Raw genomic sequence first — 57671 nt, 5'->3', positions numbered from 1 at the left:
AGCACGCCTCAGAGGCATTGTGGGTCAGCGGCACTGTGGGTCAGCGGTAGTACGGGTCAGCGGTAGTCGTCCTCGTCGAGGTCGACCGTGCGCTCCTGCTCGGCCGCGTCGAAGGGATCGACGTCGAACGGGATCTCCTGCCGCCACCGCAGCCCGCCCGACTCCCTCATCTCGCGGTGCTGCTCGACGGCGTCGGCCTCCTCGACCTCGATCGCGATCCCCTGCACGGACGCCTCGTCGTCGAGCGCGCGCTCCGCGAGGCTGTCTCCGCGCACGTCCATCTCCGACATCGGTGGTCCCCTCCCTTGATGAGCCGACAGCCACCAGCCTACGGCCCCCTACCGACAACGCTAAGGGGCCACCGGCCCGAACAGGTCTCCGTGTTCCTCCACCCGGGCCAGTACGTCTGCGGCGGTGAAGACCATCTCGTCCGCATCATCGCACTCCTCGACTTCTTCCCAGGTGAGGGGCGTTGACACGGTGGGGCGCGCACGGGCGCGCAGCGAGTACGGGGCGACCGTGGTCTTGGCGGTGTTGTTCTGGCTCCAGTCGATCAGCACCTTCCCCTCGCGAACCTTCTTGGTCATCACGCTGACGATCTCGTCCCGGTGCCCGGACTCCAGCCTGCGCGCGACCTTCCTGGCGTACTCCCGGGGGTCGTCCTCGCGCCGCCACGGCGCGTAGAGCTGCATGCCCTTGCTGCCGCTGGTCTTGGGGCAGGCGCTCAGCCCGTCCTCGTCCAGTACTTCGCGCAGCAGGCACGCCACCCGGCAGCACTCCACGATCGTCGCCGGAGCCCCCGGATCGAGGTCGAAGACCAGGGTGTCCGGGTCGCGCGGCCGGTCCTTGCCGTCCACCCGCCACATCGGCACGTGCAGCTCCAGCGCGGCCAGGTTGGCGAAGAAGACGAGGGCCGGCAGGTCCTCGATGACCGCGAAGTCGATGGTGTCGCGGTCCTTCGTACTGCCCGGCGTGGGGACGGTGACGGTCCGGATCCAGTCCGGGACGTGCTGCGGCGCGTTCTTCTCGAAGAAGGAGGGACCCTCGACGCCGTTCGGGTACCGCTTGACGGTGAGCGGGCGTCCCCGCAGGTGGGGAAGCAGGACGGGGGCGATGCGCGAGTAGTAGTCGATCACCTCCGCCTTGGTGAAGCCCTCCTGCGGGTAGAGCACCTTGTCCAGGTTGCTCAGCCGCAGGTCCCTGCCCTCGACCTTGACGGGCACCCGGCCGCCGCTCACACGATCACCTCCGCTGGTACCTTGTCCGGTCGCAGGCCCCGCCAGACCGCGTTGCGCAGGCGGCGTTCCTCCGTCCAGACGGTGAACGCCACTTCCCCCACCAGCTCTGGACGAACCCACCGCGAGCCACGGGCGATCTCCGGCGGGACCGGGACGGCGAACGGGCTCTCCTCCGTCTCCAGCGGGGCCAGCCTGGCGTGGAGGTCGTTCAGCGCGGCGTCGGTGAAGCCGGTCCCGACGTGGCCGACGTAGACCAGGCCGCGCCCGCCGAAGGCCCCCATGAGCAGCGAACCGACCCCTCCGGCCCGGCGTCCCCTCCCCGGACGCCACCCGCCGATCACCACGTCGCGCGTGTCCAGGTTCTTCACCTTGATCCACCAGTCCGATCGCCGTCCCGGCCGGTAGGGGGAGTCGAGCCGCTTGGCGATGACGCCCTCCAGGCCCTGCTCGCGGCTGATGGTGAGCAGTTCGGTGGCGTCGCCGGGGAAGCGCGGCGGTATGTCGATGCCGAGCCGTTCGAGCAGGTCGCGGCGGTCCAGGTACGGGACGTCGAACAGGTCGTAGCCGTCGAGGTGGAGCAGGTCGAAGGGCAGGTAGGTGACCGGGACGAACTCCGCGAGCCGCCCCGGATCGGTCACATGCATCCGCCGCTGGAGGCGCTGGAAGGCGGGCCGGCCGGTACGGTCGAAGGCGACCAGCTCGCCGTCCAGTACGACCCGGTGCCCCGCGAGGTCCACTGCGAGCCCGGCCACCTCGGGGTAGCGCGAGGTGTAGTCGGCGGCGTGCCGCCCGGTTATCCTGACCTGGGGGTCCTGGTAGTCCTTGTAGACGATGGCGCGGATTCCGTCCCATTTGATCTCCAGCGCATAGCGGGAGCCGTCGGTGGGGAGGGCGCCGGGCACGGCGAGCATCGGCTCGACTGGATATGGCATTGGATCCCCCATGACGGGTATGTGCCCCAATGGTGAGATAACCCATCGGGGTGTGGCGGGAGTCGAACCTGAGTGCGAAAATATCGGTGAGCGATCTGTCGCGGCTCGGGTGAGGGAGGGGCGATGCGCAGCATCTGGAAGGGCGCGATCTCCTTCGGGCTGGTCACGATTCCCGTGAAGCTCTACTCCGCGACCGAGCAGAAGGACGTCAGCTTCCACCAGGTGCACCGTGAGGACGGTGGGCGCATCCGGTACAAGCGGGTGTGCACCGTCGATGGCGAGGAGGTCCCCTACGCCGACATCGCCAAAGGCTATGAGCTGGCCACCGGCGAGATGGTGATCCTCACCGACGAGGACTTCGAGGACCTGCCGCTGTCCACGTCCCGGCGGATCGACGTCCTTCAGTTCACCCCGGCCGAGCAGATCGACCCGATCTACTTCGCCAAGTCCTACTACCTGGAGCCCGACGCGCAGGGGGCCAAGCCGTACGTGCTGCTGCGCGACGCCCTGGAGCGGTCCGGGCAGGTCGCGGTCGTGAAGATCGCGCTGCGCCAGCGCGAGTCGCTGGCCACGCTGCGCGTCCGCGACGGCATCTTCGTGCTGGAGACCATGCTGTGGCCGGACGAGATCCGCCAGGCGGAGTTCGCGTTCCTGGAGGAGGAGATCGACGTCCGGGCCCAGGAGCTGAAGATGGCCGAGTCGCTGATCGAGACGATGGCCTCCGACTTCGATCCCGGCGAGTACCACGACAGTTATCGTGAGGCGTTGCAGCAGGTCATCGACGCCAAGGTGGCGGGCAAGGAGGTCGTTCAGCCGGAGGGCGCGCCGGAGGAGGCCGGGCCCGCGGTGGACCTCATGGCCGCGCTGCGGGCGAGCGTCAACGCCGCGAAGCGGGAGCGGGAGGGCGCACCGGCCCGCAAGCGTGGCGGCAAGGCCGCCGAAGAGAAGGCCGCCGAAGAGAAGACCGCCGAAGAGAAGACCGCTGAGGAGAAGCCGAAGAGGAAGTCCCGTAAGTCCGCGTAAGTCTGTTTTGGTGGGTAGCGGGCGGTGGGAGGGATTCTCGATGAGCGATGTCGCTACGGTCCTGAAAACCGCAGGTCAGACCTATGCCGAGCAGGCCGGTATCAAGCTTCGCGACCAGCCCCGCCCGCTCTGGCAGCTTCTGGTGCTGGCCAACCTGCTGAGCGCCCGCATCAACTCCGACGTGGCCGTGGCCGCCGCCCGCGAACTCTTCGCCGCCGGCGGCGACACGCCCAAGGGGATGGCGCGGTTGAGCTGGCAGGATCGGGTGGACGCACTGGGGCGGGGGCACTACGTGCGGTACGACGAGAGCACGTCGAGCCGCCTCGGGGAGTGCGCCGAGCTGATCCTCGGGGAGTACGGCGGGGACATGCGGAAGGTCGCGGAGGAGGCCGGACGGGATCCGAAGCGGCTGCGGCAGGCGCTGCAGCGGTTCAAGGGGATCGGGGAGACGGGGGCGGACATCTTCTGCCGCGAGGCCCAGGAGGTGTGGCCGTGGCTGCGCCCGTACTTCGACAAGCGGGCCCTATCGGGCGCGGGACGCGTACACCTGCCGCGCGACCCGGGCAAACTCGCCCGCCTCACCAAGCCGGACGACCTCGCCCACCTGGCCGCCGCCCTGGTCCGCATCTCCCGTGACACCAAACTCGCCCACAAAGCCGACACCTGACCCCTCCAGGCCGCGCTTCGCGCAGCCCATGGCCTTCACTCCGCTCAGCCGTTTTGTCTTGTGTCGGGCTCAGCCCAACGTCTCGGCCGTCGTCTTCCAGCGGTGCCCACCGCGTACCTAATGGCCTTCGCTTCGCTCAGCCGCCCGATTCCATGTCGGGCTCCGCCCGACGCCGGGACCGCGCCGTTCGCTCGCTGATCTCTGGGGAGGGCCGGGCACCGGTCGATGAGAGTACGGCTGTGTTCCTGTGGGGTGTGTCACAGTACGGCCTGCCGTGGTGGCCGCCGCTCCGCCGTATGTGGCCGGTCTCTGTGTCCGGCGTTTCGCGTGTGCTGTGGCCGGTCGCCGTTCCCAGCACCGGCTCAAACGCCTCCAGGTTGTCCTGGCGCTCGCCCTCTGTCCCGTGCTCCCGCGCGCACTGATGGCCTTCACTCCCGAGTAACAGGGGATCTGAACTCCAGGACGCCCCTGCCTCCACGAACAGACGGGCGTCCGTGGGGTGCGGCTACCCGGCAGGACGCGCCGGGGCCTGCGGGGTACAGGGGGCGGAACGTTCTTGACGCGTCTCGTGCCAGGCGTATCGTCCGATCCAGAAAGTTTCTTATCTGAAAGTGCCGTTCACCTTCGCGAACCGGAGGAAGTGCACATGAGAAGAAACCGGGCCGCGGCCATGTCCGCCACCGCCCTGCTCACCGCCTCACTCCTGGCGATCTCCGCGTCTCCCGCCCACGCCAAACCGACGGGCTGCGCCGCATGGACGTCGGGGTACTTCGTCTACAGCCACTGCACAGGCGGAACAGGCACGCACGCGGCCTCGGCCTACGGCAAACACATACGCCCTGAAATCGGATATGTCACTTACATCGGTCAGCCGGCGGCGGTGGGCGAGACAGCATCTCTCACCTTCCCTGGCACCGTGTACAGCTACGCCACCGTGCTGTACGACTGACGCGACGCCGAGCGGCATGATGACGCCCCCCTTCACGGAGGACGGAGGCGCCGTGGTGTGCTGACATCCGCCGCAATGAGCACCAACTCGGCCACGACGGCGCGTAACCGCTCCTCTCGCGTGTGTCGTGGCCGGTCGCCGTTCGGCCCTCGCCGACCGGCGTCCAGCCGGGAACTCCACACCTTCGGATCATGCGCCTGGGAGTGATCCAAGGCGCACACCGGGCCTCTTCCCAGAGATCAGCGGACGAACGGCGCAGCGCTGGTGTCGGGCGAAGGCCATGGCAATGACGGCGTACGAGCATGCGTGGAAGATCCGGGGCGGCTACGACTCGCCGCGTGCGGTGCCGTCCAAGTACATTTCTTTCATGATCGGCCCGGCCCGGGGCGGTGTGGGCCGTCCGGGCCACCGGCCGGGGGGCGTCCCGGGGAGAGTGGGGAGACGTGCGTTTTCTGGAACGGGAACGTGCCACTGTGGCGGAGCTGCTGCCGGGGCTGGAGGACAGCTTGCGGGCGGTGTCCCTCGCCGAGCTGGAGAGCCCGGATGGCCCCGGCATCGGGCTCTTCCGCGACGGATGGCCCCGGCATCGGGCTCTTCCGCGACAGCGGCGGCCCCGGGCTGCTGGTGCTGGCCGCCTACCAGGGGCGGGAAGCCACCGCCCTGGACGCCCTGCGGGTGCAGCGCGCACTGGGCAGCAGGGCACCGTCGCTGGCCGTGGCCACCACCCTGCACCACTTCTCGATGGCGACCCTGGCCGCCGTGATCGCCGACGAGGGCATGAAGTCGATGATCTTGGAGAGCCTGGCCGCCACCAACGACCTCGTGACGTTCGGCTTCGCCGAGGAACGCCCCGGCGCGGGAGTCCTCTCCCCCTCGATGACGGCCACGGAGGGGCCCGACGGGGTAGGGGTCAGCGGGGTGACACACCCGCACGGCCTGGCGGGGTCGATGGAGCTGCTCATCGCCGGTGTCATGCTCTCCCCCTCGGACGGCTCGGGCGAGCAACCGGCGGTGGCGCTGGTGCCCGCGGAAAGCGAGGGTCTGAGCGTCAGCGAGACGGGGGCGGGGAGCGAGCAGGTCACCCTTGACGACGTATTGGTGGCGCCGGAGCTGCTGGTGCGCGACTCGGGCCTCGGCGGGCGGCTGGACGCACTGCTGGCCGCGAGCTTCGCCTGGTACCAGCTGCTGATGACGGGCAGCCGCCTCGGGGCCGCCAGCGCGCTGGTCGAGCGGGTGCTGCTCGACAACCGGGTGCCCGAGGCAGAGCGGGTCCGGCTGCTGGTGGAGACCGAGGGCGCGATGTCGGCCGCCGAGGGTGTCGCCCGCCGGATCGACGACGGCGGCACGGACGAGCCGGCGCTCGCCCACTCGCTGTATGTCCGGTACTGCGTGGAGGACGCCCTCTCCCGGTTGGTCCCGCGCGCGGTCGAACTCCTCGGCTCCACGGCCTCCGACGAGGTCGGCCACCTCGCCGCCTGCGCCAACGGGCTGGCCTCGCAACCGCCGGTACGGTCCCAGATGACCGGCCCGCTGGCGGCGTACCTGGAGGGCGGGTCGCTCACCATCGCCTGATCCCGGACGTCCCCGGCCCGGATCGATTCGTCGTCTCGTGTCACTTGAGGTGACGAACGCTTTGTACTGCTCCGCGCTGAGCAGGATCGATGAGCTGGTCCCGCCCTTTGGGGCGGTGTTGATGGGAGCGGCGTTTCAGGAGGCCGCGTCGGTGGACATCTCGGGCGAGGTCTCCTCTCGGAAAGGCGCGGCGGCATTTCGCGGCTTTCTCATTCCCGCCAGTGCGCCGAGGAGGGGTGGCAGGGCGCCGATCGCGAAGCAGGCGGTCAGGGCGAGGCGTTCGATGAGCAGTCCCGCGGACGCGGAGCCGGTGGCGCTTCCCGCGTTGAAGGCCGTGTTGATCCACGCGCCGGCCTGGGTCTTGGAGTCGGCGGTGGCGGCCTGGTCCGCCAGCATGTAGGCCGTGGTGAGGGTGGGGGCCAGGAACAGCCCGGCGATGCCGACCAGCACCGACAGTACGCCGATGTTCGGGGCGAATCCGGCGGCGGCCAGCGACAGCGCCAAGCCCGTGGCCAGTAGGGGCAGCCGACGTTCCAGCTTGAGCCGCCAGGACACGGCACCATAGGCCAGCCCGCCGACGGCGCTTCCGGCGGCGAGCGCGGCCTCGACCCAGGCGACCGCCGCGAGCTGTGCGTGCCGCTCGGCGAAGGCGACCATGAACAGGCTCAGTGACCCCAGGCACATGCCCACGCCGACGGTCACCGGCAGGAGCCGTCGCACGCCGCCGATGCCCGCGAGCAGACTCCATCGGCCATTGGCGCTTGGTGGCCTGCTGGAGAAGGCGGGATCTGCGGCGGGCGAAGTCGCGACCGCCAGTGAGCCGGTGAGCATCAACACGGCGCTGATCAGTACGCCCAGCGAAGGATGGGCCAGTCCCGTCAACGAACCGGCGATGAGGGGGCCGGTCACGTAGAGGAGTTCTTCGGCGACGGTGTCGAGGGAGTAGGCGCGCTGCAGGAGTGCGCTGTCGGGGAGCAGATCGCTCCACAGGGTCCGCATGATGGGGCCGAGCGGCGGGGTGAACGCCCCCGCGATGCCCGCGAGTGACCACAGCAGCGGGCCGGGCGTTCCCGGCCGCCAGGTGAGGGCGGCCAGCAGGGCCAGGAGCAGGGCGTACGTGATCGCCATCGGGGGGAGCGCGCGGCGGATTCCGTACCGGTCGATCATCTGGGCGCGTAGCGGGGACAGTAGCGAGCTGGCGAGCCCGAACAGCGCGATGGCGCCGCCTGCCATGGTGTATGAGCCGGTGGCCTTCGTGAATGCCAGGACCAGCGAGAGGAAGACGATCCCGTAGGACAGCCTGCCGACCAGTGCGGCGCTGAAGGTGCGAGCGGCGAGAGGGGCACGGAGGACAGCGGCGTAGGACGCCGCCGACTGAGACGACATGAGAACACCTCGAAAAAGGCAGCGCCAAGCCCAGGGGTGTACGGGGAGGGGAGGCGCTGCGGCGTAAGAGAGGCCGCTTCCGCATCAAGCCCGTGGTGGCCGGGCGACGCGGTGGGACATCTCTCTAGGCACGAGGGTGGATCATGTGGATCAGGCTAACACGGGCGTAGGTGCCGCATCTCCGGCCCCGCGGGTGACTTGGCGGGGATGCCGTAGGCGGTGGGTCCTACCCGCGTGCACCCATCGTGCAGCGCCCTGGACCGGGTGGTCTGGACCATCACGTCCCTCGTCGCCTGCGGAACCTGGCTGCGGCGAGTTTGAGGCGGGGAATGCCGAAGAGCGCGGCGTCCATGAGGGGAAGCATCGCGACGAGTACACCCATGGCCCACAACGCACGCCCGTCAAGGTCCCGGAGCTCGGCCCTGCTGTCGGCGTGGTAGGGGCCGATCCGGCCCATGGGGTCCCAGATGATCCGCACGGCCGTGCCCGGCCTGGCCATCGGCGTGAAGGTCTCCATGGCGCTCGGCACGCCGCCGGGGCAGTGCAGCCGGTAGTTGTACTTGAGCCCGAACGTTTCGCTCGGGAGGCCGCCGGGATCGGTGGGCGGGGGGGCGATCATCACGACCGCCGCCCGTTCCTCTTCCACCACGCATGTGCTGATCCGGCTGCGTTCGGCCAGCGCCTCGTCCGTCGCCATGGTGGATCCCGCCATGAACGATAAAAACTCCGCGAAGAACACCGTGACGACCAGCAGGAGTCGCGTGAGCAGGGCCACAAAGGCAAGGACCCCGAACGCGCCCAGCCCCACCAGGAAGGCCACGGCCATCAGCGCCGGCCGCCGCCAGTCGTCCGGCCCGAACACGGACAGGTACTCGATCGGCCATGGGGCGGCCAACGCCACCGCCGCCGAGCCAACGCCTCCGAGGACTTTCACGATGGGGCGGACGTGGATCATGTAACGCTCGCACGGCGGAAGGCCGCTTTTTCCCGCCTACCGTCCTGGGGGTATCCGGTCTCGCCGGTCAGGTGATCGGAGGGCATCATGAAACAGATAGTAGTCGTGCATGACATATCCGTGATGGGCCCCGGGCCCCGGTGGCACGCCGTCTGCTGTGCAGCCGCTGGTGTCGTGCTGGTTGTCTGGGCGGTCGTGCATCCCGTCAGGTCGTACGTGAAGAAGACGGCTGCCGCTCAGATCAGGAGGGGGCTCTCTCGCCCTTGAGCGGCGCGGGGACCAGAGGGTTCCTGGTCCCCGCGCGGCCGGGGTCAGAAGCCCAGTTTCCAGTCCTGGTAGAAACCGCCGTTCCGCCGGTGGGTGTAGGCGCCGCCGCCTTCGTTGCTGTCCAGGACCAGCCCGGTGCGGAGGTTTTGGATGATGGCGACGTCCCGGGCCCTCCCTTGCTGTGCCTCCCAGTCCTGCCAGGTGTTGGGCCATTGGCAGGGCAAGGTGTAGAGCCTTCCGTCACCGTTGCTGTCCAGGCACCGCCCTGTGGCGTCGTTCTTGAGGTGGCCGCCGGTGAAAATCCAATACTGGTGGCGGTTGGTGTGGGGAGCGTTGCAGGGCTGGGTGTAGACCTCGCCCTTGAAGTTGCTGTCGAGGCAACGGCCGGTCTTCCAACTCCGGATCTGTGTCACGAGTTCCGCGTGGGCCGGTGTGGCGATGAGGGCGGTCGAGGCGAGAATCGCCCCCACCGGAATGAGTCGCAGACCGATGCGCGTAGCGACCCGTCGCGCGCGGGATAACGTGCCTGCCGTGGGCATGGCCTCTCCCTCTCTTGGAGTCCTGGAGCAGGGCACATCCTCAGTCCCGGCGCTGACCGGATGACAGACCATTTTCTGACCGTTCCCGGCCGCATTCCCTTTCCCATGGGGCGGGTACTCGGGAGGGGGTCAGACGCGGCGGAGGATTTCGGCGGCCATTTCGAGGTGGTGATCGATGCTGGTGCTGAGGTACATCAGGTCTACCAGTAGGTGCTGGACGTCGGGCTCGGCGGCGACGCCTTGGATGGCGTTCACGATGTCGTTGACCGTGGAGCCGTGCTGCGGGTAAATGCGGAGGATCAGGTCGATGTCGGCCGGGTCGCGGCCGCTTTCCTGGGCGAGCTGCCTGATGTACCGCATGGGTTCGGTGATCAGTGCTGCCGTGTCCACCGGGCCGGGGCCGGTGACGGCGAGGGCCGGGAGCCAGCCGTCGGCGCGTTTGGCGACTCGGCGCATGGCCACCGGGACGAAGGCCGCGAGGTAGACGGGCGGGCGGCGGGTGGGCTTGAGTTCGGCGTAGGTGGGGGGCACGGACCAGTACTTGCCCTGGTACTCGGCCGGGCTGGCGGTCCAGAGCTGGTCGAGCGCGTCCAGGCACTCGTCCAGGCGCGGGCCGCGCTCGGCGATCGGTACGCCTGCCGCCTGGAACTCCTCGGGCGACCAGCCGGAACCGAAGCCGGGCACCAGACGTCCGCCGCTGACCAGGTCGATGGTGGTGAGGGAGCGGGCGAGCAGGGCCGGAGGGTACCAGGGGGCGTTCAGGACGTTGGTGCCCAGTAAGGGCCTCTCGGTCACCGCGGCGGCGACGGCGAGCATGGCGAACGGGTCCAGGATGTGGTGGAACTCCTCCGGGATCGTCGGGTTGACCCCCGGAGGGTAGCCGACGGTGGGGTTGACCGGGGCGAGCAGCCGGTCACCGACCCACAGGCTCCCGGCACCCAGCGCTTCTGCTTCCCGGGCGAACCGGGCGACTTCGTCTGCTTGGCGGGCGACGACACCACCGAGCTGGGGAAGGCTGAATCCAATACGCATATGTGGCAATATAGCATATTGAACTTTCAACTACTTTTCGGCTTCGGGTGTGGTGTCCGACGGTTTTCGCGCATGCGTTCGAGGGCGGTGTCCACCAGGTGGCCGAGTTCGGCCAGGTCGCGGTTCCGTCTTTCGGACTCGCGCTTCTCGTACGCCTTGATGGCCTCGTGCAGGCTGTTGTACGGCCTGGCGGTGAGCACGATCAATTGCCCGTTGATCCAGCGTAGTGCGATGCTTCCGGCGATTGTCCACTGGGAAAGGGCCATGGCGCGGTCATGAATTACGTCCGGGCCGTGTACTCGTCGAAATGGCCCTTTTCGGCGTCGGCGACGAATCTTTTCCAGGAGGCGGGTGTGGTGACGACGGTGGTACGCGCGCCCGCCACGAGGTCGCCTATGTTGAGGCGGAGAAGGTCGTAATGTTCTTCGGGAGTGAACGCGCCTTCCTTGACGGCTTCCAGCCATGTGGTGAAGCCGGCGCGGGACATGTGCACGCCCGCGCTGGTTGGGTCGCTGATCTCCCATATGCGCAGCCATCGGCCGGTGCCGAGGGGAGATACCTCGACCTTGATGCGGCCGTTGTTGTTTCCCATCACGCGGTTCCCTTCTCGAACCAGACCACCCGGCCGCGCCGGGCCGTGACCATGGAGACGGGGTGGTGGCCCCACCTGTCCGACGCGGCCTCGACCAGGGCCAGGCCCCGGCCGCCGCGACGCAGTGGCATGTCGTCCTCGGGGCCGATGACGTGGGGCACCTTGCGCGAGCCCTGGTCGATCACTTCGATCCGCACCCAGGTGGGGTGGGCGGTGATGACCAGTCCGACCAGGCCGCCCGGTTCGCCGCTCCGGGTGTGGCGGACGGCGTTGGCGGCCAGCTCCGAGACCATGAGGAGGAGATCGTCCAGGAAGTCGCCGTTAAGGGATGGATTGGCCGCCCATATTTCCCGTACTGTCCGGCGGGCGGCGGCGACCTGATCCAGCGTTCCTGGAAAGGTCCTTACCCTCCAAACCGCGCTAGTCGGGGTGTCTGCCAATAGTCGTCGCATATAGGTCACACAGCCTGTTGGTTTGTCGAAGCGAACGTTGAGGTCTCACTTTGGTTCAGAGGCGATGGCCGTGTCCTGCGATGTTGACCGACGGTCGGGGGCAGAATTCAGCCGACCAAGTCCAAGGTTGTCGATAGGCGTGATACTTCTAGTCGCGATGGGTACGCCGACGGTCAGGAGACAGCAATGGCAAAGCAACCCGCCAAGCCGAATGCCCTTGTAGTCCGCTTTGGCAGAGAATTGCGTAGACTGCGCAAGCAGTCTGGGATGTCGCAGGGGCGGGTTGCCCGCTTTTGTGGGTGCTCGGGGAGCTTGGTGTCGAGTGTCGAATTGGCGAAGCGTGTTCCGCAGCCCGATTTCGCCAAAAACCTCGACCGCTTGTTCGAGACGGATGGCTTCTTCGGCCGCCTCGCCGCCTACATCGCCCAGCCGGCTCCGTCCGGGCCGCTGTGGTTTCGGCGGTGGGCAGAGGAAGTCGAGCCGGGAGCGATTGCCCTGCGGAGCTGGGAGCCGCTGCTGATCCCCGGATTGCTTCAGACGGCCGAATATGCCCGGGCGCTCTTCAGGGGCGGGAATAAGTCAGAGGAACTGGTCGAGGAGCTGACCGGCATCCGGATGCGGCGGCAGCAGGTCCTGACGCGGCCTGATCCGCCCGCTGTTTGGGTGCTCATGGACGAATGGGTCTTGAAACGGCCCGTCGGCAGTCCGGCGCTGATGGCCGCACAGCTCGCTCGTCTGTTGGAATTGAGCGAGCTGCGACATATCACGATCCAGCTTACCCCTCATGACACCCGCTGCTACGACGGCTTCGTCTCCGGCTTCATTCTGGCGGAACTTAGTGATGCGCCGCCCACCGTGACGGTGGATTCCGCCATCAGTGAGGAGGTGACGGCCGATCCTGACGCTGTGGCGCGGGCGGTGAACTGCTATGAGAGAATACGGGCCGAGGCGTTTCGAGCGGGGCGATCCGTGGACCTTATCAAGAAAGCGTGGGGGTCATGGAAGCAGCAGACCTGACCAAAGGCGCCCTTGAAAAGGGCGCCTGGCGAACGAGTAGCCATTCCGGCTCGGGAGGTGGAGGCTGCGTTGAGGTGGCCGACAACCTGCCTGGAGTGATCGGAGTTCGGGACAGTAAGAATCGTTCCGGCCCTGCGCTGCGGTTCGCTCCCGATGTGTGGCGGGCCTTTATCGCCGAGGTCAAGTCGGGCTCGTTCGACGTCGCTCCCTAGCGTGGCGGTGCGATTATCGCGGATCGTCGTGGCGTCCGCTTTCGTGATGATGCCGCTCGCCTCTTGTGCTTCCGATCCCATGGCCACCTGCAACCAGGCGTACAGCATCCTGAACGAGGCGGAGACCGCTCCGAGCGAATGGACGACGCGTGGCGCGGCTCCCACCTCCGTCACGGAGGAGAAGGCATTGGCGGAGGTGATTCGCCGAGTGGCCGCGTTGGAGACCGGTGATCCGTACCTGAAGGAGGGTTTCGGCAATCTCCGGCGTGCCTCCGAAAGGCATCGCGAGGAATTGGACAAGCTCCTGAAGGACTCGCCGCAGGGATCGAATGTCAGGCTGGCCGGGGCGACGACCGTGTACGTACTGATGGTGCTCGTTCGGCGTTGCGAGACCAAGGTCTGAACGCGTCCGCCAGGTACGGCGGCGGAGCAGGCGAATGGCCGGCAGGCCGGTCAGCAATACGCACCGGCCCACCGCCCATGGCCACGGCCCGTATCCGGAGGGGACCGATGGGCCGGGGCCGCCCGCGGGGCGGTAGTCCGCGTAGGCGGGGGTCGGAATGCCGAGCCAGGCGGCCGGCGTGAGGGCGACGGCCGCGGTGACAGGGAACATAAGCGCTGCCACTTGGGGGTTTGCGTAGTCGCCCGGCGCACTATGGCCACGTATTGTGATTGATGGACAACAATGCGTTACCATAATGTGGGAGATTGCCCGCCCGGCGGCATGGCGGCCCACGGGTGGACGCATGCCCCCATACCGTCAGAAGGATATTCCATGTAATACCTATAGGAAATATTGCTAATTGACCTCCGTCCTGCCTATGCTGATCGCGCCTTGCTCGGCTCGCCCTTGAGGAGCACCTAAGATGTCGGTTTTGTCGGTTATTACTGCCGCCCTGGTCGCCGTGCCACTATCCGCCCCGATCGCCGCCCCGCTCCCCTTGGTCGAGCCGCGGCAGCGTACCGACACCGTGGCCGAGTGGTACGACACCACCGCCGCCACGATCGCCGCGGCCGGTGCGCCCGCTCAGGTGACCAACAGCCGCACCTGGGCGATCAGTTGGCTGTCCGCGGCCCGCGCGTTGCGGCATCGGCCGTCGCCGCCCGCGTTCCGGGATGCCGCGCTCGCGTCCGCCGTGCACAGGTCGCTGGTCACGCTGGTCCCATCGCGTAAACAGGAGCTGGACGCGGCGCTCGCCGCCTCGTTGGCCCGCATCCCGGAGGGGATCGACAAGCGGCGCGGCGTGGCCGCAGGCACCCGGGAGGCTGACGCGCTGCTGGCCGAGCGGGACAAGGACGGGCTCGACCCGCAGTCCGTCAGCCCGCCGTACGCGCCGCCGTCCTCCGACCCGGGGGTGTGGCGTCCGACGCCGCCCTCGTTCTCGCCGGGCGTCCAGTCCGGCACCCGTGACGCCAAGCCGTTCCTGCTGGCCACCCGCGACCAGTACCGCCCGGCGCCGCCGCCCGCGCTCACCTCCGAGCGCTATGTGAAGGACCTGGAGGAGGTCCGGGTGTACGGCGCGGCGGGCAGCACGGCCCGCACGTCCGCGCAGACCGAGACCGCGCAGTTCTGGCTCGGGTCCTCGCTCACGCTGTACGACGGCGTGCTGCGGGCGGCGGTCGTGCAGTCGCAGGACAGGTCGCAGTCCTGGCGTACCGGGCTGGTCGCGCTCTTCCACACGGCCCTGGTGGACACGCAGATCGCCACATCGGACGCGAAGTACGCCTATGTGCTGTGGCGTCCGGTCACCGCGCTCCAGGTCACCGACCCGTCCTGGACTCCGCTGCACACCACCCCCGCTCACCCGGACTATCCGAGCGGGCACAGCAGCTACGCCGGGGCGGCCCAGCAGGTGCTGACCGCGTTGATCGGCCCGCGTTCGCGCCGGCCGTACACGATCGGCAGCCCGACCCTGCCGGGCGTCACCCGCACCTACACCGACTGGAAGCGGCCCGCCGACGAGAACGTCGACGCCCGCGTGTGGTCCGGCATCCACACCCGGATCGCGGACGAGGCGGGGGTGCGTCTCGGCAGAGACGTGGCCGCGCACACACTGCGCAACGCCGTACAGCTCTTCTCCTGAGCGAGGCTCCTTGGCTGGGGTCTCGACCCCGGGTCCTGGCGCTGTCTGGGGGGCGGCGTCAGGACCATCCTCATTTGAACCTCTGCGCTGGAGACCCCGGGGTTCGCCGCCAAGGTGCGTCCTCTGGCGGCGTCGTGCCCGCACCATCGGTGAAGGTGAACACCGGTCGCGCTCCGACTTCTCGGGCGGCGTTGAGCAGGTTGATCGTCCCGCCGACGCTGACGGCTGCGTCGCGCGCCGGGTCCGTGACCGAGGTCCGTACGTCGATCCGCGCCGCCAGGTGGTAGACGACCTCGGGGAGGACCCCCGTACGGCGGCGGTGACCGCTGGGGCGTGGCGTCCGGGAGCCGGTCCGGCGGCGAGGACCAAGCCGCCGGGCCTGCGGGACCGAGCGCGGGTGAGGGTGAGTCCGATGATCAGTTCGCAGGTAGGGCGGGCGACCCAGAGGTCATCTCGTCCCGAACCCCTGTCCCCTGCGGGGACGATCCAGCGCCGAGTGATACGGGGCACAATGAACCTTTTCAACCGGTCGCTTAGACCAGGTCAGGGGTGCCTCCGCCGGGCTCGGACCGGGCCTGGCGCCCTGGCAGGGCGCTGGTCATGCGGATACGGCATCTCGCCTACCGCCTCTGACCAGCGAACCTGAGGTTGAAAAAGGTTCAATGGTTCCCCATACGCCGTTCCTCCCTTGTCAGGCTCCTGACGCGGAGCGGTCGCCGGTAAGCGGACGCTGTGATGGGTCAGAAATAGGTACCAGGTATGGCGGCGCCGAGAATGGGGCGGCGAAGGTGGTGTGGGCCGATCATGACGCCGGTGATTCGGCCGGCGAGCGCCAGGGCGGCCGGGATGGGGTTGTCGATGTGGTCGTCGGCGGCCGGATCGATGCCGAGCTCGCGGAGGTGGCGATTGAGCCGGTCGGGATCCGCGCCTTGCCTGTCAATGGGAAACCGCGGGTTGATGCCGGTGACGAGTTCGCCGTCGACGGCATAGGCGATGAGGTGCTGGGCGTGGTCATGCCGCTGCACCGCCACGGCCTCCCCGCCGTCGAGCGATAGGGCGCCCAAAGCCTCTCGTTGCGCGCCACGCCGGCCGCAGTCCTCGATCGCGACAGTCCAGTCCCCGATTCGCCTCACGGTGATGATCTGCGGTCCTTCCGGCTGGGAGTACTCCCCGTCTCCGATCAGCCGGATGTCCTCGTCCACGGCCCCAAGCCGGCGCAGCACCTCATGCTCGTCGTGCCCGCGAACGAAAACGACCGTGTAGATGTCCGTGTAGATGTCCCCGAGCCGGCTGTCCTCCTGCCACTTGTAGTCCTCCGGCGACGCGCCGGGAGTTCTCGCGGTGGCGTGGACCATCTCGAACTCTGTCTGCTCGTAGGCCTCGGGATGGGCGGCGAAGAAGGCATCGATGATCTCCGGTGCAATGCCGCCCCGCCCGCTGCTGGTGTAACCCTTGGCCTTCGCCCATGTGCGGATGCGGCGGGAGGTGTCACGGGAGATCACTGCCTGACGGTAGGTGACGCGGAGGGGGGTGAAGTCGGCGTCGGACATGATCAGAAACTATCGATAGGTGGCACTGGTGGGGGCCTGCTCCGCCTGGGGCGGGGGGCGGGGTCAGGCCGTGTGTACGGCGGTGGCGGTGGGGGTGTCGTGCAGTTCGGAGACGGGGCCCTGGTAGAGGATGTGGCCGCCGTGGCGGCCGGGGCCGGGGCCGAGGTCGATGATCCAGTCGGCGTGGCGGATCACGTCGACGTTGTGTTCGATGACCACGGCGGTGTGGCCCTGGGCGACCAGGCGGTCCAGGATGGCGAGGAGGGCGGCCAGGTCGCGCAGGTGCAGGCCGGTGGTGGGCTCGTCGAGTACGTAGAGGGCCGGTTCGGTGGTGTCGCGCAGTTCGCGGGCGATCTTGACGCGCTGGGCCTCGCCGCCGGACAGCGTGGTCAGCGGCTGGCCGAGGCGCAGGTAGCCGAGGCCGACCTCGTCCAGGTGGCGCAGCGCCTCGTGGATGCGGCGCGCGGGCAGGCGTCCGATCGCGTCACTGATCGTCAGGTCGTCGATGTCGGCGATGGACAGGCCGTCCACCCGGTGGCGGAGTACGTCCTCGGTGAAGCGCCGCCCGTGGCAGGTCTCGCACACGGTCTCGTGGCCGTCCATGAACGCCAGGTCGGTGTAGATCACGCCCAGGCCCTTGCAGTCCGGGCACGCGCCCGCCGAGTTGGCGCTGAACAGGCCCGTGGGCATGCCGCTGCGCTCGGCGAACAGCCGCCGGACGGCGGGCGCGATGCCGGTGTAGGTGATGGGGGTGGATCGGCGGTTGGTGCTCACCGGCCGCTGGTCGATCACCACCGCGTCGTGCCCCTCGACCAGTTCGGCGGCCAGGCTGGACTTGCCCGACCCGGCCACCCCGGTCAGGACCGTCAGCACCCCGGCAGGGATCTCGACGGTCAAGTCCTTGAGGTTGTTGCGCACGGCGCCGGCCACCTTGATCGCGCCGGTGGGGGTGCGGGGGGCCGTGTTGAGCGGCGTGCGTTCGCGCAGGGCCGTGGCGGTCGCCGTACCGGACGCGCGCAGCTCCTCCGGCGTGCCCTGGAACACCAGCTCGCCGCCGCCGGTGCCCGCGCCCGGCCCGATCTCCACGATCTGGTCGGCGATGGCCATCACGGCCGGGTCGTGCTCCACGACCAGCACGGTGTTGCCCTTGTCGCGCAGGTCGCGCAGCAGGGTGGTCATCGCGGCGATGTCGTGCGGGTGCAGGCCCGCGGTGGGCTCGTCGAAGACGTAGAGCATCTCGACCAGGCTGCTGCCGAGGTGCTTGACGGTCTTGATCCGCTGTGACTCGCCGCCGGACAGGGTGGTGGTGGCGCGGCCGAGGTGCAGGTACCCGAGGCCGATGGTGATCATGGCCCGCAGCCGTTCCCCGAGCGCGGCCACGACCGGCGCGACGGCCGGGCCGCGTACTTCCTCCAGCAGGCCGGCGAGTTCGGTGATCTCCATGCGGGACAGTTCGCCGATGGTCCGGCCGAGGACGGTGGCGGTGCGGGCGGCCTCGTTCAGGCGTTCGCCGTGACACTCGGGGCAGGTCTGCGAGCGGGTGAAGCGGGCGATCGCCTCGCGCTTGCGCTCGGACAGGTCGTCGGAGGTGTGCAGGTAGATCCGCTCGAACCGGTGCACGACGCCCTCGTAGTCCTTGGGCGGCCTGGTGCCGAGCCGGGCGGCGTGCTCGCCGCCGTACAGCAGCGCCCGGCGCTCCTCCTCGGTCCAGTCGCGCAGCGGCGTGTCGACCGCGAAGCTGCCGATGTCGGCGTACTGGGAGTACCAGTACCCGCCGTTGCCGAAGCCGGGCAGCAGGATCGCGCCGTCGGCCATCGACTTGTCCAGGTCCAGGAACCGATCGACGGCGCTGACCACGATCTCGCCGAGCCCGGAGCAGGCCGGGCACATGCCCGCCGGATCGTTGAACGAGAACCGGTTCGACTCGCCGACGTACGGGGTGCCGGCGCGGGAGAACAGCAGCCGCAGGTACGTCCAGGTGTCGGTGATGGTGCCCACGGTCGAGCGGGCGTTGCCGCCCAGCCGCCGCTGGTCGATGACCACGACGGGGGACAGGCCCTCGATCTTCTCGGTCTCCGGGCGGGTCCACTTCGGCAGCCGGTTGCGGGTGAACGGCGGGAACGTCTCGTTGAGCTGGTGCCCGGCCTCCGCCGCGATCGTGTCGAACACCAGCGACGACTTGCCCGACCCGGACATCCCCACGAACACGACCAGCCTGCCGCGGGGGATGTCCACGTCGAGGCCCTTGAGGTTGTTGGTCCGGGCGCCCCGGATGCGGATCGTGTGCATGGGGCCGAGGCTACGAACGGATGTGGCCATTTCCTGACCGCATCCCGGCGAGACTGGAGGCATGGCGGACGTCACCCAGCGCATCCTCGCCCTGCTGGCCACCTTGCAGAGCGGCCGGTCGTTCAGCGGCGACGAACTCGTCGTGCGGCTCGGCGTCAGCCCGCGGACCCTGCGGCGCGATGTCGAGCGGCTGCGGGAGTACGGCTATCCGGTCGAGACCCGGCCAGGGCCCGGCGGCTACTACCGGCTGATCGCGGGCGCGGCGCTGCCGCCGCTGGTGCTGGACGACGACGAGGCCATCGCGACCCTGCTCGGGCTGGCCGCCTTCGCCGCGACCGGGAGCGCGGCCGAGGGCAGTGTGGACGAGGCGGCGACGCGGGCGTACGGGAAGGTCGATCAGTTCCTGCCCAGGCGGCTGCGGCACCGGGCGGCCCGGCTGCGCGCGAGCGTGGAGACGGGCGCGGCCCCGGCCCCGAGCGTCAGCGCCGCCGTACTGGCCACGCTGGCCGACGCCATCCAGCGCCGCCACGTCGTGACCTTCGAGTACGCGGGCAAGGGCGGCTCGGTGACGTCGCGGCGGGTCGAGCCGTACCGGCACGTCCACCACAGCCTGCGCTGGTACCTGCTGGCCTGGGACGAGGGCAGGGACGACTGGCGGATCTTCCGCCTGGACCGCGTGAGCGGCCTCGCGGTGACGACGAGCGAGTACCGGCCCCGGCCGCTGCCCGCCGAGACAGCGCTGGACTATCTGCGACAAGGGCTGAACAAGGAACGCGAGCGCGTCGTCCTCACCGTGGAGGCCCCGCTGGACGCGGTCGCCGACGCCTTCAAATACCAGGACACCGAGCTGACGGCGGTGAACGAGGGGTGTACCAGAGTCGTGCTGTGGCTCGACACCTGGCAGTGGCCGCTGGTGAACCTCGCATTCCTGGACGCCGGCTTCGTCGTCCACGAACCGGCCGCCTTCCGGGCGGCCTACCGCGAATTCGGCGCCCGCCTCCGCGCCGCGGGGGAGGACGGTCCAGCGGAATAGTGCGGGCCGCGACAGGCACGACGGAGGCGGGGGCCCGGGGCTCGTTTTGAGCCCTTGGACCCCCGCCGGTCAGCATTTATCCTCATCGCTGCATAATCCGGGAAAAGGATGATTTCATGCCTGCGATTTGGAATGCCGCTATTTACCAGGAGTGAGCGTGGTGATCATTGACGACGTGGAAGTTCTTGCGGATGTGGAGGCAGCCTCTCGCGTGCCGCCACCGGACGTGGCCGGTGACGTGGTTGATCCTGACCGTGGACCGGTTGACCCACCGCTTGTGGTGACCGTGGCCGCCCCAGTGGCCACCAAAGTGGCCGCCAAAGTGGCCGCCGTCGCAGTGGTGGCCACCAAAGTGGCCGCCGCCGCAGCCGTGGCCGTGGTGGCCGCCGCCGCAGTTCCAGCCCTGCGTGGTGACGGCGACGCCGGCGTTCGCGGTGGTGGTCGCTGTTGCGGCACCGAGACCGATGACCCCGCCCGTCACCGCGGTGCTGATGGCCAGGGCCGCCGCGATTTTCTTGACCTTGGGCATTGCGTATCCCCCTTGGAAGCATGATGGCCCAGTTAGGCATTTGCCCCCTATGACTGGCAATTGCCGAGGATGTCACCACAACGGGTGATCCTGGTTGTCTGATTTCCGGGCTTGAAGGGCGACAAACAGCAATCTCATGCCTTTGCTAACTGATAATCTCTTTATTGCTAGCATTAAACTATTATCAAGCGCTTTCGCCATGTATGTCGCTAATGTCCGATTGTCTTGAGGTGAGGGTGATGGCCGGGGGCGGCCGGGGCGGGGGATTGCGCGAGCCCGCGGCGTGGTTATGGTCGATAGGCAGGACAGAAGCGCAGGACACGCACAGGGAGAGAGGGGCGCGTGGTGTCCGAGCCGACCTCAGGGCCGATCTCAGGGCCGATCTCAGGGCCGACCTCACGGACGACCGGGGACGCGGGGTACGTACGACCCGCCCCCGACAGGGAAGCCGTCGTGCCGATCGCGCACTGGCCAGGGGAGATGCTGGACCTCGGCGAGCGTGAGGTGTTCGTCAGGGCGACGCCGCGCGGTGGCGACCAGACCGCCGTGTACGTACACGGTCTCGGCGGTTCCGCCACCAACTGGACCGACCTGATGGACCGCCTCCAGGACGTCGCCGAGGGCTACGCCATCGACCTGCCCGGCAACGGCTTCTCCCCGGCCCCCGCCGACACCGACTACTCGATCGCCGCCCACGCCGACGCCGTGATCGGCCTCATCGAGCGGGTGTCAGACCGCCCGGTCCACCTGTTCGGCAACTCCCTCGGCGGCGCGGTCACGGTCCGGGTGGCCGCCACGCGTCCCGATCTGGTCCGCTCTCTCGTGCTGGTCTCGCCCGCGCTCCCCGACCTGCTGCCCAGGTACGGCCCGGCCCGCGTGGCGCTCTCGACCCTGCCCGGCATCGGCCTGTGGGCGATCGACCGGATGCGGATGATCCCCGCCGAGCGCAGGCTGAGCGCCACCTTCGAGATGTGCTACGCCGACGCGACCAAGATCCACCCCGAGCGGTTCCGCGAGGCGGTGGAGGAACTGCGCCGCCGGGACGGCCTCCCGTACGCGGGCGCCGCCCTCGTCGGCTGCGCGCGGGCGATCGTGGCCGAGTACTTCCGCCGGGGCGAGGAGAACCTCTGGCGGCTGGCGGCGAAGGTGTCCGCGCCGACGTTGGTGATCCACGGCAGGCACGACCGGATCGTGCGCCCGCGCATGGCGGCGCGCGCCGGCCGTACGTTCCAGCAGGTCAGGCTGGTGCTGCTGCCCCGGGCCGGGCATGTGGCGCAGATGGAGTACCCCGAGGCCGTCGCCCGCGAGGCGCGCCGCCTGATCGCCGAGGCCGTGATGCTCTCCCGGGGCTGAAGACCTGAGAGCATGGATGACCGACGAACGGGGGTCTTTGGGGAATGCCCGGCCATCGGGTTAGGTTGACACCCACAGAGACCCCCTGAAACGGGAGCGTAGAACTGTGTCCTTGCCACCGCTGGTAGAGCCGGCCGCCGAACTCACCGTCGATGAGGTGCGGCGGTATTCGCGTCACCTGATCATTCCCGATGTCGGAATGGCCGGGCAGAAGCGCCTGAAGAACGCAAAGGTGCTGTGTGTGGGCGCGGGCGGACTGGGGTCGCCGGCCCTGCTGTATCTCGCCGCCGCGGGCGTGGGCACCCTCGGCATCATCGACTTCGACGTCGTGGACGAGTCCAACCTGCAGCGCCAGGTCATCCACGGCCAGTCCGACGTGGGCAGGCTGAAGGCCGAGAGCGCCGCCGCCTCGGTCAAGGAGATCAACCCGCTGATCGACGTGGTGGTGCACAACGTGGCGTTGAGCACCGACAACGTCATGGAGATCTTCTCCGGCTACGACCTGATCGTCGACGGCACCGACAACTTCGCGACCCGTTACATGGTCAACGACGCGGCGGTGCTGCTCGGCAAGCCGTACGTCTGGGGCTCGATCTACCGCTTCGACGGCCAGGCCAGCGTGTTCTGGGCCGAGCACGGCCCGTGCTACCGCTGCCTCTACCCGGAGCCGCCGCCGCCCGGGATGGTGCCGTCCTGCGCCGAGGGCGGCGTGCTCGGCGTGCTGTGCGCGTCGATCGGCTCGATCCAGGTCAACGAGGCGATCAAGCTGCTGACCGGGATCGGCGAGCCGCTGGTCGGGCGTCTGATGATCTACGACGCCCTGGAGATGCAGTACCGCACGGTCAAGGTCCGCAAGGACCCCGAGTGCGTGCTGTGCGGCAAGAACCCGAGCGTCACCCAGCTCCTCGACGACTACGAGGCGTTCTGCGGGGCGCTCTCCGAAGACGCGCAGCAGGCGGTGACCGACTCCACGATCACCGCGCGTGAGCTGAAGGACATGCAGGACCGCGGCGACGACATCTTCCTGGTCGACGTCCGCGAGCCCAACGAGTACGAGATCGTCTCGATCCCGGGCGCGACGCTGATCCCCAAGGGCGAGTTCCTGAACGGCGCCGCCCTGGAGAAGCTGCCGCAGGACAAGAAGATCGTGCTGCACTGCAAGTCCGGAGGCCGCAGCGCCGAGGCGCTGGCGATCGTCAAGAACGCCGGGTTCTCCGACGCGGTGCACGTCGGTGGCGGGGTGCTGAGCTGGGTCAAGTCCATCGACCCGAGCCTGCCCAGCTACTGACGGACGCGTCGAGGACGGCACATCCGCCGTTCCGCGCCGGACCGGGCCGTCGATCGGAACGATCCAGCCCGGGGCCCGGCTCGCGGACATTCCCCGCGAAGCGGAACGGCGGATGTCACGGGGCGACTTGACCGCATCGTCGCCTACTCCGCGTTAAAGTCGAGCAAGTGAGCGACAGCGGTCTTCGAGCGTGGTCTTTCGGACACGTGCTCCTGGGGGCGGGGGCCGGATGAACGAGCACACGGGGACGCGCGGCCTGCCCATCATGATCGTCGCCACGGTGCTCGCGCTGGTCTGCGCGGGCGTGGCCGGGGTCGCCGCGAGCGCGGCGGGCGGCGAGCTGACCAGGCAGCCCAGCGCGAGCGAGCTGGAACGCGCCGCGGGCACCGAGGTCGCGCGGCGCTGGCAGTCCTGGCCGGTGGGCAAGGTGTTCCCTGAGGCGATCGCGTACGCGGCCGAGCAGGGCGGGCGGGAGAGCGCCCGCAGGGTCGGCATCGCCGCCGACCACCGCTGCCAGACCGCGGTGGACTCCAAGCTGACCTCCGCGTTGCGTGCGGCGGGGTGCCGCGCGGTGCTGCGGGCCACCTACATCGACGCGTTGCAGGGCATGGTGGTGACCATCGGCGTGGCCGCCTTCCCCGACGAGGCGCGGGCGCGGCGGGCCGAGGCCGCCTTCCCCTCGGGCGAGCGGCCCAGTCCCGGCCTGCGCGCGCTGGCGTTCCCCGGCACGGTCACCGACCGGTTCACCGCCGCGGGCCGCCAGTCCGGCACGGTACGGCAGGGCGGCCCGTACGTCGTGCTCACCACCGCCGGGCAGGTGGACGGCCGCCCGGCCAAGGCGGTGGGCGAGCAGCGGCCGGCGATGTTCGCGTTCGCGGGGCACATGGGCGAGCGGGTCCTGCGCGACCTGACCCGCCCGGCGACGCCGGACTGCGCGGCCACCACGGAGTGGTCGTGCTGAGGCGGCGGGTGGCGGTCGTGCTGCTGGCCGCGCTGGTCGTGCCGGTGCCCGCGGTACCGGGCCTCGCCTGGGCTGACGACGTGCGCGACAGCCAGCGGCCCGTGCTGCGCACCCTTCAGGTGTCGCGGGCCTGGGCGGTGAGCAAAGGCAAGGGCGTCACGGTGGCGGTGCTCGACTCCGGCGTCGATCCGCGGCACCGCGACCTGGCCGGTTCGGTGATCGTGGGGCGCGACTTCACGGCGGGGGCCAACCCGCCGGGCGTACGGCCGCGCAAGCTGCACGGCACGTACATGGCCTCGCTGATCGCCGGGCACGGGCACGGGCCGGGCGGCGGCGACGGGATCATCGGCATCGCGCCCCAGGCGAAGATCCTCTCGGTGCGGATCATCCTGGAGGACGAGGAGCCGGGGTTCCGGGAGTTCAACTCGGCCGAGCGCTACGAGGACGTGGTGGCCAAGGGCATCCGGTACGCGGTGGACCGGGGGGCCGACGTGATCAACATGTCGATCACCAAGGAGCTGGCGACCAAGGAGGAGCGGGCGGCGATCCGGTACGCGATCTCCAAGGGGGTCGTGCTGGTGGCGGCGGCGGGCAACGAGGGGGCCGCGAAGCCGGGGGCCGACGGGTTCGCGCCCTATTCCTATCCGGCGGCGTTCCCGGGCGTGGTGTCGGTGGGGGCGGCGGACCGGGGGCTGCGGCGGGCCTCGTTCTCCAACTTCAACCCTTCGGTGCTGGTGGCGGCTCCGGGGGTGGACATCCTGGGGGCCGGGCCGGGGGATGAGTACTGGGTGGGGCGGGGGACGTCGCAGGCCAGTGCGATGGTGTCGGGGGTGGCGGCGCTCATCAAGGCCAAATATCCGAAAATGTCGCCTGCGCTGGTCGTACAGGCGCTGACGTCCGGCACCAACAAACGGCCATCCGACGGCTACGACACGGGCATGGGCTTCGGCGTGGTGAGCGCGGCGGGCGCGCTGGCCGAGGCGGGCCGCATCTCTCGGCACACCCTGCGGGCCGCGGGCGAGGGCACGATGGACCCGGCCGAGCCCGTCGCGGGCCGCCCCCTGCCCCCGGTACCGGTCGTCCACCGCGACCGCCACGCCATCACGGTGTACGGCGGCGTCGCCGGAATAGCGGCCCTGGCCGCGCTCGGCTGCGTCACCACCATCGCCATCACCGTCACCCGCACCCGCCGCCCTCCGGCGTAGCCGGGGGGTGGGCGGATCGGCGCGACGTATCGTCCGCCGCGAACGCCACGCCATCACCGTGTACGGCGGCGTCGCCGGTATGGCGGCGCTCAGCGGCCCCCTCCCCGTAGCCGGGGGGTGGTGGGCGGATCGGGGCGACGTAGCATTGAAGACGTGTCGAAGCCCCGGCGGTCCGAGGAGCCTGACGGGCGCCCAGAGGCCGCGGGGTCCGGGGCGCGGGAGGCGCGTGCGGGTTCGGCGCGGCGGCGGGTCACCGAGAGCGGGCTGCCACGGGCGGGCCGGGGCGCGGGGCTGAGCTCACTGCCGCGCCCGCCACGTACATCTGAGGCGGGCGGCGCGCGGCGGCCCAGGGTGCGGGCGTGGTCGGCGGCCGGGCGGCGGGCCGAGCTGGCCGCGGCCGAAGCCGCCGCCGAGCGGGCCGCGCTGGACCGCGGGGTCCGTTACCGTTCGGTCTTCCTGGTCCTGGTGGGCACCATCTTGATGGTCGCGGCGGTCACCGTGCTGCTCGGCACGATCGGGCTGCTCCGCGAGACCCGCTCCCGGCCGCTCACCGTGGCCGAGCGGGCCGACTACGTACGCACCGACATCGCCCGGCGCTGGCACGCCTGGCCCGCCGACGTCGTCTTCCCCGACGAGCTCGAATACCTGGGCCTGGAGCGCACCCAGCAGTACGCCAGGCGGGTCGGCATCGCGCCGGAGTCGCCGTGCGCGGCGGGCCTGGACGCCTCGGTCGGCCGCGTCGTCGGCGCGCACGATTGCCGCACGCTGCTGCGGGCAACATACGTGGACCAGACGTCCACGTTCGCCATCACCGTGGGGGTGGCCGTGTTCGCCAGCGAGGAGGACCGCGTGCGGGCCGCCGCGGAGCTGCCCGCCGACGACCGGGTGGGGGTGCGGCCGGTGGCCTTCCCACGCACCGCGACCGAGCTGTTCGGCGCGGCGCAGCGGCAGCGCAACGGGTGGGTCGGCGCGGGCCCGTACCTGGTGTTCTCCACGGCGGGCTACTCCGACGGACGCACCCGCGACGCCGTGCCGCCCGAGGAGCTCCTGCACAGCGAACTGTGGCCCGCCGCCCAGTCGGTCGCCGGCCGCATCGCCCGCTCCCTCGGCGAACCCCCCACCGTCCCCCGCTGCACCCAGGGGAACGTGTGCTGACCCCACGCCCCGCAACCCACCCGGCCCCCGTGCCGACCCCGCAGGCCGGCCGCCGCGGGCCCGCCGCGCCGGCTCCGCGCACGGGGGGACGTGTGCCACGCCGCCGCGCGGCGCGGGCGTTCGCACTGGCCTTGACCACGATCCTCGCCCTGGCCCCCCTCCCCGCCCTCGCCGTCGGACCTGGCGTGACCTCAGAGGCCGCCTCCGGCGATCCGCCCGGACCCGGCACGCGCCCGGAGGCCGTTGTCGGCCAAAGGCCCGCCGCGGCCTCCGAGCCCGTCACGGGCCAGGGGGCCGCCGCCGGTGTCGGTGGAAAGGCGGAGCCGATTCCGGGGAAGGAGGTGGCGGGGCGGCAGCAGTGGGTGTTGCAGACGTTGAACGTCGAGGCGGCGTGGCGGGTTTCGCGTGGGGCCGGGGCCACGGTGGCGATCATCGACAGCGGGGTGGACGGCGGCATACCCGAGTTGCGGGGCAGGGTCATCGACGGGCCCGATGTGGGCGGGCCGGCGACGCCGGGGGAGCGGCCTGAGCCGGGGCTGCACGGTACGGCGATGGCGTCGCTGATCGCGGGCTCGGGCGGCGAAGGGGGCATCACGGGGGTCGCGCCGGAGGCGCGGGTGTTGTCGTTGCCGTTGCTGCCCGACCAGCCCATCGAGAGCGGCGTCGCCGCGCCGGACGCGGGCCGGGAGTTCGGTGAGGACAGCCCGCTGGCCCGGGCCATCCGGTACGCCGCCAACCACGGCGCCGACGTCATCAGCATGTCGATCGGCGCGTACGGCGCGCACCCGGCGGAGCGCGAGGCCATCTCCTACGCGCTCGGCAAGGGCGTGGTCCTGGTGGCGGCGGTCGGCAATGACGGGGCGCTGGACGTCAGCCTGCGCAACGACACCTCGTTCTGGAGCTTCCCCGCCGGGTACACCGGCGTCGTCGGGGTCGGCGCGGTGGACGCCGAGCTGCTGCCCGCCCCCTTCAGCAGCGACAACCTCTCGGTGCTCGTCTCGGCCCCCGGCGTGGACGTGCCGGTGGCGCTGCCCGGCGGCGGCCACGAGTCGGCGGAGGGCACGAGCGCGGCGGCGGCCCTGGTGGCCGGGGTGGCCGCGCTGGTCAAGGCCGAGCATCCGGACCTGCCGCCCGCGATGGTGGCCCGCGCGCTGTCCGGCGGGGTACGGGCGGCCCCCGCCACCGGATATGACGACAAAGTGGGATTCGGTGTGGTGGACGCCGCCGCCGCGCTCACCCAGGCCGACCGGCTCGCCACCCTCGGCCGTACCGCGCAGACGCCCCCCGACCGGCACTTCGGCCAGGGCCCGCTGTCGGCCGCGCCGACCCCGCCGGGGCCCGACCCGGTGCGGCTGTGGGTGTTCGCCGGGGCGGTGCTGGTGGGGCTGGTCATGTTCGGCGCGGCGGTGATGGTGCTGACCCGCAAGGCGGAGGAGAAGTCGGCCCGGGAGCGTTCCGGCCCCGCGTGACCGAAATGATCACATGGTGGCTTCGATTCGAATGCTGTTCGGATACCGAATGCGAACACTTTTATCGCAGTCGTAGTATCACTGGACATTTCCGGCATCTCGCCGCACACAGGTCCGCTACTGTCGCGGCCCATGGGGTACGAGTTGCGTGTTGAGCGGGAGCAGCCGCTCGCCTACGCCGAACTCACCGCCGCGCTCACTCCGGCCGGATACGCGCTGCGCGGTTCGGAGGAGGCGGGCCAAGTGATCGCGCGGCACGGCGAGGCAGAGCACGTGATCGCCGAGTGGCGCGGCCGCCTGTGGGGCGAGCCGCTGTCGGACTGGCAGGTGGCCCAGCTCGCGAAGCTGGCCGACGCGCTCGCGGCGCGGCTGGTCGGGGAGGACGGCGAGGTCTACGCGATCCGCGACGGCATGGTGGAGCAGGTGAACGCCGAGGCCAGCTACGCCTTCGGCAAGCTCGCGGACATCATCTCCGCCGGTCCCGCACAATGGAGCGAATGAACACCGATCCGACACCTTTCGCCGAGCGCGTTCTCGATGTCGTCGAACGCATCCCCTCCGGCATGGTGATGTCCTACGGTGACATCGCCGAATACCTCGCCGAGGGCGGCCCGCGCCAGGTGGGCCGGGTCATGGCGCTGTGGGGCGGCGGAGTGCCCTGGTGGCGCGTGGTACACGCGGACGGCACTCCGGTGCCCGGCCACGAACAGCACTGCCTGACCCAGTGGCGGGCCGAACGCACCCCCATGCGCGGCGAGCGGGCCGACATGCGCCACGCCCGCTGGGACGGCGACGACGGCTGAGGCCACCGCTGATCGGGCGCCACCCCCTTCCCAGGAGACGCTCAGCAAACCGGACGCGACCCGAGCGGGCCGGGCCTACTACCATTGCCAGGGACAGTGATGGCCACCCGTCCGGAAGGCGGTGCCCCACTCCATGGCCACCGGCGCGACCCCTGAGCGGCCGAGCGGCGACCTCGGTGACCGTCTGCGAGCGGTACAGGATCTCTGTGACCGTGGCGAGCCCCTCGACGCGGTGATGGCCGCCGTCCGCGCCACCGGGCTGTCGGCCGCCGACCGGCGCAGACTCGACGCCGACGTGCTGGCCGGGCCGCTGGGCGCGCGGATCGACACCGCCATCAGACGAGGTCCGGCCCGCCGCCGCGAGATGATCGCCCTGCTCGCCCCCTACCTGAGCGAGGTCGATCCCGGGGTCAAACGCGACCTGCCGGTGGCCAGGCGGCTGGTGGTCCATCTGATCGAGACCCGCGACCGCGAGGAGCTGGCCGAGGGCGACGCGCTGGCCAAGGTGGCGTCGGCGGCGGCCGAGCCGTACCGGCGGGTCCGCAAGGGCCTGCGCTGGTACGCCGACCTGCCGCTGCGCGGCGAGCTGCCCGACGACCTGTACCGGCTGCGCCAGGCCGACCTGGTGCCGATCACCCAGATCGACGACATCTCCTGGACCGGCGGCAGGCTGCGCGTCACCGGTCACGCCTATCTGGCCGGGCTGTCGGTGCGCGGGCGCAGATTCAATCGTGCCACGGTGGTGCTGCGCGGCCCGCGCTGGCAGCCCCCGGTCCGGTTGCGCACCAAGCGCGTCTTCCGCCCCGAGGCCACCTACGGCGCGCAGGAGCTGGGCTGCAACTACGACTGGTCCGGGTTCACCGCCGAGCTGAACCCCTTCGCGCTGCGCTGGCGCTCCTGGCTGCGCAACGCGGCCAGGGGCGGCAGGCGGCTGCTGCGCCGCCGCCCGGCGGTCCGCGACACGACGACCTGGCGGGCCGAGATCGTGATCTGGAGCCGGGGCGCGCGGGCCGTGGGGGCGCTGCGCGGCCCCGTCGCCGGCCGTACCGAACGACCCGCGGGCCTTGCGGTCCGGCCGCGCTGGTGGGTGCGCCCGGTGTGGACCTCCGACCGCGCCCTCCAGGTCGTGCTCCAGCCGACGCGGGCCGAGCTGACCGGCGTACGCCACGACGGCGACGACGTCGTGCTCACCGCCTTCATGCCCGGCCGCCAGGTGAACAAGGGCCACGCCCGGCTCGGCGGCCACCGCATGTCCGCCGACTTCGTCCCGGTCGCGGGCGGCACCGAGATCACCCTCACCCTGTCCACGCAGAGCCTGCTGGAGGAGAAGGACGGCAGGCGGCTGTGGGTGGAGCCGAAGGGCGACCCCGCCGCGACCGTGATGCTGGGCGACGCGGACGAGTTCCGGTCCCTCGCGGGCGACCGGGAGATCACCGTGCAGGCCGACCGGCGCGACCGCGTGGTGATCTCCGCGCACCGGGTGCGGCCGGTCATCACGTCCGTGACCTGGTCCGCCGACGCCTCGATGGCCATCGAGGGCCACTATCCCGAGCCGGGCGGCGAGCCGCGCGAGCTGGTCCTGCGCCACCGCACCGGCCTTTCCTACCGGGTGCCGATGCGGCGTTCGGGCGACCGGTTCACCGCGCGGGTGCCCGCCGCCGCGATGCCGCGCTTCGGCGAGGCCGTCCCGCTGGCCGCGGGCACCTGGCACCTGTCGGTGGCCCACCCGTCCCGCGAGCCGGTGCCGTTCCGGGTCGATCACCGGGCGCTGGCCACGCTGGACGAGTCGCCGCACGTCCACGACGGCCGCCGCTACCAGCTGATCTCGGCCCGCTTCGACGTGCCGATGGTGGTCGCCGCCGAGGAGAAGCCCGACGACGAGCAGGGCATGGCGGGCGTCTACGCGCTGCAGCGCCACTTCTACCCGGCGCAGCGCCGCGAGCCGCTGACCGACGCCACGGTCTACGTCGCCTACGAGGGCAGACAGTACGAGGGCAACGTCCGCGCGGTCTATGAGGAGCGGCTGCGCAGGGGCGATGACGGCGAGCACATCTGGGTGGTCAAGGACGGCGCGTTCGTCCCGCCGGGGCCCGGCGACCTGGGGCTGGGGCGGGGGCCGCGGCCCAGCGTGGTCCGGGCGGGCAGCAGGGAGCACTACGCGGCGCTGGCGCGGTCCAGGTTCGTGGTGACCAACTCGTTCCTGCCGCCGTGGTTCCGGGCCAGGGACGACCAGATGGTGGTGCAGACCTGGCACGGCACGCCGGTCAAGCGGATCGGCAACGACCTGCCGCACATGTCCCGCGACCCGCGTCCTCCGGTGTGGCACCGGCAGGCGGCCGAGGTGCGGGGGTGGGACCTGCTGGTCTCGCAGAGCCCGTGGGCCACGCCGGTGCTGCGCAAGGCGTTCGGCTACCAGGGCGAGGTCCTTGAGGGCGGCTACCCGCGCAACGACGTGCTGACCACGCCCGACCGGGCGGAGCTGGCCGCGAGCGTGCGGCGCAGGCTGGGCCTGGCCGAGGGGTCCAAGGTGGTGCTGTACGCGCCGACCTACCGCGAGTACGACCGCAAGAACGCCAACCTCCGGCTCAACCTCGTCCAGGCCAGGACGATCCTGGGCCCCGAGCACGAGCTGCTGGTCCGGGCGCACTCGATGCAGGCCGCGCCGGTCGTGCCGGACGATGGCTTCACCCACGATGTCACGACATATCCAGACATCACGGAGCTGTTACTCGTCACCGACGTGCTGATCACCGACTACTCCTCCGTGATGTTCGACTTCGCGGCCACCGGCCGCCCGATGATCTTCTTCGCCTACGACCTGGACAAGTTCCGGGCCAAGCGCGGCATCTACCTCGACCTCGGCGAGCAGGCCCCCGGCCCGGTGCTGACCACCTCGGCCCAGGTGATCCAGGCGGTCAAGGGCATCGACGGCATCGCCACCGAATACGCCGACCGCTACGAGGCGTTCCGCCGCACCTACGCCCCGCGCGATGACGGCAAGGCCACCCGGCGCCTGGTTGATCACGTGTTCGGCTAGGCTTCCAGAGCGCCGGGGCCGATTCACCGCCGATGGACGGCCGTTGGTGGTCGAATACGTCCATGGGATGGCCGAGGCCCGGAGTGGCGCTGGTGGCAGGTCTTTTTTGGGCGGGTGCGATGACCGGTTGCGGCAGCGATGTGCAGGTTCGAGGCGCGGCTCTGGTACCGCTGCCCGCCGAGGTCGTGACGGGCGAGGGCGCCTTCACGCTCGGCACGGCGACGGCGATCAGCGTCCCCGCGGAGGCGGCCGGGGTCGCCGGGCATCTGGCCTTCGCCGTGGAGGAGGCCACCGGGCGGCGTCCGGAGCGCAGGTCAGGCGGTGAGATCCGGCTCGCCCTGGGGGCCGGCACCGGCGCGGAGGGCTACGAGCTGACCGTCGACGACGACGGCATCGTCATCCGCGCCCAGACCGAGGCCGGGCTCTTCTACGGCGTGCAGACCCTGCGCCAGCTACTGCCGCAGCGGGCCGACGGCGAGGCGGTGCGCGTCCCGGCGGTGCGGATCGCCGACCGCCCGCGCTTCCCGTGGCGCGGCGCGATGCTCGACGTCGCCCGGCACTTCCTGCCGGTCGCCGAGGTCAAGCGGTACATCGACCTGATGGCCGCCTACAAGCTCAACGTGCTGCACCTGCACCTGACCGACGACCAGGGCTGGCGGCTGGCCATCGAGGGGTGGCCGGCGCTGACCGAGATCGGCGCGGCGAGCCAGGTCGGCGGCGGCCGGGGCGGTTTCTACACCGCCGACGACTACCGCGACCTGGTGGCGTACGCCCGCGCCCGGTTCGTGGACGTCGTCCCCGAGATCGACCTGCCCGGCCACACCAACGCGGCGCTGGCCTCCTACGCGGAGCTGAACTGCGACGGACGGCGGCGCGACCCCTACACCGGGATCGAGGTCGGCTTCAGCGCGCTGTGCGTGGGCTCCCCGCAGACCGACCGGTTCGTGTCGGAGGTCATCGCCGAGGTGGCCCGCCTGACGCCCGGCCGGTACATCCACGTCGGCGGCGACGAGGTGCGCGAGCTGAGCGAGCCAGAGTACACCCGGTTCATGGAACGGGCGCAGGAGATCGTCGGCGGCACCGGCAAGCGGATGGCCGTCTGGCAGGAGGCCGGGCGGGCCCGCCTGCTGCCGGGCACGATCGTCCAGTACTGGAAGGCCGACGAGGACCCGGGCGTGGTGGCCGACGCCGTACGGCAGGGCGCCAAGGTCGTGATGTCCCCGGCCTCGCGGGTCTACCTGGACATGAAGTACGACTCCTGGACCCACGTCGGCCAGGACTGGGCGGGCATGGTCGAGGTCGCCGACTCCTACGAATGGGATCCGGCGACCCTGATCGAGGGCGTCGGCGCGGCGGCCGTGCTCGGCGTGGAGGCCCCGCTGTGGACCGAGACGGTGGGCGGCTTCGACGACCTCACCTACCTGGCCTTCCCCCGGCTCCCCGCCGTCGCCGAGGTCGCCTGGACCCCGCAGGAGCGCAGGTCGTTCGACGTCTTCGCGCCGCGCCTGGCCGCCCAGGCCGGGCAGTGGAAGCGCTGGGGTCTCAACTACCACGAATCCCCGCAGATCCCCTGGAAGCGCTAGCGCGGCGTGTCGCCGCGCACACCGGTCGGGGCAGCCACTACGGTGGCTTCTTCGACCGAAGTCGGCAAGATGGGCGCGATCTGTCCCTGGGGTCTGATGGAATTCTGAGTTGTGAGTGGTCAGACCTGGCGATTGGTACGCGGCGGAACACGGGGGCAGGCGCCGCCTCCCGTGCTGGACGACAACCAGCGTGCCGTGGTGGACCACCCCGGCGGGCCGCTGCTGGTCCTCGCAGGACCCGGCACCGGCAAGACGACCACCATCGTGGAGACCGTCGTGCAGCGGGTCGAACGGCGCGGGCTCGACCCCGAGCGGGTGCTGGTGCTCACGTTCAGCCGCAAGGCCGCCGGTGAGCTGCGCGACCGGATCACCGCCCGGCTGCGCCGCACGACGCGCACGCCGCTCGCGCTCACGTTCCACAGCTACGCCTACGCGCTGCTCCGCCAGGAGGCCGCCGAGCGCGGCGACGACCCGCCGCGTCTGCTCACCGGCCCCGAGCACCTGCTGGAAGTACGCCGCCTGCTGCACGGCGAGCTGGAGGACGGCGGCACGGCGTGGCCGTCCTCGGTCCGCGAGGCGCTGAAGACCCGCGGCTTCGCCGAGGAGGTCGGCGACTTCCTGTCCCGCGCCGCCGAACGCGGGCTCGACGGCGAAGACCTGATCGAGCTGGGCCGGCTGCACGGCCGTCCCGACTGGTCGGCGGCGGGCCGGTTCGCGCTGCGCTACCAGCGCAGGTTCGACCTCGACCCCATCCCCGCCCTCGACTACGCCGAGCTGATCAGGGCCGCCGCCGGGCTGCTCGCCCAAGGCCCGGTACGCGAGCGTGAGCGCGCCGCCTACGACCTCGTCTTCGTCGACGAGTACCAGGACACCGACCCCGCCCAGGAACACCTGCTGCGCCACCTGGCGGGCGATGGCCGCGACCTGATCGCCGTCGGCGACCCCGACCAGTCGATCTACGGCTTCCGCGGCGCCGACGTGGACGGCATCCTGCGCTTCCCCGAGCGGTTCCGCACCCGCGACGGCCAAGAGGCCCCCACCGTCGCGCTGCGCGGCTGCCGCCGGATGCCCCCCGCCATCCTGGCCGCCTCCCGCCGGATCACCGAGCGGCTGCCGATGTCCCCGTCCCGCGACCACCGCGACCTCGTGCCGGTCCAGCTCGACGGCGAGGTGGAGGGCGAGGTCAAGGCCCTGCTGACGGACAGCGCCAGCCAGGAGGCCGCGGTGGTGGCCGACACGCTGCGCCGCGCCCACCTGCTCGACGGGGTGCCCTGGTCGCGGATGGCGGTGCTGGTCCGGTCGGCGATCCGGCAGATGCCGCTGCTGCGCCGGGCGCTGATCACCGCCGGGGTGCCGGTCATGGTGGCCAGTGACGAGCTGCCGCTGGCCGCCGAGCCGGGCGTCCGTCCGCTGATCACGTTGCTGAAGGTCGCCACCCGGCCGGAGAGCCTGGACGAATCGGTCGCCGAGGAGCTGCTGACCGGCCCGGTCGGCGGCACCGACATGATCGGGGTGCGCCGGTTGCGCCGCGCGCTGCGGATCGCCGAGCACGCCGCCATCGCCGAACTGGGCGATCCCGGGCTGGTCGCGCGTTCCTCCGGCGAGCTGCTGGTGGCCGCCGTGACCGACCCGAGCGAGCTGGTCCGGGTGGAGCCGCACGTCGCCGCCCCCGCCACGCGGGTGGCCCGGCTGGTCGTCGCCGCCCGTGACGCGGTGGCCCGCCGCGGTTCGGCCGAGGAGGTCCTGTGGGAGGTGTGGCAGGCCAGCGGGCTCGGCCGCACCTGGACGGAGGCCGCCATGGCGGGCGGCCCCAGGGGCGCGCAGGCCGACCGCGACCTCGACGCCGTGGTGGCGCTGTTCGACCACGCCGCCCGGTTCGTGGACCGGCTGCCCAAGGCCGGGGTCCAGGTCTTCCTGGACGACCTGGCCTCCCAGGAGATCGCCGGGGACAGCCTGGCCGAGCACGCGCCCGAGAGCGACGCCGTGCGCATCCTGACCGCCCACCGGGCCAAGGGCCTGGAGTGGGACGTCGTGGTCGTCGCGGGCGTACAGGAGGGCATCTGGCCCGACCTGCGGCTGCGCGGCTCGATGCTGGGCATCGACACCATGGTGGAGCTGTCGCGGGGCTCCGCGCTCGACGCCACCGAGGCCGCCGCCGCGACGCTGGCCTCCAAGCTGCTGGCCGAAGAACGCCGCCTGTTCTACGTGGCCGCGACCAGGGCCAGGCGCAAGCTCGTGGTCACCGCCGTCGGCGGCGAGGACACCGACGAGCGCCCCTCCCGCTTCCTGACCGAGCTGCTGCCCGGCGCGGTCGAGGAGGCCGGGGTCGACGACCGGGCCCGCTGGCTCAGCATGCCCGCCCTGGTCGCCGACCTGCGCCAGGCCGTCTGCGACCCGACCAGGCCCGAGGCGATGCGCCGTACGGCGGCCCGCCACCTGGCCAGGCTCGCCGAGGCGGGCATCGCCGGGGCGCACCCCGACGAGTGGTACGGCCTGACCCCGATCACCGACGACCGCCCGCTCGGCTGGCCCGACGACATCGTGCGGATCTCCCCGTCGGCGGTGGAGAGCTTCAGCAAGTGCGGGCTGCGCTGGCTGCTGGAGACCGCGGTCGGGGCGTCCGGCACGACCGCCGCCCAGGGGCTCGGCACGATCATCCACGCCCTCGCCGTGCTGGCCGCGGACGGCGGCCCCGGCGAGGAGACCCTGGGCAAACGGCTCGACGCCATCTGGACGGAGCTGGACTTCGGCGGCAAGTGGTTCAACCGCAAACAGCGCGAGGTCGCCGAGCAGATGATCCGCAGGTTCGTCCGCTGGCAGGAGGACAACGCCCGCGAGCTGGTCTCCACCGAGGAGGCGTTCACCGCCATGGTCGGCGACGGCATCGAGATCAGGGGCCGCGTCGATCGGGTCGAGCGCGACGGCGAGGGCCGCGCGGTGATCATCGACATCAAGACCGGCGGCAGCAAGCCGTCGGAGGGCGACCTCGACCGGCACCCCCAGCTCGGGGTCTACCAGCTCGCCGCGCTGCTCGGCGCGTTCCGCAGGCACGGCATGATCGAGCCGGGCGGGGCCGCGCTGGTGCAGGTCGGCAAGGCCGCGGGCAAGGACGCCAGGGAGCAGCGGCAGCGCGCGCTGGCCGACGACGACGATCCGGAGTGGGCCAAGGACATGGTCGACACCGTGGCCACCGGCATGTCCAGCCCGTTCTTCCAGGCCACCGTCAACGACGGCTGCCGCACGTGCGCGGTGCGGTCGAGCTGCCCGGTCAGCGACGACGGGGGCCAGGTGTGCTGACCTCCGCCGACCTCGCCGCCAAGCTGGAGATCCCGCCGCCCACCCCCGAGCAGGCCGAGGTCATCGAGGCCCCGCTGGAGCCGATGGTGGTGATGGCGGGCGCCGGTTCGGGCAAGAGCGAGACGATGGCCGGGCGGGTCGTCTGGCTGGTGGCCAACGGCCTGGTCAAGCCCGAACGCGTGCTCGGCCTGACCTTCACCCGCAAGGCCGCCGCCGAGCTGGCCGTACGCGTGCGCAAGCGGCTCACCGGCCTGGCCGAGGCCAAGCTGATCACCCCCGAGATGCTGGACGACGAGCCCACCGTCTCCACCTACCACTCCTACGCGGCCCGGCTGGTCACCGACCACGCGCTGCGCGAGGCCCTGGAGCCGACCATGCGGCTGGTGCCGCCCGCGGTGTCCTGGCAGATGGCCAGCCGCGCGGTCGCCCTGTACGACGGGCCGATGGAGCAGATCGAGTGGGGCCCGGCCACGGTCACCCGCGCGGTCCTGGAGCTGGCCGGGGAGATGGCCGAGCACCTGCGCGACCCCAAGGACGTCCGCGACCTCGGCACCTGGCTCGCCGGCAAGCTGGAGGAGGTGCCCGGCTCGCCCACCCTCGCCCAGCGCAGGCCGCTGCTCACCCAGCGGGCCAGGGAGCAACTGCTGCCCATGGTCGAGGCGTACCAGCGGATGAAGCGCGAGCGCGAGGTCATCGACTACGGCGACCAGATGGCGCTGGCCGCCCGGATCGCGGTCAACCACCCGGAGGTCGGCGCGATCGAGCGCGACCGGTTCGGCGTGGTGCTGCTGGACGAGTACCAGGACACCAGCCACGCCCAGCTCGTGCTGCTGCGCTCGCTGTTCGGCGGCGGCCACCCGGTGACCGCGGTGGGCGACCCCTGCCAGTCCATCTACGGCTGGCGCGGCGCGTCGGCGGGCAACCTGACCCGCTTCTCCCGCGACTTCCCGACGGCGGTGGGCGACGAGTCGCGGGTCAGCAGGCTGTCGGTCAGCTTCCGCAACGGAGACAAGATCCTCGATGTGGCGGCCCGGGTGCAGCTCCCGCTGCGCATCGAGGCCCGCGAGGTGCCGGTCTTGGTGCCCGGCGGCAACCGCACCGAACGCGGCCGGGTGCTGGCCGCCTTCCACGAGACCGCCGAGGACGAGGCCCGCTGGATCGCCGAGGGCGTGGCCGGGGTGCTCGGCCAGGAGTCCGCCCCCGACGGCCTGCCGTGGGGCGAGGGCGAACGCGACAAGGCCAAGCCCAGCGCCTGGGGCGGCCAGCAGTGCGTGCAGCCGGGCGACGTGGCGATCCTGGCCCGCAAGCGGTCGCAGTTCCCGGCGCTGCGCCGGGCGCTCGCCGAACGCGGCATCCCCGTCGAGGTCGTCGGCCTGGGCGGCCTGCTGGCCGTGCCCGAGGTGGCCGACATCGTGGCGACGCTGCGCGTCCTGTACGACCCCACGGCGGGCGACGCGCTGGTACGCCTGCTCGGCGGCCCGCGCTGGCGGGTCGGGCCCGCCGACCTCAAGGTGCTCGGCGACCTCGCGCGCGACCTGAACCGCGAGACGCAGGAGTTCGCCGCCCGGCCCGACGACCCGCTCGACCAGGTGGTCGCCGAGCTGGCCGAAGAGCGTGGCAGCCTGGTGGACGCCCTCGATGAGCTGCCCGACCGGGAGGAGTGGCAACAGCGGTTCTCGCCGCTGGCGCGGGTGCGGCTGCTGGCGTTCGCCGCCGAACTGCGCACGCTGCGCGCGCACGCCGGGCAGCCGCTGCCCGACCTGGTCGGCGAGGTCGAGCGCCGGACGGGCCTCGATGTCGAGGTGGCCGCGAGGTCCGGTACGGCGAGCGCCTTCGCCGCCCGCGCCGACCTGGACGCCTTCATCGACGCCGCGGCCCGGTTCGCGGGCGACGCCGAAGATCCCACGCTGGGGGCGTTCCTGGCCTACCTCAAGGCCGCCGACGAGGAGGAGAACGGCCTGGACGCCGGGCGGGTCGGCGACAGCAACAGCGTCAAGCTGATGACCATCCACGCCTCCAAGGGCCTGGAGTGGCCGGTGGTCGTGGTGCCCGGCATGTCGCAGTTGCACAGCAAGGGCGGCACGCTCACCACCGGCACGATCTTCCCCGCCAAACCGGTCACCACCCCCCGCTGGACGGAGAACCCCCGCAAACTGCCCTACCCGCTGCGCGGCGACGTCGGCGACCTGCCCAGGCTGGCCGGGCTGCACAAGGACGACCTGGCCGCCTTCGACGACGCGTGCCGCGAGCGCGACCTGATGGAAGAACGCCGGCTCGCGTACGTGGCCGTCACCCGCGCCCACTACCTGCTGATCGCCTCGGGATACCGCTGGGGCAGCGGGTCCAAGCCGCTCCAGCCGTCCGATTTCCTGGTGGAGGTCCGCGACACCTGCGGCCGGGTGGCCCGCTGGGCGGCCGAGGTCGAGGAGGGGGCGGAGAACCCGCTGCTGGCCGAGCCCGCCGAGGCCGTGTGGCCGGTCACCCCCGACGGAGTCCGGTACGTCGCGATGCTGGACGGGGCGAGCTATGTGGAGGCCGCGCTGTCCGGGCCGCCCGAGGAGATCTCCGCCGACGGGGTGCGCGACCGCGACCGCGAGCGGATGCGGGCCTGGGAGCGCGACACGGAGCTGCTGATGCTGGAGCGCGAACGGCTGCGCCGCCGTCCGCCGAGCACGGTGGAGCTGCCCGAGCGCCTGACCGTCTCCTCCCTGGTCACCCTGGCCGAAGACCCGAAGGAGCTGGCCCGCCGCATCCGCCGCCCGATGCCGGTACGCCCCGCGCCGCTGGCCCGCCGGGGCACCGCGTTCCACCACTGGCTGGAGAGCCGCTGGGGGCAGCAGGGGCTGCTTTCGGAGCTGGACCTCCCGGGCGCGGCCGACGACCCGGCAGAGGCCGATCTGGCGCTGGCCGAGCTGCGCGAGCGCTTCGAGGAGAGCGAGTGGGCCGCCCGGCGTCCGCTGGACTTCGAGGTGCCGTTCGAGATGATGATCGCCGACCGGCTGGTCCGCGGCCGGATGGACGCCGTGTTCCGCACCCCGGGCGGCGGTTACGAGGTCGTGGACTGGAAGACCGGCGAACGCCCGCACGGCAAGGCCGCCCACGCCGCCGCCGTCCAGCTCGCCGCCTACCGCCTGGCCTGGGCCCAACTCTCAGGCGCGGCCCTCAGCCGGGTCAGCGCCGCCTTCCACTACGTCCGCGCGAACGAGACCGTCCGCCCGGTCGACCTCCTGGACACCCGCGACCTCACCGCCCTCATCGAGAACATCCCCCTTCTCCCCGACTGACCCGAACAACACCCCGGTGTCGATCGTGATCCCGAAGGGCGGGGGCAGTGCGAGCGGCTTCCCGGCCTCGACGACGGTGACCTTCTCGTAGTAGCCGTTGCCGGGCTCGCTCATCAAGGTCGAGCTGGGCGGCTCGATCAGGGGGTCGAGGATGAGATAGAGCGGGATGCCGACCCGGGCGTATTCGTGGGGTTTGTCCCTGTAGTCAACATCACGCGTGCCGGGTGAGCAGACCTCTGCGGCCAGCAGGCATGCGGCTCCATCGACCTGCCCCTCGCCGAGTTCGTCGTCGGAGGGCATCACCAGCAGATCGGGCAGCCGCATGTCACCTCGCTCCGGCGGAATCCGCACGGCGACGGTCTGATGAAGCTCCCACTCGTGCTGAAGGACGAGCGGGGAGAGCGCCTTGGTGAGCCTGTGCACCACCCGGGAGTGGAGCCTTGTGGTCATCGGGCTCACGACGACGCTCCCGCGCACGATCTCGGCCTTGAAGCCAAGGTCGTTGATGTGCTGGCACAGGGTGTCGATCGGCCCGGCCTCAAGAAGGCGGTCACGGGAGAGTGCCATGAGCATGACGGTTCCACCTTTCGGCTCCTTCTCCGCTCACGATAACGAATCTTTACCGCTTCGTCACGTAACGTAGTGGAACTCTGGCCTCTCGTGCATCAGGAAGTCGTAATGGGAGATGTTCCATGCGTATGCCCCTGCCATCGCGAACGCCACCACGTCTCCAGGGGCCAGGGCGGCCGGGACATCGCGGGCGAAGACGTCCTTCGGGGTGCAGAGGCGGCCGGCGATGGTGGTGGGTTCGGGGTCGGGGCGGTCGCCCGGGAGGGTGACGAAGGGCTGGTCGTGGCCCTTGGTGACGGGGGTGCGCAGGTGGTGGGTGCCGCCGGTGACGATGGCGAAGCGCCGTCCGTGGACGCGTTTCACGTCGAGCACGCGGGTCAGGTACCAGCCGCAGTAGGCGGTGACGGCCCGGCCCGGCTCGATGCGCAGGGTCTCGCCCTCCTGGCGCAGGTCGCGCAGGCCCGCGCCGTAGGCGGCCCAGTCGAAGCGGGCTGCGGGGTCGGTGTAGGAGACGGCCGTGCCGCCACCCAGGTTGATCTCGGGGCGGCCGAGCTCGCGGGCGCGCCCGAGCACGGCGCGGGCCAGGCCGAGGAGCTCGGGGGCGCCGAGACCGCTGGCCAGGTGGGCCTGTACGCCGCACAGACGTACGCACGGCTCGCCCTCGATCAGTTGCAGGCACTCGCGCAGCCCGTCGTCGTCCATCCCGAACGGCGTCGCCCCGCCGCCCATCGTCAGCGCCGCGCCCGCCACCGGAACGTCCAGGTTGAGCCGCAACAGGATGTCCACCGGCCCGTCGCCGAGCGCGATCAGGCGGCGCAGCTCGACCGGGCTCTCGACGTGCAGCCGGGCCACCCCCGCCGCCTCCGACAGCTCCGCCACGGTCTTGCCGGGCCCGCCGAACGCCACCGGCACCCCCGGTGCGGTCGCGCGCACATGGGCCAGCTCGCCGCCGGAAGAGACCTCGAAGCCGTCCACGAACGGGGTCAGGGCGCGCAGGATCTCGGCGTCGGGGTTGGCCTTGACCGCGTAGTACAGCTCGACCCCGGCCATCGCCTCGCGCACCGCGGCGGCGTGCGCGGCGAGCCCGGCCAGGTCGTAGACGTAGGCGGGACGGTCATGCGACAGGCGTTCGGCGATGTCACGGACCCCGGCGGGCAGCTCGATCATTCACCCGGCTCCTTCCTGATGCCCGCGCCGTCCCGGCCCGCCAGCGGGTTGGCGACGGGCACGTATCCGGCGGTCCGGTCGGCCGAGCGCGCCCACCGTACCGAAAGGTTGGCCTTGGCCGGCAGCGGCGCCCCGGCCAGCAGGTCGCGCATCCGCGCAGGCCACTGGCGGGAACCGGCATAGGCCGACAATTCGTCGTAGGCCACGCCCCACAGTTCGGCCAGCATCCGCTCGCCGTCGCCGCGCGCCGCGAGGGTGGCGGCGATCTCCGGGAGGTGGTTGACCAGCAGGCAGTAGGCGACGCGGTTCCAGCCCTGGTCGGCGGAGTAGGACAGGGCGGCGGCCACGGCGTCGGGCAGGCCGGTGAGGTCGTGCCTGCCGGTGGTGAGCTTGGCGCCCTCCAGGTCGCGGAAGACGGCCTCGGTGGGCATGCCACAGGCGTCGGTGGCGATCAGCACGTTCTGGAGGTGGGCCTCAAGGACCACGCCGTGGGTGAAGTAGGCGTCGAGCACCGGGAGGGCCACCCGCCGGACGTACGCGGCCCACCAGCGGACCGGGTCGGCGGCCTGGCGTTCGCGCACGGCCTGGGGCAGCGGCCCGCCGGTCGCCAGGGCGGCGGCCAGCAGCGACGTGGACGGCGGCGAGACGCGCAGGATCACGCCGAGCCCTTCGAGCAGGCGGGTGCCGAGCGCGGCGCTGCGAAAGCCCGGCTCGGGCAGCCAGCGGGTGCCGGGGAAGCGTTCGGCCAGGTCGGCGAACACGGGCTCCAGGCGTTCGCTGAGGGCCACCGCGCCCTCCAGCTCGTACCAGGCGTTCTTGCGGACGCAGTTGGTGATCCGCACGTCCAGGCTGAACTTCAGGCACATGCCGGTGACCGGCTCGTGCACGGTACGCACCGAAGAGGTCGGCACCGCGGGCAGGCGGCCCGGCCCCAGGTCCACCAGCCGCCCGTCGGCGAGCGGCCCGGCGAGGTCGGCGGCGAGCAGGTCGAGCTGCCAGGGGTGGGCGGGCAGCAGCGCGTACCCGGGGGGCGTCGTGCCCTGCGCGTCGAGCTTGTCCAGCGCGGTGGTGTCGCCCTTGGACACCAGTACGTCCTGACGGACCCCGAGCAGCCGCAGCGGGAAACGGGCGTGCGCCTCGGGGGCGTAGCGCAGCCAGCCGGGCGCGGTGCGGGCCTTGGGGCTGGGGTGGAACGGGTGGCCGACGGTCAGCGCCTGCTCGGAGGCCAGCCACGGGCTCTCCGGGGGCACCGCGCGCTCGCGGGCGGCCAGGATCGTCCTGATCGCCTCCCTGCTGGCCGCCACCTGCCCGCCGAACTCCTCGTTGCCCCCGCCGTCCTCGCCCAGCCCGTCCTGGACCAGCGCGATCAGCAGCCGCGAGGTCAGCGGACGCCACTCGCCGTCCTCCAGCCAGGACGGCGGCCCGTCGAACCGCAGCGCCGTGCCGCCGCTCGCCCGCACCCGGATCAGCGTGCCCGCCACCCGCAGGAACAGGTACGGGGGCACCGGCCACACCTCGCCGCGCGGCCCGGCCACCTCCCGGAGGCAGCAGCGCAGCAGCGCGGCCACCGTGGCCTCCTCGGCGGCGGCCGAGAAACGCGTGTCGTGCGCGGTCTCCGGCGATTCGAGCAGCAGGCTGTCCACGTGCGGTCGTGCCCCTTAGGTAGAGGAGTGGGTCGGTGGTCAGATCCGGCGCAGGTAGTTGGGGCCGCCCGTGCCGTAGTACTTGTTCACGTCCGAAGCCCCGGTGCGGGTCTTGTCGACCAGGGTGCCCGCGGTCAGCATGGCCTTGCCGACCAGGCGCGCGGCGTCGAGCGTGCGGGCGCGCAGCAGCCTGGCGAGCGGGTGGTCGCCGTGCTCGGCCAGCGCGTCGGCGAGGGTGTCCCTGACCAACCGGCGCGCGGCGTCGGCGGGCAGCGCGCCGAAGGCCACCGCGGCGGCGGCCAGGTGCAGGGTGATGGTGACGAACACGTCGGCCAGCGCGTGGGGGTCGTCGGTGAGCATCCGCGCGTCGGCGAACGCGGGTACGCCGAGCCCGGCGGCGCGCAGGTGCTCGGGGGAGGCGAGCAGCCCGTCGTTGTCCTTGATCAGCAGGGCCGGGGGCCCGGCGGGGGTCAGCGAGAGGTTCTGCTGGTGGGCCTCCAGGGCGATGCCGTACTTGACGAAGAGCCGGACGTTCCAGCGCAGCAGCAGCCGCAGGTAGCCGCGCAGGACGTCGGCGACGTCGCGCCCGGACGCGCGGGCGACCTCGGCGATCACGGTGTCGCCGCCGGGGGCGGGGGCGAGCAGCGCTGCCACCGGGATGACCGGCGTGTCCGGGATGGTCCGGATCATCCAGGCCAGGTACTCGTGCCCGGCGTGCCCGAACACCTGCTCGTCGGCCAGCATGATCACGTCGGCGAACTCCGGCTCGGCGGCCAGCACCTCGCGCAGCAGCCGTTCGGCCAGCGCGCCGTCGGTGAGGGTGCCCGGCTTGATGGACCGCCGGTTGCGCAGCCCGAGCGTACTGGCCGCGAGCGGCAGCTTCAGGTGGGTGCCCGGCCCGGTCTGGACCGTGCGCATCGACAGCGTGGGCCGCACCCGGAGGTACGGCAGCGGGCCGACGCGCACCCCCGGCATCCGGCCCACCACCCGCACCGACAGCGGATGCACCGGGAACGGCACATGGCTCGCGCCCAGGTCGGGCAGGCCGACCTCCCGGAACGACGGCCCGAACGGCACCCGCGCCCCGCGCGCCCGCTCGCGCGGCACCGCCGCCCAGCGCAGCTCGAACGACGGCGCGAACTCCGGCGCGTAGGCCAGCAGCTCGGCCTCCGACAGGCCGTAGCGGGCGCGGGCCGTCGGATAGACCGGATGGTCGACGAACGCCGCCAGCGTCTCGTAGTCGATCGCGTCGCGGTGGCGCGGGTCGCGCCCGATCCGCGCCATCACCTCCTCGCGCCGCGCGTCGTGCAGCTCCAGCGCGCGCAGCGCGGCGCGGCACTCCACGGCGAGCGCCTTCACCCCGGCCGCGTCGGCGTGCTCGGAGATCTCGGCGACCGCGCCGAGCACGGTGGACAGGCCCAGGGACTCGTCGGGGGCGACCACGAAGTCCTGGTAGAGGGAGCCGGGGGTCAGGCGTACCCGGCGCGCGCCCGGAAGCTCCAGCGCCACGCCGTCCTTGGTGCGGGTGACCCGGCCGGACAGGCCGCCGTAGTCCTCGCGCAGCAGCGCGTTCACCACGCGGGCGGCCAGGTAGCACTCCCGGTCGCTCACGCGGTCACCGTCCAGGGGTGGGCGGCGCGGAAGGCGGCGATGGCGGCGTCCACGGCGGCGGTGTCGCCGCCGATGGCCCGGACGATGCCCAGGTAGTCGCGGTTGGTGTTGCTGTGCTCCACGCGGTCGCCGAGCGCGCGCAGCGGGCGGTGCCACAGCCGCACGCCGTCGCCCCCGGCCGCCGGGTCGATGGCGGGCGGGGCCGCGCTGATCGTCCCGGAGCGTTCGGCGAGCAGGCTGAGCGCGACGCCCGCCCTCTGCGCGGGCGTGGGATGGGTTTGCGGCAGGCGTTCGCCGAGGTGGACGCGCAGGATCTGCTCGAACAGCGGCACGCCCAGCAGGTCGGCCAGCAGGAAGTCGCAGTGGTCGCCGATCACCCGGTAGTTGACCTCGATGATCCGCGGCCCGGCGGGGGTCACCGCGTACTCGGTGTGGCACGCGCCGAAGCCCACCCCGAGCGCGGTCAGCGCGGACAGGACGTGCTTGGTGTGCTCGTACGGCACGGTGGGGGACCAGTCCAGGCGCTCTTCCACGAAGTGCGGGCGGGGGCCGAGCGTGGTGGCGAACCCGCCGAGCACGCGCGTCTCACGGCCGTCGCCGATGGTCTCCAGGGTGCGTACCGGGCCCTCCAGGTACTCCTCCACGACCAGCGCCTCGCCGGGCCGCCTGGCCCTGGTCCGCTGGACGGCGGCGGCCAGGGCCGTGGCGTCTTCGACCAGGACGACGTCTTCGCTGGCCACGCCCTCGCGCGGCTTGACGACGGCGGGGAAGGGGACGGCGGTGGGGTCGGCGGGGTCGTCCGGCGCCAGTCGTACGGACCGGACCCGCTCGACCCCGGCCTCGGCCAGCCCGCGCCGGGTGAGGGCCTTGTTCTTGGCCGCCAGGCAGGCCCGCCAGTCCTTGCCGGGCAGGCCGAAGTAGGCGGCGGCGAGGGCGGTCTCCGGCTGGACGTGGTCGGAGTTGGAGAAGATCGCGTCGGGGCGGTGGTGGTGGGCGATGACGTCGATCACGGCGCGCGGGTCGCGTACGTCGCAGGCGATCACCTCGCCCGGGTGTACCCGCCGGTGGTGCTCGGGGCGGTCGGTGAGTACGGTGACCTCGCAGCCCAGGGCGCGGGCGGCGGGCAGGAATCCGTCGGTCACGGAGTCGGTCGGTTTGAGCGCGGTGATGTACAGCCGCACGCAGGCACCCCCGGATCAGGTAAGGCTAACCTAACCCGTCGTATCTTAGCCCCGCGACGATCGGCCCGTGGCGCGAGTGGTCATTCGCGAAAGATGTCGATAATCGGCTGAGCGGGTGGCGTGGAATGGACGGATGAGAGGGTTCTCATCCGGCTCTCACGATTCTCTCGGGCAGGGCCGCTTACGTTGGGGCCATGAGCCGCCGTACCTCCGTGATCGCCGTCCTCGCCGTCGCCGTGGGAGCCGTGACGGCGGCGTCGGCGATGGTCGGGCTGGTGCGGGCGGTCAGCGTCGATCCGCCCGACCTGCGCCGCACGATCGTGGTCGGCCCGGGGCCCGCTGCCGAGAAGATCACTGCCGAGAAGCCCGCTGCCGAGAAGACCATCGCCGTTGTCGAGAAGCCGCCGCTCAAGAGGAGTTCGCCGGAGAAGCGCTCGCCTGAGCGGGCCTCGCCGCGGGAGCGCCCGGCCCGCCCCGCCGAGCCGGTCGAGCCGCCACCGCCGCCGCGCGGTGGAGGCGACGACGACGTGGGCGATGACGGTGACGACGGCGACGAAGGCGGGGATGACTGACCGATGAGCGCCCGGGCCCGGATCGTGGGCTGGATGCTGCTCGTCGTCACCCTCGCCCTGGCGGTCTCGGTCTTCGCGACCTGGACCTTGCTGCACGCCCGCATGGAGGAGCGGGTCAACGCCGAACTGGGCAACGAGGCCGAAAAGCTCGGCAACTACATCAAGGAGGCGGGCCGCACCGAACGCGACGTCGAGCGGCTGCTGACCGGCCACCTCGTGGTCAACGCGCCCGACCGGCACGAGACGTTCTTCACCATCGTCAACGGCAAGAAGGGCCGCAGGACGTACGTGACCCCGGAGCTGGACCTCAGCGCCGACGACGCGCTGGTCGCCAGGCTCGCGCGGGCCACCGAGCCGTACGCGGCCTGGCTGCCGACCAGCGCGGGCACCGTGCGCTATGCCGTCATCCCGGTCCGCAGCGGTGCCGACATCGGGCACTTCGTGATCGCGGTCTTCTACGAGCACCACGCGCGGGAGGTGGACGAGTCGGTCCGGGCGGTGGCCGTCACCGCCGGGGTGGCGCTGCTGCTGGCCGGCTCGGCGGGCTGGTGGGTCGCCGGGCGGGTGCTCGCCCCGGTACGCCTGGTGCGCCAGGCCGCCGAGCGGATCAACGACTCCAGCGACCTCACCCGCCGGCTGCACGTACCCGGCAACGACGACGTCGCCGCGCTCGCCGCGACCTTCAACCGCATGCTGGACCGGCTGGAGCGCGCGTTCGCCGTACAGCGCGACTTCGTGGACGACGCCGGACACGAACTGCGCACGCCCATCACCGTCATCCGCGGCCATCTGGAGCTCATGGGCGACGACCCCCAGGACCGCGCCGAGACGATCGCGCTGGTCACCGACGAGCTGAGCCGGATGAACCGCATCGTGGACGACCTGCTCACCCTCGCCAAGGCCGAGCAACCCGGCTTCCTCGCCCTCGACGACGTGGAGCTGGCCGACCTCACCGTCACCGTGCTGGCCAAGGCCCGCCCGCTCGGCCCGCGCGACTGGCGGGTCGAGGAGGTCGCCGACGCCTCCATCAGGGCCGACGGGCAGCGGCTCACCCAGGCGATGATGCAGCTCATCGCCAACGCGGTGCGGCACACCGGGCCGGGCGACCTGGTGGCGGCGGGCTCGGCCGTACGGGGAGCCGAGGTGGTGCTGTGGGTGCGTGACAGCGGTCCCGGCGTACGCGCCCAGGACCGCGAGCGGATCTTCGCGCGGTTCGTGCGCGGCGGCGGCCGTACCGGCGAGGGGGCCGGGCTGGGCCTGGCCATCGTCAGGTCCATCGCCGTGGCGCACGGCGGCCGGGTGCACGTCGAGAGCGCGGGCGGCGGCGGCGCGCTGTTCGTCATCAGCATCCCCTTCCACAACGCGCGCAGGGAACCGCCGGACGACGTCGGCGACACGATCGAGATCATGCTGGAGTCCCGATGAACCGCATCCTGATCGCCGAGGACGAACGCCGCATCGCCTCCTTCCTGGAGAAGGGGCTGCGCGGCAACGGCTTCGCCACGACCGTCGTGGAGGACGGCGTGGCGGCCTACGAGTACGCGGCCAGCGGGGCGTTCGACCTGCTCATCCTGGACATCGGCCTGCCGCTGCGGGACGGCTTCACGGTGCTGCGGCGGCTGCGCGAGACCCGGGCCGCGATCCCGGTCATCATCCTCACCGCCAGGGACGGCGTGGCCGACACCGTGGCGGGCCTTTCGGGCGGGGCGGACGACTACATCGCCAAGCCGTTCGCCTTCGAGGAGCTGCTGGCGCGGGTCCGGCTGCGGCTGCGCGGCGACCGCGTACCGGAGGTGACCGTGCTGCGGGCCGGTGACCTCTCCCTCGACCTGCGCGCCCGCCGGGTCTACGTCGGCGACCGGCCGGTGGAGCTGTCCACGCGGGAGTTCGCGCTGGCGGAGGTGTTCTTCCGGCATCCGGACCAGGTGCTCACGCGCGAGCAGTTGCTGAGCCACGTGTGGGGGTTCGACTTCGACCCCGGGTCCAACGTGGTGGACGTGTACGTACGCTACCTCCGGCGCAAGATCGGGGCCGACCGGATCCAGACGGTTCGCGGGACTGGGTACCGTATGCGGGGCTGACCTGGGGCGATGCGATGGGAGACCTCTCATCCGACCCTCATCGGGGGCTCACGGGCGGGGGCGAGGGTGGATGTCGCCGCGGAGATGCCGCGCACGCACACGACAGGAGCCTCCGATGACCCTTGAGCTTCGCCGTACGGCGCTCACCGTCGCCGTCGTCCTCGCCCTGGCCGCCTCCGGCACCGTCCTCGCCGCCCCGGCCCTCGCGGGCCCCGCCGCGCCCGCCCTCACCTTCCCGGCGGCCGCGGACGATGGGGACGACGACGGGGACGACGATGACAACGGCGACGACAACGGCGACGACAACGGCGACGACAGGGACCGCCGCGCGGCGCGCGCCGGCAAGGCCAAAGGCGATGACGACGATCGCCGGGCCCCGCGCGGTGGCGCGGACAACGGCAAGGGCGCTACGTCCCAGCGCGACTTTCGGCAGAGCGACGACTCTGCGCGGGGCGACGACCTCGCCCGGGGCCAGGCGGATGCCAAGGCCGCCGGTACGTCGGCCGAGGCCGCCGCGACCGTCGCCGGGGACGCCAAGCCGGTGGCGGCGCAGTCCGCGGCCACGGACGCGGGCCTGCCCGCCGGGGTGCTGGCGGGCCTCGCGGGGCTGGCCGGGCTGGGCGGGCTGGCGGCCTTCGGTCTCTGGCTGCGCCGCCGCGTCGACGCGGAGGGCTGACCGTGGACCACTGGCGCGGCGTACGCCGCTCCGGCGCCGCCCTCCATGGCATGGGCAGTGCCGCCCTGGCCATGGCCCTGGCGGCGGGGACCTGCCTCATGCCCCCTGACGGCCGGCTCGCGGCGCATGCCGTACCGGCCCCCTCTCCTTCCCCGTCGCGTTCGCCCTCGCCGAAGGGTGATGCCGGCAAGCCCGTGGTGCTCCACCTGCCGTCCGTGGGGGTCTCCACGCGGGTGATCGGCCTGCGGCTGGACCGGCGCGGGCGTCTGGCGGCGCCCGAGCGGTTCGACGTGGCCGGGTGGAACGTCGCCGGGCCGGAACCGGGGGAGCCCGGAGTGTCCGTGGTCGCCGGTCACGTGGACTCGCGTACCGGACCGGCGGTCTTCCACCGCCTACGGCACCTGAGGCGGGGCGACGCCGTCCACGTCGTACGGGCGGACGGTACGTCCGTCACCTTCACCGTCCGCCGCCTGGCCCGGTATCCCAAGACCCGCATCCCCGGCCAGGCGGTCTACGGCGCGGCCCGAGAACACCAGCTTCGCCTCATCGCCTACAGGGGAGGGTTCGACCCCGGATGCCGCGGCCACCGCGACGACCTGGTCGTCTTCGCCGACCGGGCACGAACCTCCCGCTGACCGTCCCCCCATCCCGTTCCATCCCCGAAAGACGCCCCGCCGGATGCGCCCCCTCCGGCGGGGCGTCCCTATGTCCTTACTTCCGGCCACAAGGGATGTTTTTCTGCGAAGTAGGATGTCCCCCGTAAAAGGGGTGGAATACGTGGGGCATGTGGCTGAAGTACACCAACTGCTGGGACCGTTACTGCTGGCGCGCAGCGCCATCGACCGGTCGGCGTTGCAGCGTGACGACACCGAATGGCTCGACCGGGCCTGGAACGACCCCGCCACCCGCGTACTGATCATCGAAGAGGGCCGCACCCTCGTCCGCCGCACCGGGGACGAGACGGAGATCGTCTACTTCTCCCCGGACGAGACCCCGCCGGGCCCGCGCTACCTGCTCGGCGTCGATTCCCGGCAGATCGCCTACTTCGCCGTGTCCGCGCCGCTGCCCGGGGTGGCGTCCCGCGGCGTCGATCACACCGATCCCCGGCAGATCCGCGCGCTGCCCCCGCTCGGCACCGGCGACCTGGAGGACGGCCGGGCCGTACCCGCGGGCCTGCGCCAGGTGGGCGTGCTGCTCGGCGACCGCGACGCGGGCCTGATGGTCTACGCGGTGGCGCTGGAGGCGTGGCACGCGACGCATGCGTTCTGCCCGCGCTGCGGCGGCCGTACGGAGGTCAGGGCGGGCGGCCACGTACGCGTCTGCCCGGCCGACGGCGGCCAGCACTTCCCGCGCGTGGACCCGGCGGTGATCATGCTGGTCCACGACGGCGACGACCGCTGCCTGCTCGCCCGGGGCCCGCAGTGGCCCGAGGGGCGGTTCTCGGTGCTGGCGGGGTTCGTGGAGCCGGGGGAGTCGCTGGAGCACGCCGTGATCCGCGAGGTCGCGGAGGAGGTGGGCGTACCGGTCACCGGGCCTCGGTACCTGGGCAGCCAGCCGTGGCCGTTCCCGCGCAGCCTGATGCTCGGGTTCTTCGCGCGGGCCGTCGCGACCGAGCTCACGCTCGACCCCCAGGAGATCGCCGAGGCGCGGTGGTACAGCCGCGCCGAGCTCGCCGCCGCGCTCCGCGCCGGTGAGGTACGTCTGCCGCCCGAGGTCTCGATCGCACGCCGCCTCATCGAGACCTGGTACGGCGAACGGCTCACCGGCGACTGGTGATGATCTCGGAGTGCGCGCCGGTCAGGCCGTGATGGCGGCCATCCGGGCCTTGACATCGATGACCGAGGGATTGGTCATCGTCGTGCCGTCTTCGAAGAGCACGGTCGGAACGGTCATATTGCCGTTGTTGACACTCATCACGAGCTCTGCGCCCTTCGGGTCGCGCTCGATGTCGATCACTTCGTAATCGATCCCCTCACGCGTGAGCTGGCCCTTGAGCCGTCGGCAGGGACCGCACCAGCTCGTCGTGTAGACCGTGAGCGCCATTCCGGAGATTCCCTTCGTGTAGTGGAGCCTCGGGGGGTGGTAGATCGGCCGTCCATTGGCAACAACCGGAGGGTCCTTCATCTTCCCGGGCGTGTCATCTCGCCGCCGGCTTGAGCACTCCGGCGATCCACGCGTACACCTGCTTGGAGACCCCGGCGTCGCCGTACAGGGCCGAGGAGTGCCGGGCGCCGGGGATCACGCGGACCGTCATGGGCACGCCGACCTGCCGCAACTGCTCCTGAAGCAACTGACTGTGCAGCGGCGGCACGAACTCCCCGCGCGAGTGGATCGCCAGCATCGGCGCGTCGCCGCGGCTCGCCTGCCATGGCACCTCCATGCTCGCCCAGATGTTCTCGCACAGGCCGTACGGGCGGCAGCCCCCGGCCAGCTGGATCGCCGCCTGCCGCAGCTTGCGCCCGTTGTGGGTGACGGCCTCGCTCGCGCCGTCCGCGAACGCGGTCAGCGGCGAGATCACGGGGGACATGCCGACCACGCCCTTCAGGCCCGGCAGGCCGTTCTTGTAGGTGCCGACCGCGGCGGCGATGTGCCCCCCCGCCGAGAAGCCGAGGATGGCGTAGTTCTCCGGGTCGAAGGAGTAGCGGGCGGCGTACCGTTTGGCGGCGGCGATGGCGGCGAGCACGTCGTCCCGCTGGGCGGGCCAGGTGGCCTCGCCGGACAGCCGGTAGTTGACGTTGAAGACGGTGTAACCCTGCGCCACGTACCCCCGCGCGATGGCGGTGGCGGACTTCTTGTCCCCCGAGGACCACCATCCGCCGTGCAGCACGAAGACGCCGGGCCTGCGGCCCTGGCCGGGCACCCAGGAGACGTCCATCCGCTGGTGGGCGTGCCTCCCGTACGCGACAGTCTTGATCATCGCGTCGGGGACCTCCGGGTACACCGTCGGCGTGTACGCGGGCGGGGCCGTCGGCTCCGCCTGCTCCTCCGACACCGGCGGGGGCGGCGGCACCGGACGGGACGCCTGCGCCGCCGCGGGCGCCAAGACGGTCGGAAGCACTGCTGCGGCCAGAGCGAGCGCACCCACAGTCACCACGGTCCGCACAGATCTCATCCTTCCCTGGGCATGGTCGCCAACATTCTGGGGTAGATCCCTTGGTTTTCGCATCTTGCCTGCATTGCGGGTTATCCACAGGCGGGCCCGAAGCGGAGCGAGGTGCGGCCGGCGGCTGAAAGGATGGTGGCAGCAGACCTGTTCGACGCGCGTAAGGAGATCGCGTGGAGCCCTATGACGTTCTGGCGGGCCTTGACCCCGAGCAGCGCGCGGTCGCCGAGGCCACGCGGGGTCCGGTGTGCGTCCTGGCCGGGGCCGGCACGGGCAAGACCCGCGCGATCACCCATCGGATCGCCTACGCCGTGCACAGCGGCGTGGTCGAGCCGCAGGCGGTCCTGGCGGTGACGTTCACCACACGGGCGGCGGGGGAGCTGCGGCAGCGGCTGCGCGCGCTCGGCGCGCCGGGCGTGCAGGCCCGCACGTTCCACGCGGCCGCGCTGCGCCAGCTCACCTACTTCTGGCCGAGGGTGATCGGCGGTGACGCGCCGTCCATCATCGAGTCCAAGCTGCCGGTGCTGATCGAGGCGTGCCGCCGGGTCCGGCGCAATCCCGACCGAGCGGAGCTGCGCGACATCGCCTCGGAGATCGAGTGGGCGAAGGTCACCCAGGTCGCCGCCGACGACTACGCGGCGGCGGCCAAGAAGGCCGGCCGCACCCCGCCGATCCCCGGCGAAGAGGTCGCGCGCCTTTATGAGGCTTATGAGGAGATCCGCCGCGAGCGGCACCTGGTCGACTTCGAGACGATCCTGGAGCTGACCGCCGCGGTGATGACCGAGCACCAGGAGGTCGCCGCCCAGATCCGCCAGCAGTATCGCTACTTCGTGGTGGACGAGTACCAGGACGTCAACCCGCTCCAGAAGCTGCTGCTGGACACCTGGCTCGGCGGCCGCGACGACCTGTGCGTGGTCGGCGACCCCAACCAGACGATCTACTCCTTCACCGGCGCCACCCCGCGCTACCTCACCGGCTTCACGGTCGAGCACCCCGGCGCGTCGGTGATCAAGCTGGTCCGCGACTACCGCTCGACGCCGCAGGTGGTCGGGCTGGCCAACAAGGTGCTGGAGAAGGCCAGGTCACCGCACCGGCTGGAGCTGGTCGCGCAGCGCCCCGAGGGGCCGGTGCCGGTGTTCGCCGAGTTCGACGACGAGCCCGCCGAGGCCGAAGGCGTGGCCAAGGCGGTCCGCAAGCTGATCGACTCCGGGGTGTCGGCGCGCGAGATCGCCGTGCTGTTCCGGATCAACGCCCAGTCCGAGGCGTACGAACAGGCGTTCACCACCGCGGGCGTCCCCTACCTGGTGCGCGGCGCGGAGCGCTTCTTCGAGCGCCCCGAGGTGCGCGAGGCCGTCGTGCTGCTGCGTGGGGCGGCGCGCTCGGCCGCGGCCGACGACCCGCTCGCGCCGACCGTCCACCACATCCTGGGCGGCAAGGGGTTCACCCCGCAGCCGCCCGACGGGGGCCGGGCCCGCGAGCGGTGGGAGTCGCTGAAGGCCCTCGCCGAGCTGGCCGAGGACATGGCGGCCCGGGGGGCCGACCTGCCCGCGTTCGTGGCCGAGCTGGAGCGCCGGGCCGCCGAGCAGCACGCCCCGCCCATCGAGGGCGTGACGTTCGCCTCCCTGCACTCGGCCAAGGGCCTGGAGTGGGACGCGGTGTTCCTGGTGGGGCTCACCGACGGCATGATGCCGATCGTCTACGCCGAGACGCCCGACCAGACCGAGGAGGAGCGCCGGCTGCTCTACGTCGGGGTGACCCGCGCCCGCGCCCACCTGCATCTGTCCTGGGCGCTGGCCCGCACCCCGGGCGGGCGCAAGAGCCGCCGCCCGTCCCGTTTCCTGGACGGCCTGACCGGCCGTTCCGTCACCCCGCCCCGCACGGCGTCCTCCGGCCGCGACCGCCGTGCCGCGGCGGCCCCGGTGAGCTGCCGCATCTGCGCCAAGACCCTGACCACCGGGGCGGAACAAAAGCTCGGCCGGTGCACCACCTGCCCGTCCGACTATGACGAGGCGCTGCTGGAGAGGCTGAAGGCGTGGCGCTCCACCACGGCCAAGGAGGCCAAGGTCCCCGCCTACGTGGTCTTCACAGATGTCACGCTGCAGGCCATCGCCGAGCGGGTTCCAACGTCCGAGGCCGACCTGCTGATGATTCCGGGTATTGGGCGGGTGAAGCTGGACCGATACGGTGAGATGGTCCTCACGCTCTGCCGTACGGCGGGCGGCGAGGCCGGCGAGCAGCACTCGCCCGGCGAACATGTCGAGCATGTCGAGCTTTTCGAGCAGGACGGGTAGGGGAACAGCGCGGTGAACGAGGCCCTCAAGGAGCTGCTCGACCTGCTCGACCTCGAACAGATCGAGCTCAACTTCTTCCGTGGCCGCAGTCCCCGGGAGCGCATTCAGCGCGTGTTCGGCGGGCAGGTGGCAGCCCAGGCGCTGGTCGCGGCCGGCCGTACGGTGCCGTCCGACCGGCAGGTGCACTCGCTGCACGCCTACTTCATCAGGCCGGGCGACCCCTCGGTGCCGATCGTCTACGAGGTCGATCGCCAGCGCGACGGCCGGTCCTTCACGACCCGCCGGGTGGTGGCCATCCAGCACGGCAGGCCGATCTTCACGATGTCGGCCTCCTTCCACGTCCACGAGGAGGGCGTCTCCCACCAGGCGGCGCAGATGCCGGCCGTGCCCGGCCCGGAGGGCCTGCCGCCCGTCCTTGAGCACCTGCGCGCGCAGTTCGGCGACGTCGACGAGCTGCGCGAGGGGCTGTCCGCGCCGCGCCCGGTCGACACCCGCTACGTCACCCCGCTGACCTGGGAGGCGCAGCGCGACCCCAGCCTGATCTCCTCCGAGACCCAGGTGTGGTTCCGCTACGAGGCCGACCTGCCCGACGACCCGCTGCTGCACATCGTGCTCGCCGCCTACGCCTCCGACTACACCCTGGTCAACACGGTCCTGCTCGCGCACGGCCTGGCCTGGGGGGTGTCGCCCATCATGGGCGCCTCGCTCGACCACGCGATGTGGTTCCACCGGCCGTTCCGCGCCGACGAGTGGCTGCTGTACGCCCAGGAGTCGCCCTGGTCGGGCTCGGCCCGCGGCCTGGCCCGCGGGCAGATGTTCACCGCCTCCGGCGATCTCGTGGTATCGGTGGTGCAGGAGTGCATGATCCGCCGGACCGACACGTAAAACTGCAGGTAGAAAATGTGTTGCCGGGTTGCGGTGCTGGGGTTTAGGGTCATGGACATGCGAGTCGGACGCTCCTGTCCGGCCGGCTTCACCCGATAGTGAAGCAGATCTGAGAGCGGAGGTGAGTCCCCGGTGATTATCAACATGACGCCATCGGTGTGGCTCGCGTCCGCGCGCCGCTGCAATGCCGTGTTCCTCGGCGCCCCGATCACCAGGCTGCTCGCCGATGGTCCGGCACGAGTGCGACGGCAGGAGTCCGTCCAGATCACCCTGCAGCTCCGCAGTGGGCTCGGCAGTGGGCCCAAGGTCGCCGCCAAGGGCGGCTATGTGCCCGCCGACACGGGCGCCCCGGTCTTCACGACCGTCCGTGAACAGCAGCAGACCAAGCACGACGACCCGTTCGCCAATGGTGGCATGCGTGGTTCGCACCCCTGGAGAGATCCGGTCACGACCTGACCGGCTGAAGACCTCCAGGGCCGCGGATCCGCAGACAGGATCCGCGGCCTTAGTTATTTCCGCAGTCCGACCACCTCAAGAGGTACAGCCCAAGAAGATCAACACGACATTGTGAGAGGTGACCCTGATGCGGGCCAAGCCGATCATGGACCTGATCGACGAAGCCGACATCCCATGTCGTTCCGACCCGGACCTCTGGTTCGCTGAGTCCCCAGAGGACGTCGAGTTCGCCAAGGCGCTCTGCGGAGGCTGCCCCATCCAGAAGACCTGCCTGGCCCGCGCGCTCGAACGCGCGGAGCCCTGGGGCGTCTGGGGCGGCGAACTGATCCTTCGCGGCACCATCGTCCCGCGCAAGCGGCCCCGTGGCCGCCCGCGCAAGACCCCGGTCGCCGCCTGACCCTTCCCGCGAGATCACACCACCACGAAAGGACCACCGAAATGAACGGCTTCACCGGACGGAGCAACGAAATCCCCTCGATGTATGAAGATCTGGTGCGTGACCGAATACGGTCCCTCCACCAGGAGGCAGAGGAGCAACGCATGATCCGCCAGGTGATCCGCGTCCGCCGCGCCCGCCGCGACGCGGAACGCGCCTCCGCCCGCCTCCGCCACGCCCTCCTCCGCCTGGGCTGACCCACCCCCCCCATAACCACCACCCGGCCGGGTGAGGCCACCCCTCACCCGGCCCCCGCATTCCCACCCCCTGCCTCAAACACCCAGCACCTGCATTCCCCCCATAAGCCGAACCCCTCATACAACAAGCCCGCCCCCACCCCGTCGGGCCCTTCACCAAGAACCCGCCCATCCACATTCGGGCCTTATACGGCACGTACTCCATTTGCCGCCCCGTAATTCCTCGCATTTCACACGTACCGCACCCCCCGCACCCCGCCCCGTCGACCCGCCTCCCCTGGGCGATCAAACCCCTCGACAGCGCCCGGCCATCACCTGCGAAACACACTTCGCGCCCAATCGCCCTCCCCCTCCGCTCGGCCCCCCTCTCTTATGTCAGGCTCCGCCCGACGCTGCCGCCCCCAGCCGGTCAATCCCAACGGCGCCTTGGTCGACCCCTCCCAAAAAGCTGAAGGGTTGACCACGTCGATACCTTCCCATTGCCGGTAGCCGTCGATCATCTGCTGCTTCAACGGGCCTAGTACTCCAGCCGGTGCGCCCAGAGATCAAGGAGGTGGTCGTCCAGCGACTATGACCTGATCACAAGCTCGTCGTCGCCTGCCGGTGTGAGTCCGGTCCGGGTAATCGCCAGGGAGCCCGGTAGCAGGCTGGCGGCTTGGCCTGGAAACGGGCCGGGTCGAAGCCCAGCGTCGAAAGCCCATTTGGGGGAGCAACTGAGCGGTCCGTAGCGGAAGCGAAGCCTGCCGCGTCGTTAGACACCAAGAGAGAGCCGAGCCGGGCGGTTCACGGCGAAGGCCATGGAAGCGGTGAAGATCCTGGAAAGGCAGCCGCGAGGAACTCTCCGGCGTAAGAGGGCGCGGAACGTTCAGAAGGTGGCGTCGGGAACTGGGGAGGCCCTCCCCGGCCGAAGCGTGCTGCGGATAGGCGTGGACAACGCCGTCCTATAACCGGTGAGGAGCCGGGAAGTGGGCGGCGGCTGGGAGGGAGTCGGAGGCGGTCGTAGTACTGATCGAGCCGCAGGACACACAACCTGTGGTGAGGGAAGGGCC

Annotated in this window: 51 protein-coding genes and 1 pseudogene; 31 read left to right on the top strand and 21 right to left on the bottom strand. The window is 71.3% G+C overall.

The genetic code is table 11. The annotated features are described in order from the left end of the window. Positions 1-56: 56 nt before the first annotated feature. From DP939_RS18315 to ligD (DP939_RS18305), 3 genes are read right to left on the bottom strand one after another with little or no spacing between them, the layout of a single operon-like run. The gene (locus DP939_RS18315) at positions 57-290 is read right to left on the bottom strand and encodes a hypothetical protein (RefSeq protein WP_225878337.1); all 234 of its coding nucleotides are present in this window, start codon (positions 288-290) and stop codon (positions 57-59) included. Between the two features lie 60 nt (positions 291-350). After that, a complete protein-coding gene (gene ligD / locus DP939_RS18310; RefSeq protein WP_113981942.1) occupies positions 351-1238 on the bottom strand; it encodes a non-homologous end-joining DNA ligase in 888 nt (295 codons plus the stop codon). Further along, complete coding sequence (gene ligD, locus DP939_RS18305) at positions 1235-2170, bottom strand: non-homologous end-joining DNA ligase (RefSeq protein WP_225878336.1); 936 nt, start codon at positions 2168-2170, stop codon at positions 1235-1237. Before ligD (DP939_RS18305) ends, ligD (DP939_RS18310) begins: the two co-directional genes overlap by 4 nt. Before the next feature lie 123 nt (positions 2171-2293). Here ligD (DP939_RS18305) and ku point away from each other — a divergent pair, with 123 nt between their 5' ends. The 4 genes from ku to DP939_RS18285 all read left to right on the top strand — a co-directional run bounded on the left by ku (position 2294) and on the right by DP939_RS18285 (position 6381). Beyond that, entirely contained in the window at positions 2294-3193 is a 900-nt protein-coding gene (gene ku, locus DP939_RS18300) for a non-homologous end joining protein Ku (protein WP_113981940.1), read from the top strand. A 40-nt stretch (positions 3194-3233) separates the two neighbouring features. Further along, on the top strand, positions 3234-3860 hold the full coding sequence (locus DP939_RS18295; RefSeq protein ID WP_113981939.1) for an HhH-GDP family DNA glycosylase: 627 nt from the start codon (positions 3234-3236) through the stop codon (positions 3858-3860). 646 nt (positions 3861-4506) lie between these two features. Then, on the top strand, positions 4507-4809 hold the full coding sequence (locus tag DP939_RS18290) for a hypothetical protein (RefSeq protein ID WP_147268035.1): 303 nt from the start codon (positions 4507-4509) through the stop codon (positions 4807-4809). Positions 4810-5352: 543 nt separating this feature from the next. Continuing rightward, entirely contained in the window at positions 5353-6381 is a 1029-nt protein-coding gene (locus tag DP939_RS18285; RefSeq protein ID WP_199565245.1) for an acyl-CoA/acyl-ACP dehydrogenase, read from the top strand. Between the two features lie 135 nt (positions 6382-6516). On the opposite strand, the gene DP939_RS18280 is transcribed toward DP939_RS18285, so the two are convergent. From DP939_RS18280 to DP939_RS18250, 7 genes are all read right to left on the bottom strand, one after another. Further along, entirely contained in the window at positions 6517-7767 is a 1251-nt protein-coding gene (locus tag DP939_RS18280) for an MFS transporter (protein ID WP_199565244.1), read from the bottom strand. Between the two features lie 277 nt (positions 7768-8044). Then, entirely contained in the window at positions 8045-8722 is a 678-nt protein-coding gene (locus DP939_RS18275) for a hypothetical protein (protein ID WP_113981937.1), read from the bottom strand. A 311-nt stretch (positions 8723-9033) separates the two neighbouring features. After that, on the bottom strand, positions 9034-9528 hold the full coding sequence (locus DP939_RS18270; RefSeq protein ID WP_113981936.1) for an RICIN domain-containing protein: 495 nt from the start codon (positions 9526-9528) through the stop codon (positions 9034-9036). Positions 9529-9657: 129 nt separating this feature from the next. Further along, complete coding sequence (locus DP939_RS18265) at positions 9658-10560, bottom strand: TIGR03619 family F420-dependent LLM class oxidoreductase (protein ID WP_113981935.1); 903 nt, start codon at positions 10558-10560, stop codon at positions 9658-9660. Positions 10561-10586: 26 nt separating this feature from the next. Next, positions 10587-10826, bottom strand: a complete 240-nt coding sequence (locus tag DP939_RS18260) for a hypothetical protein (protein ID WP_147268034.1) — start codon at positions 10824-10826, stop codon at positions 10587-10589. Positions 10827-10840: 14 nt separating this feature from the next. Beyond that, the gene (locus tag DP939_RS18255; protein WP_113981933.1) at positions 10841-11152 is read right to left on the bottom strand and encodes a hypothetical protein; all 312 of its coding nucleotides are present in this window, start codon (positions 11150-11152) and stop codon (positions 10841-10843) included. Then, on the bottom strand, positions 11152-11604 hold the full coding sequence (locus tag DP939_RS18250) for an ATP-binding protein (protein ID WP_225878373.1): 453 nt from the start codon (positions 11602-11604) through the stop codon (positions 11152-11154). Before DP939_RS18250 ends, DP939_RS18255 begins: the two co-directional genes overlap by 1 nt. Positions 11605-11790: 186 nt before the next feature. Here DP939_RS18250 and DP939_RS18245 point away from each other — a divergent pair, with 186 nt between their 5' ends. The 4 genes from DP939_RS18245 to DP939_RS18230 all read left to right on the top strand — a co-directional run bounded on the left by DP939_RS18245 (position 11791) and on the right by DP939_RS18230 (position 14917). Further along, positions 11791-12621 carry a helix-turn-helix domain-containing protein gene (locus tag DP939_RS18245; protein ID WP_113981931.1) on the top strand — a complete coding sequence of 277 codons (831 nt, stop codon included), beginning with the start codon at positions 11791-11793 and terminating at the stop codon, positions 12619-12621. Then, positions 12603-12833 carry a DUF397 domain-containing protein gene (locus DP939_RS18240; RefSeq protein ID WP_113982191.1) on the top strand — a complete coding sequence of 77 codons (231 nt, stop codon included), beginning with the start codon at positions 12603-12605 and terminating at the stop codon, positions 12831-12833. Before DP939_RS18245 ends, DP939_RS18240 begins: the two co-directional genes overlap by 19 nt. A gap of 1 nt (position 12834) precedes the next feature. Beyond that, positions 12835-13236 (top strand): hypothetical protein, encoded by a 402-nt coding sequence (locus tag DP939_RS18235; protein WP_113981930.1) that lies wholly within the window; start codon positions 12835-12837, stop codon positions 13234-13236. A 463-nt stretch (positions 13237-13699) separates the two neighbouring features. Continuing rightward, a complete protein-coding gene (locus DP939_RS18230; RefSeq protein ID WP_113981929.1) occupies positions 13700-14917 on the top strand; it encodes a vanadium-dependent haloperoxidase in 1218 nt (405 codons plus the stop codon). A gap of 70 nt (positions 14918-14987) precedes the next feature. Here the strand turns inward: DP939_RS18230 and DP939_RS49120 are convergent, their stop codons facing one another. From DP939_RS49120 to DP939_RS18215, 3 genes are all read right to left on the bottom strand, one after another. Continuing rightward, positions 14988-15344 carry a GDP-mannose 4,6-dehydratase gene (locus tag DP939_RS49120; RefSeq protein WP_318656296.1) on the bottom strand — a complete coding sequence of 119 codons (357 nt, stop codon included), beginning with the start codon at positions 15342-15344 and terminating at the stop codon, positions 14988-14990. A 313-nt stretch (positions 15345-15657) separates the two neighbouring features. Continuing rightward, a complete protein-coding gene (locus DP939_RS18220; protein WP_113981927.1) occupies positions 15658-16467 on the bottom strand; it encodes a DUF6461 domain-containing protein in 810 nt (269 codons plus the stop codon). Positions 16468-16530: 63 nt separating this feature from the next. Further along, positions 16531-18756: an ATP-binding cassette domain-containing protein gene (locus tag DP939_RS18215; protein WP_113981926.1), complete on the bottom strand. Its 2226-nt coding sequence runs from the start codon at positions 18754-18756 to the stop codon at positions 16531-16533. Between the two features lie 61 nt (positions 18757-18817). Between DP939_RS18215 and DP939_RS18210 the strand changes: the two genes are divergently transcribed. Continuing rightward, on the top strand, positions 18818-19789 hold the full coding sequence (locus tag DP939_RS18210; RefSeq protein ID WP_113981925.1) for a helix-turn-helix transcriptional regulator: 972 nt from the start codon (positions 18818-18820) through the stop codon (positions 19787-19789). Between the two features lie 142 nt (positions 19790-19931). Here the strand turns inward: DP939_RS18210 and DP939_RS18205 are convergent, their stop codons facing one another. After that, positions 19932-20318, bottom strand: coding sequence for a hypothetical protein (locus tag DP939_RS18205; RefSeq protein ID WP_113981924.1), 387 nt, complete (start codon positions 20316-20318; stop codon positions 19932-19934). A gap of 453 nt (positions 20319-20771) precedes the next feature. Between DP939_RS18205 and DP939_RS18200 the strand changes: the two genes are divergently transcribed. The 12 genes from DP939_RS18200 to DP939_RS18145 all read left to right on the top strand — a co-directional run bounded on the left by DP939_RS18200 (position 20772) and on the right by DP939_RS18145 (position 39753). Next, complete coding sequence (locus DP939_RS18200) at positions 20772-21671, top strand: alpha/beta fold hydrolase (RefSeq protein ID WP_225878335.1); 900 nt, start codon at positions 20772-20774, stop codon at positions 21669-21671. A gap of 106 nt (positions 21672-21777) precedes the next feature. Further along, positions 21778-22959: an adenylyltransferase/sulfurtransferase MoeZ gene (moeZ, locus tag DP939_RS18195; RefSeq protein ID WP_113981922.1), complete on the top strand. Its 1182-nt coding sequence runs from the start codon at positions 21778-21780 to the stop codon at positions 22957-22959. 229 nt (positions 22960-23188) lie between these two features. Further along, positions 23189-23920, top strand: a complete 732-nt coding sequence (locus DP939_RS18190) for a hypothetical protein (RefSeq protein WP_225878334.1) — start codon at positions 23189-23191, stop codon at positions 23918-23920. Continuing rightward, complete coding sequence (locus tag DP939_RS18185; protein WP_113982189.1) at positions 23914-25125, top strand: S8 family peptidase; 1212 nt, start codon at positions 23914-23916, stop codon at positions 25123-25125. Before DP939_RS18190 ends, DP939_RS18185 begins: the two co-directional genes overlap by 7 nt. 153 nt (positions 25126-25278) lie before the next feature. Continuing rightward, the gene (locus DP939_RS18180; RefSeq protein WP_225878333.1) at positions 25279-26280 is read left to right on the top strand and encodes a hypothetical protein; all 1002 of its coding nucleotides are present in this window, start codon (positions 25279-25281) and stop codon (positions 26278-26280) included. A gap of 92 nt (positions 26281-26372) precedes the next feature. Next, complete coding sequence (locus tag DP939_RS18175; RefSeq protein ID WP_225878332.1) at positions 26373-27749, top strand: S8 family serine peptidase; 1377 nt, start codon at positions 26373-26375, stop codon at positions 27747-27749. 132 nt (positions 27750-27881) lie between these two features. Next, entirely contained in the window at positions 27882-28250 is a 369-nt protein-coding gene (locus tag DP939_RS18170) for a hypothetical protein (RefSeq protein ID WP_113981921.1), read from the top strand. Then, a complete protein-coding gene (locus tag DP939_RS18165; RefSeq protein WP_113981920.1) occupies positions 28238-28552 on the top strand; it encodes an MGMT family protein in 315 nt (104 codons plus the stop codon). Before DP939_RS18170 ends, DP939_RS18165 begins: the two co-directional genes overlap by 13 nt. A gap of 133 nt (positions 28553-28685) precedes the next feature. Next, positions 28686-31589, top strand: coding sequence for a CDP-glycerol glycerophosphotransferase family protein (locus DP939_RS18160; protein WP_225878331.1), 2904 nt, complete (start codon positions 28686-28688; stop codon positions 31587-31589). A gap of 62 nt (positions 31590-31651) precedes the next feature. After that, positions 31652-33172: a beta-N-acetylhexosaminidase gene (locus DP939_RS18155; protein ID WP_225878330.1), complete on the top strand. Its 1521-nt coding sequence runs from the start codon at positions 31652-31654 to the stop codon at positions 33170-33172. A 171-nt stretch (positions 33173-33343) separates the two neighbouring features. Continuing rightward, complete coding sequence (locus DP939_RS18150) at positions 33344-36469, top strand: ATP-dependent helicase (RefSeq protein ID WP_113981918.1); 3126 nt, start codon at positions 33344-33346, stop codon at positions 36467-36469. Then, positions 36463-39753: an ATP-dependent helicase gene (locus tag DP939_RS18145; protein ID WP_113981917.1), complete on the top strand. Its 3291-nt coding sequence runs from the start codon at positions 36463-36465 to the stop codon at positions 39751-39753. Before DP939_RS18150 ends, DP939_RS18145 begins: the two co-directional genes overlap by 7 nt. A gap of 30 nt (positions 39754-39783) precedes the next feature. On the opposite strand, the pseudogene DP939_RS47860 reads toward DP939_RS18145, so the two are convergent. From DP939_RS47860 to DP939_RS18120, 5 genes and pseudogenes are all read right to left on the bottom strand, one after another. Then, a pseudogene (locus DP939_RS47860) lies at positions 39784-40320 on the bottom strand (Uma2 family endonuclease); the annotation flags it as partial. Positions 40321-40383: 63 nt separating this feature from the next. After that, complete coding sequence (locus DP939_RS18135) at positions 40384-41490, bottom strand: alanine racemase (RefSeq protein ID WP_113981915.1); 1107 nt, start codon at positions 41488-41490, stop codon at positions 40384-40386. Then, the gene (locus tag DP939_RS18130) at positions 41487-43133 is read right to left on the bottom strand and encodes an IucA/IucC family protein (RefSeq protein WP_225878329.1); all 1647 of its coding nucleotides are present in this window, start codon (positions 43131-43133) and stop codon (positions 41487-41489) included. Before DP939_RS18130 ends, DP939_RS18135 begins: the two co-directional genes overlap by 4 nt. 39 nt (positions 43134-43172) lie before the next feature. Beyond that, the gene (locus tag DP939_RS18125; protein ID WP_113981914.1) at positions 43173-44744 is read right to left on the bottom strand and encodes an IucA/IucC family protein; all 1572 of its coding nucleotides are present in this window, start codon (positions 44742-44744) and stop codon (positions 43173-43175) included. Beyond that, positions 44741-45925: an ATP-grasp domain-containing protein gene (locus tag DP939_RS18120; protein ID WP_113981913.1), complete on the bottom strand. Its 1185-nt coding sequence runs from the start codon at positions 45923-45925 to the stop codon at positions 44741-44743. Before DP939_RS18120 ends, DP939_RS18125 begins: the two co-directional genes overlap by 4 nt. A gap of 194 nt (positions 45926-46119) precedes the next feature. Here DP939_RS18120 and DP939_RS46215 point away from each other — a divergent pair, with 194 nt between their 5' ends. The 6 genes from DP939_RS46215 to nudC all read left to right on the top strand — a co-directional run bounded on the left by DP939_RS46215 (position 46120) and on the right by nudC (position 51030). After that, positions 46120-46497 (top strand): hypothetical protein, encoded by a 378-nt coding sequence (locus DP939_RS46215; protein ID WP_158578605.1) that lies wholly within the window; start codon positions 46120-46122, stop codon positions 46495-46497. Positions 46498-46500: 3 nt separating this feature from the next. After that, positions 46501-47922 carry a sensor histidine kinase gene (locus DP939_RS18110; protein WP_113981911.1) on the top strand — a complete coding sequence of 474 codons (1422 nt, stop codon included), beginning with the start codon at positions 46501-46503 and terminating at the stop codon, positions 47920-47922. Then, entirely contained in the window at positions 47919-48578 is a 660-nt protein-coding gene (locus tag DP939_RS18105) for a response regulator transcription factor (protein ID WP_113981910.1), read from the top strand. Before DP939_RS18110 ends, DP939_RS18105 begins: the two co-directional genes overlap by 4 nt. A 115-nt stretch (positions 48579-48693) precedes the next feature. Then, positions 48694-49254, top strand: a complete 561-nt coding sequence (locus DP939_RS47010) for a hypothetical protein (RefSeq protein ID WP_199565243.1) — start codon at positions 48694-48696, stop codon at positions 49252-49254. Positions 49255-49256: 2 nt separating this feature from the next. After that, the gene (locus DP939_RS18095) at positions 49257-49889 is read left to right on the top strand and encodes a sortase domain-containing protein (protein ID WP_113981909.1); all 633 of its coding nucleotides are present in this window, start codon (positions 49257-49259) and stop codon (positions 49887-49889) included. 151 nt (positions 49890-50040) lie between these two features. Further along, entirely contained in the window at positions 50041-51030 is a 990-nt protein-coding gene (nudC, locus tag DP939_RS18090) for an NAD(+) diphosphatase (protein WP_404828597.1), read from the top strand. 21 nt (positions 51031-51051) lie between these two features. Here nudC and DP939_RS18085 read toward each other — a convergent pair whose 3' ends face one another. Together DP939_RS18085 and DP939_RS18080 are read right to left on the bottom strand one after the other, a co-directional pair. After that, a complete protein-coding gene (locus DP939_RS18085; RefSeq protein ID WP_113981907.1) occupies positions 51052-51297 on the bottom strand; it encodes a mycoredoxin in 246 nt (81 codons plus the stop codon). A 94-nt stretch (positions 51298-51391) separates the two neighbouring features. After that, entirely contained in the window at positions 51392-52339 is a 948-nt protein-coding gene (locus DP939_RS18080; RefSeq protein ID WP_225878327.1) for an alpha/beta hydrolase, read from the bottom strand. Positions 52340-52530: 191 nt separating this feature from the next. Between DP939_RS18080 and DP939_RS18075 the strand changes: the two genes are divergently transcribed. The 4 genes from DP939_RS18075 to DP939_RS18060 all read left to right on the top strand — a co-directional run bounded on the left by DP939_RS18075 (position 52531) and on the right by DP939_RS18060 (position 56386). Beyond that, positions 52531-54648, top strand: coding sequence for an ATP-dependent DNA helicase UvrD2 (locus DP939_RS18075; RefSeq protein ID WP_113981905.1), 2118 nt, complete (start codon positions 52531-52533; stop codon positions 54646-54648). Positions 54649-54660: 12 nt separating this feature from the next. Beyond that, positions 54661-55533 (top strand): acyl-CoA thioesterase, encoded by an 873-nt coding sequence (locus DP939_RS18070; RefSeq protein WP_113981904.1) that lies wholly within the window; start codon positions 54661-54663, stop codon positions 55531-55533. Between the two features lie 144 nt (positions 55534-55677). Continuing rightward, entirely contained in the window at positions 55678-55989 is a 312-nt protein-coding gene (locus DP939_RS18065) for a hypothetical protein (RefSeq protein ID WP_113981903.1), read from the top strand. 127 nt (positions 55990-56116) lie between these two features. Next, complete coding sequence (locus DP939_RS18060) at positions 56117-56386, top strand: WhiB family transcriptional regulator (RefSeq protein ID WP_111171209.1); 270 nt, start codon at positions 56117-56119, stop codon at positions 56384-56386. Positions 56387-57671 lie beyond the last annotated feature (1285 nt).

Origin of the sequence: Spongiactinospora rosea, assembly GCF_003315795.1 — a bacterium.
In the GTDB taxonomy this organism is placed as follows: domain Bacteria; phylum Actinomycetota; class Actinomycetes; order Streptosporangiales; family Streptosporangiaceae; genus Spongiactinospora; species Spongiactinospora rosea.
The sequence above is the reverse complement of the archived record's forward strand: the minus strand, read 5'-3'. Positions and strand labels throughout refer to the sequence as shown.

Coding starts and splice junctions, on each gene's coding strand:
- DP939_RS18315 (WP_225878337.1), bottom strand. CDS start 290: ATGTCGGAGATGGACGTGCGCGGAGACAGCCTCGCGGAGCGCGCGCTC.
- ligD (WP_225878336.1), bottom strand. CDS start 2,170: ATGCCATATCCAGTCGAGCCGATGCTCGCCGTGCCCGGCGCCCTCCCC.
- ku (WP_113981940.1), top strand. CDS start 2,294: ATGCGCAGCATCTGGAAGGGCGCGATCTCCTTCGGGCTGGTCACGATT.
- DP939_RS18295 (WP_113981939.1), top strand. CDS start 3,234: ATGAGCGATGTCGCTACGGTCCTGAAAACCGCAGGTCAGACCTATGCC.
- DP939_RS18290 (WP_147268035.1), top strand. CDS start 4,507: ATGAGAAGAAACCGGGCCGCGGCCATGTCCGCCACCGCCCTGCTCACC.
- DP939_RS18285 (WP_199565245.1), top strand. CDS start 5,353: ATGGCCCCGGCATCGGGCTCTTCCGCGACGGATGGCCCCGGCATCGGG.
- DP939_RS18280 (WP_199565244.1), bottom strand. CDS start 7,767: ATGTCGTCTCAGTCGGCGGCGTCCTACGCCGCTGTCCTCCGTGCCCCT.
- DP939_RS18275 (WP_113981937.1), bottom strand. CDS start 8,722: ATGATCCACGTCCGCCCCATCGTGAAAGTCCTCGGAGGCGTTGGCTCG.
- DP939_RS18270 (WP_113981936.1), bottom strand. CDS start 9,528: ATGCCCACGGCAGGCACGTTATCCCGCGCGCGACGGGTCGCTACGCGC.
- DP939_RS18265 (WP_113981935.1), bottom strand. CDS start 10,560: ATGCGTATTGGATTCAGCCTTCCCCAGCTCGGTGGTGTCGTCGCCCGC.
- DP939_RS18260 (WP_147268034.1), bottom strand. CDS start 10,826: ATGGCCCTTTCCCAGTGGACAATCGCCGGAAGCATCGCACTACGCTGG.
- DP939_RS18255 (WP_113981933.1), bottom strand. CDS start 11,152: ATGGGAAACAACAACGGCCGCATCAAGGTCGAGGTATCTCCCCTCGGC.
- DP939_RS18250 (WP_225878373.1), bottom strand. CDS start 11,604: ATGCGACGACTATTGGCAGACACCCCGACTAGCGCGGTTTGGAGGGTA.
- DP939_RS18245 (WP_113981931.1), top strand. CDS start 11,791: ATGGCAAAGCAACCCGCCAAGCCGAATGCCCTTGTAGTCCGCTTTGGC.
- DP939_RS18240 (WP_113982191.1), top strand. CDS start 12,603: ATGGAAGCAGCAGACCTGACCAAAGGCGCCCTTGAAAAGGGCGCCTGG.
- DP939_RS18230 (WP_113981929.1), top strand. CDS start 13,700: ATGTCGGTTTTGTCGGTTATTACTGCCGCCCTGGTCGCCGTGCCACTA.
- DP939_RS18220 (WP_113981927.1), bottom strand. CDS start 16,467: ATGTCCGACGCCGACTTCACCCCCCTCCGCGTCACCTACCGTCAGGCA.
- DP939_RS18215 (WP_113981926.1), bottom strand. CDS start 18,756: ATGCACACGATCCGCATCCGGGGCGCCCGGACCAACAACCTCAAGGGC.
- DP939_RS18210 (WP_113981925.1), top strand. CDS start 18,818: ATGGCGGACGTCACCCAGCGCATCCTCGCCCTGCTGGCCACCTTGCAG.
- DP939_RS18205 (WP_113981924.1), bottom strand. CDS start 20,318: ATGCCCAAGGTCAAGAAAATCGCGGCGGCCCTGGCCATCAGCACCGCG.
- DP939_RS18190 (WP_225878334.1), top strand. CDS start 23,189: ATGAACGAGCACACGGGGACGCGCGGCCTGCCCATCATGATCGTCGCC.
- DP939_RS18170 (WP_113981921.1), top strand. CDS start 27,882: ATGGGGTACGAGTTGCGTGTTGAGCGGGAGCAGCCGCTCGCCTACGCC.
- DP939_RS18165 (WP_113981920.1), top strand. CDS start 28,238: ATGGAGCGAATGAACACCGATCCGACACCTTTCGCCGAGCGCGTTCTC.
- DP939_RS18160 (WP_225878331.1), top strand. CDS start 28,686: ATGGCCACCGGCGCGACCCCTGAGCGGCCGAGCGGCGACCTCGGTGAC.
- DP939_RS18155 (WP_225878330.1), top strand. CDS start 31,652: ATGGGATGGCCGAGGCCCGGAGTGGCGCTGGTGGCAGGTCTTTTTTGG.
- DP939_RS18135 (WP_113981915.1), bottom strand. CDS start 41,490: ATGATCGAGCTGCCCGCCGGGGTCCGTGACATCGCCGAACGCCTGTCG.
- DP939_RS46215 (WP_158578605.1), top strand. CDS start 46,120: ATGAGCCGCCGTACCTCCGTGATCGCCGTCCTCGCCGTCGCCGTGGGA.
- DP939_RS18110 (WP_113981911.1), top strand. CDS start 46,501: ATGAGCGCCCGGGCCCGGATCGTGGGCTGGATGCTGCTCGTCGTCACC.
- DP939_RS18105 (WP_113981910.1), top strand. CDS start 47,919: ATGAACCGCATCCTGATCGCCGAGGACGAACGCCGCATCGCCTCCTTC.
- DP939_RS47010 (WP_199565243.1), top strand. CDS start 48,694: ATGACCCTTGAGCTTCGCCGTACGGCGCTCACCGTCGCCGTCGTCCTC.
- DP939_RS18085 (WP_113981907.1), bottom strand. CDS start 51,297: ATGGCGCTCACGGTCTACACGACGAGCTGGTGCGGTCCCTGCCGACGG.
- DP939_RS18065 (WP_113981903.1), top strand. CDS start 55,678: ATGACGCCATCGGTGTGGCTCGCGTCCGCGCGCCGCTGCAATGCCGTG.
- DP939_RS18060 (WP_111171209.1), top strand. CDS start 56,117: ATGCGGGCCAAGCCGATCATGGACCTGATCGACGAAGCCGACATCCCA.